Origin of the sequence: Microbacterium sp. H1-D42 (assembly GCF_022637555.1) — a bacterium.
Lineage (GTDB): Bacteria > Actinomycetota > Actinomycetes > Actinomycetales > Microbacteriaceae > Microbacterium.
Genome location: NZ_CP093342.1, coordinates 2040815 through 2096090 on the forward strand (window position 1 = coordinate 2040815; position 55276 = coordinate 2096090).

The 55276-nt window shown below is 67.9% G+C and carries 57 protein-coding genes, 1 tRNA gene and 1 other RNA gene (2 of these 59 cut by a window edge); 13 read left to right on the top strand and 46 right to left on the bottom strand.

Translation table 11 applies throughout. The features are described from left to right. The 6 genes in view from MNR00_RS09745 to MNR00_RS09770 are tightly spaced (at most 34 nt apart) and all read right to left on the bottom strand, a layout consistent with a single transcriptional unit that may run on beyond the window. Nucleotides 1-1105: the 5' portion of an alpha-L-fucosidase gene (locus MNR00_RS09745; protein ID WP_241925736.1), read on the bottom strand. 239 nt of this gene lie to the left of the window's left edge; 1105 of the gene's 1344 nt are visible here — the first part of the coding sequence; it begins with the start codon at nucleotides 1103-1105; its stop codon lies beyond the left edge, outside the window. Nucleotides 1106-1107: 2 nt separating this feature from the next. Beyond that, nucleotides 1108-2682, bottom strand: coding sequence for a M81 family metallopeptidase (locus MNR00_RS09750; protein WP_241925737.1), 1575 nt, complete (start codon nucleotides 2680-2682; stop codon nucleotides 1108-1110). A 34-nt stretch (nucleotides 2683-2716) separates the two neighbouring features. Further along, nucleotides 2717-3634, bottom strand: coding sequence for an ROK family protein (locus tag MNR00_RS09755; RefSeq protein WP_241925738.1), 918 nt, complete (start codon nucleotides 3632-3634; stop codon nucleotides 2717-2719). A 32-nt stretch (nucleotides 3635-3666) separates the two neighbouring features. Beyond that, nucleotides 3667-4596 carry a carbohydrate ABC transporter permease gene (locus tag MNR00_RS09760; RefSeq protein WP_241925739.1) on the bottom strand — a complete coding sequence of 310 codons (930 nt, stop codon included), beginning with the start codon at nucleotides 4594-4596 and terminating at the stop codon, nucleotides 3667-3669. Beyond that, a complete protein-coding gene (locus MNR00_RS09765) occupies nucleotides 4586-5497 on the bottom strand; it encodes a sugar ABC transporter permease (protein WP_241925740.1) in 912 nt (303 codons plus the stop codon). Before MNR00_RS09765 ends, MNR00_RS09760 begins: the two co-directional genes overlap by 11 nt. 31 nt (nucleotides 5498-5528) lie before the next feature. After that, the gene (locus MNR00_RS09770; RefSeq protein WP_241925741.1) at nucleotides 5529-6785 is read right to left on the bottom strand and encodes a sugar ABC transporter substrate-binding protein; all 1257 of its coding nucleotides are present in this window, start codon (nucleotides 6783-6785) and stop codon (nucleotides 5529-5531) included. Nucleotides 6786-7007: 222 nt separating this feature from the next. Between MNR00_RS09770 and MNR00_RS09775 the strand changes: the two genes are divergently transcribed. Then, nucleotides 7008-8123: an ROK family transcriptional regulator gene (locus MNR00_RS09775; protein WP_241925742.1), complete on the top strand. Its 1116-nt coding sequence runs from the start codon at nucleotides 7008-7010 to the stop codon at nucleotides 8121-8123. 4 nt (nucleotides 8124-8127) lie between these two features. Here the strand turns inward: MNR00_RS09775 and MNR00_RS09780 are convergent, their stop codons facing one another. The 8 genes from MNR00_RS09780 to MNR00_RS09815 all read right to left on the bottom strand — a co-directional run bounded on the left by MNR00_RS09780 (nucleotide 8128) and on the right by MNR00_RS09815 (nucleotide 18106). Beyond that, entirely contained in the window at nucleotides 8128-9393 is a 1266-nt protein-coding gene (locus MNR00_RS09780; protein WP_241925743.1) for an alpha-L-fucosidase, read from the bottom strand. Nucleotides 9394-9484: 91 nt separating this feature from the next. Continuing rightward, nucleotides 9485-10513 (bottom strand): ketol-acid reductoisomerase, encoded by a 1029-nt coding sequence (gene ilvC, locus MNR00_RS09785; protein ID WP_241925744.1) that lies wholly within the window; start codon nucleotides 10511-10513, stop codon nucleotides 9485-9487. Between the two features lie 41 nt (nucleotides 10514-10554). Continuing rightward, nucleotides 10555-11064: an acetolactate synthase small subunit gene (ilvN, locus tag MNR00_RS09790; protein ID WP_241925745.1), complete on the bottom strand. Its 510-nt coding sequence runs from the start codon at nucleotides 11062-11064 to the stop codon at nucleotides 10555-10557. A 3-nt stretch (nucleotides 11065-11067) separates the two neighbouring features. Next, on the bottom strand, nucleotides 11068-12870 hold the full coding sequence (locus tag MNR00_RS09795) for an acetolactate synthase large subunit (protein ID WP_241925746.1): 1803 nt from the start codon (nucleotides 12868-12870) through the stop codon (nucleotides 11068-11070). A 48-nt stretch (nucleotides 12871-12918) separates the two neighbouring features. Further along, nucleotides 12919-14652, bottom strand: a complete 1734-nt coding sequence (gene ilvD / locus MNR00_RS09800) for a dihydroxy-acid dehydratase (RefSeq protein WP_241925747.1) — start codon at nucleotides 14650-14652, stop codon at nucleotides 12919-12921. A gap of 9 nt (nucleotides 14653-14661) precedes the next feature. Beyond that, on the bottom strand, nucleotides 14662-15459 hold the full coding sequence (gene otsB / locus MNR00_RS09805) for a trehalose-phosphatase (RefSeq protein ID WP_241925748.1): 798 nt from the start codon (nucleotides 15457-15459) through the stop codon (nucleotides 14662-14664). Beyond that, complete coding sequence (locus MNR00_RS09810) at nucleotides 15456-16874, bottom strand: trehalose-6-phosphate synthase (RefSeq protein ID WP_241925749.1); 1419 nt, start codon at nucleotides 16872-16874, stop codon at nucleotides 15456-15458. The genes otsB and MNR00_RS09810 overlap by 4 nt, the downstream gene beginning before the upstream one ends. A gap of 47 nt (nucleotides 16875-16921) precedes the next feature. Beyond that, on the bottom strand, nucleotides 16922-18106 hold the full coding sequence (locus MNR00_RS09815) for an MFS transporter (protein ID WP_347271908.1): 1185 nt from the start codon (nucleotides 18104-18106) through the stop codon (nucleotides 16922-16924). A gap of 169 nt (nucleotides 18107-18275) precedes the next feature. Here MNR00_RS09815 and MNR00_RS09820 point away from each other — a divergent pair, with 169 nt between their 5' ends. Beyond that, nucleotides 18276-18554, top strand: a complete 279-nt coding sequence (locus tag MNR00_RS09820) for a hypothetical protein (protein ID WP_241925751.1) — start codon at nucleotides 18276-18278, stop codon at nucleotides 18552-18554. A 79-nt stretch (nucleotides 18555-18633) separates the two neighbouring features. After that, nucleotides 18634-20256 (top strand): amidohydrolase, encoded by a 1623-nt coding sequence (locus tag MNR00_RS09825; RefSeq protein ID WP_241925752.1) that lies wholly within the window; start codon nucleotides 18634-18636, stop codon nucleotides 20254-20256. A gap of 22 nt (nucleotides 20257-20278) precedes the next feature. On the opposite strand, the gene MNR00_RS09830 is transcribed toward MNR00_RS09825, so the two are convergent. From MNR00_RS09830 to MNR00_RS09840, 3 genes are read right to left on the bottom strand one after another with little or no spacing between them, the layout of a single operon-like run. Next, nucleotides 20279-21457 (bottom strand): acetyl-CoA C-acetyltransferase, encoded by a 1179-nt coding sequence (locus MNR00_RS09830; protein ID WP_241925753.1) that lies wholly within the window; start codon nucleotides 21455-21457, stop codon nucleotides 20279-20281. Then, nucleotides 21454-22107 carry a CoA transferase subunit B gene (locus MNR00_RS09835; RefSeq protein ID WP_241925754.1) on the bottom strand — a complete coding sequence of 218 codons (654 nt, stop codon included), beginning with the start codon at nucleotides 22105-22107 and terminating at the stop codon, nucleotides 21454-21456. Before MNR00_RS09835 ends, MNR00_RS09830 begins: the two co-directional genes overlap by 4 nt. A gap of 1 nt (nucleotide 22108) precedes the next feature. Beyond that, on the bottom strand, nucleotides 22109-22882 hold the full coding sequence (locus MNR00_RS09840) for a CoA transferase subunit A (RefSeq protein ID WP_241925755.1): 774 nt from the start codon (nucleotides 22880-22882) through the stop codon (nucleotides 22109-22111). 103 nt (nucleotides 22883-22985) lie between these two features. On the opposite strand from MNR00_RS09840, the gene MNR00_RS09845 reads away from it, so the two are divergent. Further along, the gene (locus tag MNR00_RS09845) at nucleotides 22986-23783 is read left to right on the top strand and encodes an IclR family transcriptional regulator (protein WP_241925756.1); all 798 of its coding nucleotides are present in this window, start codon (nucleotides 22986-22988) and stop codon (nucleotides 23781-23783) included. Nucleotides 23784-23806: 23 nt separating this feature from the next. Here the strand turns inward: MNR00_RS09845 and MNR00_RS09850 are convergent, their stop codons facing one another. The 9 genes from MNR00_RS09850 to MNR00_RS09890 are packed head-to-tail and all read right to left on the bottom strand — an operon-like array spanning nucleotide 23807 to nucleotide 32353. Further along, the gene (locus MNR00_RS09850; protein WP_241925757.1) at nucleotides 23807-24712 is read right to left on the bottom strand and encodes an alpha/beta hydrolase; all 906 of its coding nucleotides are present in this window, start codon (nucleotides 24710-24712) and stop codon (nucleotides 23807-23809) included. Further along, nucleotides 24709-25461 (bottom strand): 3-hydroxybutyrate dehydrogenase, encoded by a 753-nt coding sequence (locus MNR00_RS09855; protein WP_241925758.1) that lies wholly within the window; start codon nucleotides 25459-25461, stop codon nucleotides 24709-24711. The genes MNR00_RS09850 and MNR00_RS09855 overlap by 4 nt, the downstream gene beginning before the upstream one ends. Continuing rightward, on the bottom strand, nucleotides 25454-26149 hold the full coding sequence (locus MNR00_RS09860) for a TetR/AcrR family transcriptional regulator (RefSeq protein ID WP_241925759.1): 696 nt from the start codon (nucleotides 26147-26149) through the stop codon (nucleotides 25454-25456). Before MNR00_RS09860 ends, MNR00_RS09855 begins: the two co-directional genes overlap by 8 nt. Then, a complete protein-coding gene (locus tag MNR00_RS09865; protein ID WP_241925760.1) occupies nucleotides 26133-27686 on the bottom strand; it encodes an AMP-binding protein in 1554 nt (517 codons plus the stop codon). Before MNR00_RS09865 ends, MNR00_RS09860 begins: the two co-directional genes overlap by 17 nt. After that, entirely contained in the window at nucleotides 27683-28789 is a 1107-nt protein-coding gene (locus tag MNR00_RS09870) for a branched-chain amino acid ABC transporter permease (RefSeq protein ID WP_241925761.1), read from the bottom strand. The genes MNR00_RS09865 and MNR00_RS09870 overlap by 4 nt, the downstream gene beginning before the upstream one ends. A gap of 1 nt (nucleotide 28790) precedes the next feature. Then, a complete protein-coding gene (locus MNR00_RS09875; RefSeq protein WP_241925762.1) occupies nucleotides 28791-29666 on the bottom strand; it encodes a branched-chain amino acid ABC transporter permease in 876 nt (291 codons plus the stop codon). Then, nucleotides 29663-30373: an ABC transporter ATP-binding protein gene (locus MNR00_RS09880; RefSeq protein WP_241925763.1), complete on the bottom strand. Its 711-nt coding sequence runs from the start codon at nucleotides 30371-30373 to the stop codon at nucleotides 29663-29665. The genes MNR00_RS09875 and MNR00_RS09880 overlap by 4 nt, the downstream gene beginning before the upstream one ends. After that, nucleotides 30370-31146 (bottom strand): ABC transporter ATP-binding protein, encoded by a 777-nt coding sequence (locus tag MNR00_RS09885; RefSeq protein WP_241925764.1) that lies wholly within the window; start codon nucleotides 31144-31146, stop codon nucleotides 30370-30372. The genes MNR00_RS09880 and MNR00_RS09885 overlap by 4 nt, the downstream gene beginning before the upstream one ends. A 19-nt stretch (nucleotides 31147-31165) precedes the next feature. Then, the gene (locus MNR00_RS09890) at nucleotides 31166-32353 is read right to left on the bottom strand and encodes a substrate-binding domain-containing protein (protein WP_241928815.1); all 1188 of its coding nucleotides are present in this window, start codon (nucleotides 32351-32353) and stop codon (nucleotides 31166-31168) included. 127 nt (nucleotides 32354-32480) lie between these two features. Between MNR00_RS09890 and MNR00_RS09895 the strand changes: the two genes are divergently transcribed. Genes MNR00_RS09895 through MNR00_RS09905 form a run of 3 tightly spaced genes read left to right on the top strand, consistent with a single transcriptional unit; the run spans nucleotide 32481 to nucleotide 34678 of the window. Then, nucleotides 32481-32933 carry a MarR family transcriptional regulator gene (locus MNR00_RS09895; protein ID WP_241925765.1) on the top strand — a complete coding sequence of 151 codons (453 nt, stop codon included), beginning with the start codon at nucleotides 32481-32483 and terminating at the stop codon, nucleotides 32931-32933. Further along, nucleotides 32930-34156, top strand: a complete 1227-nt coding sequence (locus MNR00_RS09900; protein ID WP_241925766.1) for an MFS transporter — start codon at nucleotides 32930-32932, stop codon at nucleotides 34154-34156. Before MNR00_RS09895 ends, MNR00_RS09900 begins: the two co-directional genes overlap by 4 nt. 30 nt (nucleotides 34157-34186) lie before the next feature. After that, nucleotides 34187-34678 (top strand): YbaK/EbsC family protein, encoded by a 492-nt coding sequence (locus tag MNR00_RS09905; protein WP_241925767.1) that lies wholly within the window; start codon nucleotides 34187-34189, stop codon nucleotides 34676-34678. 58 nt (nucleotides 34679-34736) lie between these two features. Here MNR00_RS09905 and MNR00_RS09910 read toward each other — a convergent pair whose 3' ends face one another. Further along, nucleotides 34737-35234: a hypothetical protein gene (locus tag MNR00_RS09910; protein ID WP_241925768.1), complete on the bottom strand. Its 498-nt coding sequence runs from the start codon at nucleotides 35232-35234 to the stop codon at nucleotides 34737-34739. 72 nt (nucleotides 35235-35306) lie between these two features. Here MNR00_RS09910 and MNR00_RS09915 point away from each other — a divergent pair, with 72 nt between their 5' ends. Beyond that, entirely contained in the window at nucleotides 35307-36392 is a 1086-nt protein-coding gene (locus tag MNR00_RS09915; RefSeq protein WP_241925769.1) for an LOG family protein, read from the top strand. A gap of 73 nt (nucleotides 36393-36465) precedes the next feature. Here the strand turns inward: MNR00_RS09915 and MNR00_RS09920 are convergent. Then, nucleotides 36466-36538: transfer RNA gene (locus MNR00_RS09920), tRNA-Lys, on the bottom strand. A 124-nt stretch (nucleotides 36539-36662) separates the two neighbouring features. Here MNR00_RS09920 and MNR00_RS09925 point away from each other — a divergent pair. Then, complete coding sequence (locus MNR00_RS09925) at nucleotides 36663-37484, top strand: inositol monophosphatase family protein (RefSeq protein ID WP_241925770.1); 822 nt, start codon at nucleotides 36663-36665, stop codon at nucleotides 37482-37484. A gap of 34 nt (nucleotides 37485-37518) precedes the next feature. Further along, a complete protein-coding gene (locus MNR00_RS09930) occupies nucleotides 37519-38094 on the top strand; it encodes a hypothetical protein (RefSeq protein WP_241925771.1) in 576 nt (191 codons plus the stop codon). 51 nt (nucleotides 38095-38145) lie between these two features. Here MNR00_RS09930 and MNR00_RS09935 read toward each other — a convergent pair whose 3' ends face one another. Continuing rightward, nucleotides 38146-38343: a hypothetical protein gene (locus MNR00_RS09935; RefSeq protein ID WP_241925772.1), complete on the bottom strand. Its 198-nt coding sequence runs from the start codon at nucleotides 38341-38343 to the stop codon at nucleotides 38146-38148. A gap of 127 nt (nucleotides 38344-38470) precedes the next feature. Between MNR00_RS09935 and MNR00_RS09940 the strand changes: the two genes are divergently transcribed. Beyond that, complete coding sequence (locus tag MNR00_RS09940; RefSeq protein WP_241925773.1) at nucleotides 38471-39070, top strand: TetR/AcrR family transcriptional regulator; 600 nt, start codon at nucleotides 38471-38473, stop codon at nucleotides 39068-39070. Between the two features lie 41 nt (nucleotides 39071-39111). Here the strand turns inward: MNR00_RS09940 and MNR00_RS09945 are convergent, their stop codons facing one another. From MNR00_RS09945 to MNR00_RS09965, 4 genes are all read right to left on the bottom strand, one after another. Continuing rightward, on the bottom strand, nucleotides 39112-40002 hold the full coding sequence (locus tag MNR00_RS09945; RefSeq protein WP_347271909.1) for an SDR family NAD(P)-dependent oxidoreductase: 891 nt from the start codon (nucleotides 40000-40002) through the stop codon (nucleotides 39112-39114). 115 nt (nucleotides 40003-40117) lie between these two features. Beyond that, nucleotides 40118-40487, bottom strand: a transfer-messenger RNA (tmRNA) gene (ssrA, locus tag MNR00_RS09955). Nucleotides 40488-40609: 122 nt separating this feature from the next. Next, complete coding sequence (locus MNR00_RS09960) at nucleotides 40610-40930, bottom strand: multidrug efflux SMR transporter (RefSeq protein ID WP_241925774.1); 321 nt, start codon at nucleotides 40928-40930, stop codon at nucleotides 40610-40612. Then, the gene (locus MNR00_RS09965; protein WP_241925775.1) at nucleotides 40927-41277 is read right to left on the bottom strand and encodes an SMR family transporter; all 351 of its coding nucleotides are present in this window, start codon (nucleotides 41275-41277) and stop codon (nucleotides 40927-40929) included. Before MNR00_RS09965 ends, MNR00_RS09960 begins: the two co-directional genes overlap by 4 nt. 109 nt (nucleotides 41278-41386) lie before the next feature. Here MNR00_RS09965 and MNR00_RS09970 point away from each other — a divergent pair, with 109 nt between their 5' ends. After that, complete coding sequence (locus MNR00_RS09970; RefSeq protein WP_241925776.1) at nucleotides 41387-42049, top strand: SIMPL domain-containing protein; 663 nt, start codon at nucleotides 41387-41389, stop codon at nucleotides 42047-42049. 50 nt (nucleotides 42050-42099) lie between these two features. Here the strand turns inward: MNR00_RS09970 and hflX are convergent, their stop codons facing one another. Then, the gene (gene hflX / locus MNR00_RS09975) at nucleotides 42100-43620 is read right to left on the bottom strand and encodes a GTPase HflX (protein WP_241925777.1); all 1521 of its coding nucleotides are present in this window, start codon (nucleotides 43618-43620) and stop codon (nucleotides 42100-42102) included. Nucleotides 43621-43709: 89 nt separating this feature from the next. Here hflX and MNR00_RS09980 point away from each other — a divergent pair, with 89 nt between their 5' ends. Then, nucleotides 43710-44354 carry a methyltransferase gene (locus MNR00_RS09980; RefSeq protein WP_241925778.1) on the top strand — a complete coding sequence of 215 codons (645 nt, stop codon included), beginning with the start codon at nucleotides 43710-43712 and terminating at the stop codon, nucleotides 44352-44354. Between the two features lie 39 nt (nucleotides 44355-44393). Here MNR00_RS09980 and dapF read toward each other — a convergent pair whose 3' ends face one another. The 12 genes from dapF to MNR00_RS10040 form a co-directional block, all read right to left on the bottom strand. Next, entirely contained in the window at nucleotides 44394-45272 is an 879-nt protein-coding gene (gene dapF, locus MNR00_RS09985; protein WP_241925779.1) for a diaminopimelate epimerase, read from the bottom strand. 37 nt (nucleotides 45273-45309) lie between these two features. Beyond that, nucleotides 45310-45927, bottom strand: a complete 618-nt coding sequence (locus MNR00_RS09990) for a hypothetical protein (protein WP_241925780.1) — start codon at nucleotides 45925-45927, stop codon at nucleotides 45310-45312. 45 nt (nucleotides 45928-45972) lie between these two features. Next, entirely contained in the window at nucleotides 45973-46503 is a 531-nt protein-coding gene (locus tag MNR00_RS09995; protein ID WP_241925781.1) for a dihydrofolate reductase family protein, read from the bottom strand. 59 nt (nucleotides 46504-46562) lie between these two features. Beyond that, complete coding sequence (miaA, locus tag MNR00_RS10000; protein ID WP_241925782.1) at nucleotides 46563-47471, bottom strand: tRNA (adenosine(37)-N6)-dimethylallyltransferase MiaA; 909 nt, start codon at nucleotides 47469-47471, stop codon at nucleotides 46563-46565. Nucleotides 47472-47517: 46 nt separating this feature from the next. After that, nucleotides 47518-49068, bottom strand: a complete 1551-nt coding sequence (gene miaB, locus MNR00_RS10005) for a tRNA (N6-isopentenyl adenosine(37)-C2)-methylthiotransferase MiaB (protein WP_241925783.1) — start codon at nucleotides 49066-49068, stop codon at nucleotides 47518-47520. An 83-nt stretch (nucleotides 49069-49151) separates the two neighbouring features. After that, nucleotides 49152-49889, bottom strand: coding sequence for a regulatory protein RecX (locus tag MNR00_RS10010; protein ID WP_241925784.1), 738 nt, complete (start codon nucleotides 49887-49889; stop codon nucleotides 49152-49154). Between the two features lie 15 nt (nucleotides 49890-49904). Then, nucleotides 49905-50954 (bottom strand): recombinase RecA, encoded by a 1050-nt coding sequence (recA, locus tag MNR00_RS10015; RefSeq protein WP_241925785.1) that lies wholly within the window; start codon nucleotides 50952-50954, stop codon nucleotides 49905-49907. 263 nt (nucleotides 50955-51217) lie between these two features. Continuing rightward, entirely contained in the window at nucleotides 51218-51439 is a 222-nt protein-coding gene (locus MNR00_RS10020; RefSeq protein ID WP_241925786.1) for a DUF3046 domain-containing protein, read from the bottom strand. Nucleotides 51440-51458: 19 nt separating this feature from the next. Next, entirely contained in the window at nucleotides 51459-51767 is a 309-nt protein-coding gene (locus MNR00_RS10025; RefSeq protein ID WP_241925787.1) for a helix-turn-helix transcriptional regulator, read from the bottom strand. Nucleotides 51768-51947: 180 nt separating this feature from the next. Beyond that, nucleotides 51948-52430 (bottom strand): nicotinamide-nucleotide amidohydrolase family protein, encoded by a 483-nt coding sequence (locus tag MNR00_RS10030; protein ID WP_241925788.1) that lies wholly within the window; start codon nucleotides 52428-52430, stop codon nucleotides 51948-51950. Next, nucleotides 52427-53002, bottom strand: coding sequence for a CDP-diacylglycerol--glycerol-3-phosphate 3-phosphatidyltransferase (gene pgsA, locus MNR00_RS10035; RefSeq protein WP_241925789.1), 576 nt, complete (start codon nucleotides 53000-53002; stop codon nucleotides 52427-52429). Before pgsA ends, MNR00_RS10030 begins: the two co-directional genes overlap by 4 nt. A gap of 2 nt (nucleotides 53003-53004) precedes the next feature. Next, nucleotides 53005-55276 carry the 3' portion of a DNA translocase FtsK gene (locus tag MNR00_RS10040; protein WP_241925790.1) on the bottom strand. It continues 473 nt past the right edge of the window, so only the last 2272 of its 2745 coding nucleotides appear in the window; its start codon lies beyond the right edge, outside the window; the stop codon is at nucleotides 53005-53007.

A 55276-nucleotide genomic window follows, 5' to 3' on the forward strand; every position in this document is an offset into this window, starting at 1 on the left:
TCCACGGCCGGGTGCCGTACACCGCGTCGCCGTTCTCGCCCAGCCAAGCACCCATGGCGCGCATGGCGGCGAGCTGCAGCGCGGGGATGGAGCCGTCGGCGGCAGGTCCCACATTGATCAGGAGGTTGCCGTTCTTCGAGACGACGTCCACCAGCATGCGGATCAGCGCGTCACCCGAGAGCGAGTGGCGGTCGTCCTCTGCCTGGTTGAAGCCGAAGGAGTAGCCGAGACCGCGCGTGGATTCCCACGGCTGGTCGAGGATGTCGGGGATGTGACGATACTCGCGCGTGAGGAACCCGTGGTACGGCACGCCCCAGCGGTCGTTGACGACGCCTTCGGGAACAGCGTCGAAGTAGCGGTTCAGCAGCGCGGCGACGGCGTACTCGTCGCCGCCCTTGCCCCCGTCCGGCCACTCGATGTCGTTCCACAGCACATCGGGCGAGAAGCGCTCGACGAGCTCGTCCAGCTGCGCGGCCGAGTAGCGCGAGAAGTGCTCGTCGTGCCGGCGGAAGCGGAACAGATCCGTGTCCGATTCGATCGGCGGGAAGTCGCTGACGTGCCAGTCGAGGGCCCCGGAGTAGTAGACGCCGAACTTCGCGCCGGCGCGGCGGGTCGCGTCGTGGAACTCGCCGATCAGGTCGCGCTTCGGGCCGCGCGCGACCGAGTTGAAGCCGGTGGTCGCGGTGTTCCAGAGACAGAATCCCTCGTGGTGCTTCGTCGTGGGGATCACGTACTTGGCGCCCGCTCCGACGAGTTCGCCGACGAATGCATCCGCGTCGAACGCTGACGCGTCCCACAGGTCGGCGAGATCCTCGTACGAGGTGCCGGGACCGTACACCTGTTGGTGGCGCTCCCACGTCGGGCTTCCGGCGATGCGCACGGTGTTGCCGTACCACTCGGCGTACTGATGCCAGGCGTAGGCGTCCTCGGCCGGGATGTTCACTCCCTCGCCGTGCTGCACGGCCCAGGCCGGAACCGAGTACAGGCCCCAGTGCACGAAGAAGCCGAGCTTCGCGTCGCGGTACCACTCCGGCACTCCCTGCGCGGGGTAGGTCGGTGCGGCCGCGCCGAAGTCGGGGCCGGTGCGGGTCTCGAAGTTGAGCATGCTCAGATCTCCTGTCGGCGGCTCACGTGGGCCGTGAGTGCGGGGTTTCCGGTGGTATCGAACGGGTAGACGCCCGGCGCGAGATCGTGATGGCCGAGGCGCAGCAGATCCTGGTCGACGCCACCAGGGGTCAGGGCGAGCGTCCAGTCCGCCGCGAGGTCGTACAGCTCAGGCTCGAGGTAGCCGATCTTCACCACGACGATGTCGGCCGCCTCGGGGTCAAGCCCCAGCATGCGGAAGTCGTCCAGGTGGTGGAACGGCTTGCGTCGCGAGGTGATGATCGCGTGCAGCCCGCCGACGGCGATGACGGCCTGTGTGCCGGCATCCTTGTCGCCATCGGTGATCGAGAAGACCTCGCCGGTGATCTGCACAGGGCCGGAGGGCCCCGCGTCGACGCCGGCACCGGCGCTGAGCGAGATCTGCGCTCCGACGCCCGCCTCGCGAGCGGCGCTGACAGCATCCGCATCGAAGATCGACGCGACCAGCGTCGTGCGCGAGCCGTCGGTGAGTTCGGGCCGCGTGAGCAGTTCGGTGAGCGTCCAGGTGACATCGCCCGCTCCCCCGGCCGTCGGGTTGTCGCCCGAGTCGGAGATCAGGTACGGGCGGGCGGCGTCCGGCGCGAGCGCCTTGGCGAGAGCACCGTCCAGCGACGCCGTCGGCGCGACGAAGACGAAGTCCTCTCGCGCGTCCCAGAACAGCCGGGCGACCCGCTCGGCCTCCCGCGCGATGATCTGCTCGTCATCGCCCATCACCATGACGTAGGCCTGGCAGCGCGGCTCATCCGCCCAGGCGTAGCCGATCCAGATCGACGCGTCGATAACGCCGTCCATCGCCTCGATGCCAGGCAGCTCGGCGTAGATTCCGGCGGCGGGCTCGAGTCGGGTGCTGGTCTTCTCGCCGGGCAGCAGCACCGGCACCGGCACCCAGGCGCGATGCGGACGGCGGCGAAGCGGGTCGGTGCCGTGCTCGCCGCGCAGGCGCGCGAGCAGGTTCCAGACCGCGCGCTCCTTGGTGTTCAGCCAATCCTCGTGCGGCGCCATGCGATAGCAGGTGAGCATGTCGACCTCGTCGCGCAGCACCTCAGAGACGTTGCCGTGCAGATCCATCGATGCTGAGATCAGCGTGTCAGGACCGAGCGCCGCCCGCACGGCGATCGCCAGGTCGCCTTCGGCGTCCTTCATGCCGATCACGCTCATCGCGCCGTGGATGTCGAAGAAGAAGCCGTCGAACGGACCGTGCGCGCGGATGCTGTCGCGGATGCCATCGACGATGGCGTCCTTCATGCGGCGGTACGTCGCGGGCGCCACGGCGCCGCCCGGCAGTGAGCGGCCGTGATAGATCGGCTCCCACTGCGCGGATTCGCGCAGCTCGCGTCCTTCGTCGAGGAACGGGTAGTAGCCGATCAGGTCGGCGCCGGTGCGGATCGTGAACGCCTCGTCGCCCGAGACGTGCGGGGAGAACGTGCTGGATTCGATCGAGATGCCGGCGATGCCGATCCGAGGGGCGGCGATACCGCCCTCATGGAGTGCGGGCAGCGGGCCCATCCAGATCTGGCTGGCGTCGAGACGGTCGGTCATGATGCTCTTTCTACGCGAGATGGAGGCGAGTGTCTCAGAAGACGGATGCGAGTGCGAGGCTGCGTGCGGATTCGATGGCACCTAGTGCCACCGCGTCCGCGCCGCGCGTCGCCGGTCGGATGTGCAGGGGGATGCCGGTGATCGGCGCATCCGTGCCGAGGGCGTCGTCGATGCCCGGCTGCAGCAGGTGCCAGACATGCGCGACGCCGCCGCCGACGATGGCGTGGGAGATGTCGAGCAGGGTGGCCGCGCTTGCGCAGGCCAGTCCGAGCGCGTGTCCTGCGTCGCGGAACACGGCACGCGCGTCAGTGTCACCCGCATCCGCACGCGCAGCCACATCACGCGCCCCGTCCGCCGCCTGCCCGGTGCGCTCGGCGTACCGCAGGGCGATGGAGGTGCCGGAGGCGAGTGTCTCGAGGTGTCCGACCTGACCGCAGGTGCACAAGAGGTCGCTGTAGCCGGGGGTATGACCGATCTCGCCGGCCGCACCGTGCGGACCCCGCCGGAGCCCGCCGTCGATGAGCAGCGCACCGCCGACACCCGTGCCGAGCATCACGCCGAGGACGTCGGTCTCGCCGACGTCCGACTCGCCGAGCAGGAACGCATTCACGTCGTTCTCCACGACGACGGGGCATTCCAGCCGCTGGGAGAGCTCCTCTGCCAGGGGGAAGCCGACCCAGTCGGTGAAGGTCGACGACGCGGCCCGGATCGTGCCGGTGTCGTGATCGATGACTCCGGCTGCCCCGACTCCGGCGGCGCGGATCGACCGGCCGCCCACGAGCGTGCGCACGAGCGACGCCGCAGCGTCCGCCATGGCCGCGCCCCCCTCGGCGGCGGGTGCTGGAACCTCACCCCGCTGGTGGATGCGCCGCTGGTCGTCGCAGACGAGAACTGCGATCTTCGTGCCCCCGATATCGATCCCGACGAAGACGGGATCGACATCGGCAGGCATGGATGTGCCCTGATGATGTGCCATCGTGAAACTCAGCGCCCTCCGAGGCCGGCCATGGCGATGCCCTTGACCAGGTGCTTCTGCAGCACGATCACCAGGATCGTGGTGGGGATCATCGAGATGATCGATGCCGCCATCTGCAGGTCCCAGCGCGTTCCGGTCAGACCCGAGAAGCTCGCGAGTCCCACCGGCAGCGTGCCGAGGGTGTTGTAGTCGACCGTGACGATCAGCGGCCACAGGTAGGCGTTCCAGAACGACAGGAACGTGAACACGGCGAGCACGGCGATCGCCGACTTCGACAGCGGGACGATGATCTGCAGGAAGGTGCGCACCGGCCCCGCCCCGTCGACGCGCGCGGCCTCTTCGAGCTCATAGGGGATGCCACGGAAGAACTGCCGCATGAGGAACGTGCCGAACGCGCCGAACGCGAACGGGAAGATCAGCGACTGGTAAGTGTTCACCCAGCCGAACCACTGCATCACCTGGAACATCGGGATGACGAGCACCTCGGCCGGCACCATGAGTGTGGCGAGGAACAGTACGAACACCGCGTCGCGTCCCTTCCAGCGCAGGCGTCCGAAGGCGTAGCCGGCAGTGGTCGAGACGACGATCACGACCAGGGTGCCTGCGATGGAGGTGAACAGCGAGTTGCCGATGTACGTCCAGAACGGCCCGAACTCGAACACCTCGGCGAAGTTCGACCAGCGGATCTCAGAGCCGAACAGCGACGGCGGCATGGCGAACATCTCGCCGTTGGGCTTGAGAGCGGAGAAGAACGCGTAGACCAGCGGCAGCATGAACAGCGCAGCCGCGACGTAGATGGAGATGTGGGCGAGGATCAGACGCACCCGCGCCCATGGCGTCATCGGGGCGCGTCCGCGTCGCTTCTCGACCTCGACGTGCTCTTCGCCGTCCACGGCGATCAGCGTGCGGGTCGTCGATTCTGCGATGTCAGTGCTCATAGTGCACCCACCTCTTCTGAGCCTTGAACTGGATCGCGGTGACGGTGATGATCAGCGCGAACAGGATCCACGCACCTGCGGCAGCGAGACCGAGGTCCTGGAACTTGAAGCCCTGATTGTAGATCCACATCACCAGCGGCTGAGTCGCATTGCCCGGCCCGCCACCGGTGAGCATCTGCGGCTGGACGAAGACCTGCAACGAGGTGATCATCGTCATGATCGTGGCGAAGAAGATCGCCGGCGAGATCATCGGCACCATGATGCTCCACGTCATGCGGAATCCTCGGGCGCCGTCGATCCGGGCGGCCTCCATGACGCTTTCCGGCAACTGCTCGAGAGCCGCAGAGAAGATCAGCATGTTGTAGCCGATTCCCTGCCAGACGCTCATGATGACGACCATGATCATCGCCCAGTTCTTGTCGGCGAGGAAGTTGGGAAGCTCGACGCCGAACCAGGTCTGCGCCAGTCCGTTGAACAGGCCCTGCGGCTGGAGCAGCATCTTCCAGACCAGCACGTTGGCGACCATGGGCGTGACGACGGGGATGAAGAACAGCACTCGCAGGGCGCCACGTCCGCGGATGCGCGGACCGAGGCTGATGGCGAGTGCCAGCGAGAGCACGACGCTCAGCGGCACGTACAGCACTGTGAACACAAGCGTGTTGCGCAGTGCAGGAAGGAAGTTGGGGTCTTCGAAGAGGCGGAGGTAGTTCGTCCCGCCGTTGAAGGTGCGCTCACCGAACGTCGGCCAGTCGAAGAAGCTCATCACGATGGACAAGACGACCGGCACGATCGTGAAGAGGGCGAGGCCCACCAGGGCTGGGCTTGCGAAACCCAGCGCCTGGCGCGCCTCGACCTTGGCGAGCGACCCCGAGCGGCGCTTTGGCGCGTTCGTGATGGTCATCTCTCACTGTTCCTGTGTGGAAAGGGGTGTGTCAGTTGCCGAACTGCTGCTGAGCGGACTCGAGCACAGCGGTCATCGACTCCTGGCTGTTGTAGACGCTCACCAGCGAAGGCTGGATGAACGTGCCGACCTTGGCCCAGTTGTCGGACACGTACTGACCCTGGACGTTGGCGAAGGCTGCCTCGAAGGTGGCCTTGACCTGCTCGCGGTACGCCTCGTCGATCGACTCGAAGTACAGCGGCTGGCTCTCGGCGCGTGCGGGGTAGCTGCGGCCGGAGGACGCGATGTAGTCCTGCGAGTCCTTGCTGAGCAGCGAGCCGAGCACCTTCAGTGCGTCTTCCTTGTTCTCGCAGCTCTCGGCGATGCCGTAGCCCGAGCCCAGGATCAGGCTGAGGTCGCCGTTCTCACCGGTCGGCAGCGGTGCCATGCCTGCCTTGAAGCCGGCCTCGTTGTCGAGGTACCCGACTGCGTTCCAGGTGCCGTCGACGGCCATGGCCGCGTTCTCGCTGGTGAACTGGTTCTCGCCCCAACCACCGTCAGACGCGGATGCGACGGGCGCAGCCACCTTCTGCTCGGTGACGAGTCCGGCGTACCACTCGGCCGCGTCGGCGAAGGCCGGGTCGGTCAGCTGAAGCGTGCCGTCCTGCGAAACCGGCTGCACGCCGCTCTTCGCGATCGGGAGCGCCTGCCACTGGAAGTCGCCCATGCCGATGCCGAAGCCGTACTTGCCACCCGTGGTGGCCTTCTTGGCAGCTGCCTCGAAGTCGTCGAAGGTCCAGTCGATCGCAGGCAGGTCGGCACCGGCGGCGGTGAGCTGATCCTCGTTGTAATACGTCAGCATCGTCGACACGTCGAACGGCACACCGTACATGTCGCCCTTGTTGGAGAGGATCTCCAGGCTGCCCTCGGCGAAGTCCGACGAAGCCAGCCCCGCCTTGGTGAGGTCCTCGTCCGTGAGCTTCACGAATCCAGAGGTGTAGCTGGCGAGCATGCCGGAGTTCATCCCGGTCACGCAGGCCATGTTTCCGGAAGCCATGTTCGTGGTGAGCTTCGTGAAGAAGTCCCCCCACGGCGCGGTGCGGAGCTCGACCTTGATGTCGGGGTTCTGCTCGCGAACCACGTCCATCTGCGCCTCCAGCGCGGCGGTGTCGTCCTCGCTGCCTGCCCACATGTCCACGACGATCGTGTCGCCGTCCGCCGACCCGCCACCACTGGCGCTGGTGCAGCCCGTCAGGGCAACCGCGACGCCGGCTACGGCGACGACTGCACCCACACGCATCTTCTTCATTGAATGTCTCCTTGCGGAAGTTTGAGTTGTTTTGACCGTCGAATCAACATAGTGTTGCTTCGTACGAAGCTACGCTGTCATAGTTCGGGTTGACTCGCAACCTGAACATCCGATCTTTCGATCGACGATGAAAGGGGCGTTCGCCGATAGCCTGGCGAGCACCGACTCCGAGAAAGCGAACCAATGACACCAACATCCGATCGCGCGTCGGAGGATGCCACGGTGCGACAGATCCTCGATCTCATCGCGCGCGGCGAGGCGCACTCGCGCAAGGAACTCGCCACCCACCTGGGGATCGCCCCGTCGACTGTCGGTCTGCGCGTGCAGACGCTCCTCGATGCCGGACTGCTGCAGGAGGCCGGTGACGGCGCGTCTCGCGGTGGCCGAAGGCCGCGCGTGCTGCGCGTCGCACCGGAGGGAGGGGTGATCCTGTCAGTCGACCTCGGCGGCGGCCACGCGCGTATCGGCCGGCACAGTCTGAGCGGTGAAGTGCAGCATGTGCGCACCATGGACGTCGACCTCACCGATGGGCCGGAGCGCACCCTCGAGGCGGTCGCGGACGTGCTGATCGAACTCGCGGGCGGGCAGAAGCTGCATGCGGTAGGTGTGGGGCTGCCCGGCCCCGTGGACGTCGCCACCGGATCCGTGGATCAGCCGTCGCGCATGCCTGGCTGGCCGGGATTCCAGGTCGGCAGGCACCTTCGGGAACGCCTTGAGGTCCCGGTCGCAGTCGACAACGACGCGAACCTCGCGGCCCTCGGCGAGCACCGCGCACAGTTCGGGTACACCGGGCACAGCATCACGGTGAAGGCCGGCACCGCGGTCGGCAGCGGCATCATCGTCTCGGGCAGCGTGCATCGCGGGGCGACCTCGGCTGCCGGCGACATCACCCACACGCGCATCGACGGCAGCGGCGATATCCCCTGCTCCTGCGGCAACACCGGCTGCCTCGAGACAGTGGCGAGCGGTGCGAGCCTCGTGCGCCAGATGCGGGAGCGCGGCCGCACGGACGTGGCCACGACGACGGACGTGCTGACCCTGGCACGCGACGCCGATCCGGTTGCGACGACGCTCGTGCGCACCGCCGGAACGCACCTCGGTCAGGCCCTGTCAGGGGTCGTGAACTTCTTCAACCCGCACGCCGTCTTCCTGACCGGCAGCATGAGTGCATCCGAGCCGTTCATCGCGGCTGTGCGCAGCCGCGTCTACGAAGCCTGCCACCCACTGGCGACGCAGACGCTCCGCATCGAAGCGGCCGTCACCGGGGCCGATGCGATCCTGTACGGGGCGGCGCGCCTCGCACTGGACCACCTCGAGATCTCCGAGACGGCCGCCTGAGGCGTCAGTCGTCCGTCAGCGTCAACTCGATCACCGGCACCAGCACATCAGGGCGACGCACCGGCAGGTGCACGGTCAGCGTGCCCTCCGCCTGGCCGGCGGGCGTCATGTGCGTGGCCTGCTGGTCCGGGTCGATCACCGAGGTCTTCAACCACGAGCCGTCATTCAGCAGGCGGGCGAACGAGACCTTTCCGGCGAGTTCGGGCAGGTGCACGAAGCCGAGCGGCCAGCTGAACAGGTGCAGGTAGAGCTTGTTGCCGCGGCGCGTGTAGACGCCTTCGCGCGGCGGGGTGGACGACGCGTGGCCCGCGCCGACGATGGCGGGCCGATGCAGTCGCATCCACTCCCCGATCTCGCTCAACGTGCGCGCGTCTCGCGGGGCGACCGCGCCGCGCCCGTCCGGCCCGATGTTCAGCAGCATGTTGCCGTCCATCGACACCGAGTCGGCGAGCATCTGCACGAGCAGCGTCGACGACTTCTGCTCCATGTTGTCGCGGTGGTAGCCCCATGAGCCGTTCAGCGTCTGGCAGGCCTCCCACACCTGCGGCTCGCCATCGGCCATCAGCGGCGACGTCGGCTGGTACTGCTCCGGCGTGACGAAGTCGGCTGGGATGCCGAGACGGTCGTTCACGAGCATGTTCGGCTGCAGCTCGCGGCACATCGCCAGCAGCTCCTCCGAGCCCCAGTCCCCCGGCCCCTTGCCGTCCCAGCCGTCCTTGTGCTCGGGGTAGTTGAAGTCGAAGAACAGGTAGTCGATCTCGCCGTAGTTGGTCAGCAGCTCGCGCACCTGCCCGTGCAGGTACGCCCGGTAGCGGTCCATGTCGCGGCCCTCGTTGAGTGCGGCGGCGTTCTCGTCATCGCGGCGCGGGTGCACCCAGTCGATGGTGAAGTCGGGATGACGCCAGTCGATCAGCGAATGGTAGAGCCCGACCTTCAGCCCCTCGGCGCGCAGCGCGTCGACGTATTCGCGCACCAGGTCGCGGTCGCACGCCGTGACCGAGGTGAAGTCCGTGAGCTTCGTGTCGAACAGGCAGAACCCGTCATGGTGCTTGGTCGTGAGCACGACGTAGCCCATTCCTGACGCCTTCGCCGTGCGCGCGATCTCAGCGGCGTCGAACAGGTCGGGATCGAAGTTCTCGAAATAGGGGCGGTACTGCTCATCGGTGAGGCGCTCGTAGTTCTGCACCCACTCGTGGCGGGCGGCCACGCTGTAGATGCCGAAATGCACGAACATGCCGAAACGGGCGTCATCGAACCATTGCTGTCGCATGCCTCCAGTCTGGCATAGACATCGGATGTCTGCGCCTGTGGAAACGAAGAACGGGCGCCCCGAATGGGACGCCCGTTCTCAGAACATCAGGTCAGCGCGCGGCCGAGCCCTCGACGTAGTCCTCGTCGGACTGCTTCCAGGCGAACAGCGAGCGCAACTCCTTGCCGGTCACCTCGATGGGGTGACCCTGCTCCTTCTCGCGAAGGGCGAGGAACTCCTCGGCACCGTTGTCCTGGTCGTCGATGAAGCGCTTCGCGAACGCGCCCGACTGGATGTCGGCGAGCACTCCCTGCATGCGCTCCTTGACACCGGCGTCGATGATGCGCGGACCCGAGACGTAGTCGCCGAACTCGGCGGTGTCGGAGATCGACCAGCGCTGCTTGGCGATGCCGCCCTCCCACATCAGGTCGACGATGAGCTTCAGCTCGTGCAGCACCTCGAAGTAGGCGATCTGCGGCTGGTAGCCCGCCTCGGTGAGCGTCTCGAAGCCGGCCTGCACGAGGTGGCTCACGCCACCGCAGAGCACGGCCTGCTCGCCGAACAGGTCGGTCTCGGTCTCTTCGGTGAAGGTCGTCTTGATGACGCCGGCACGGGTGCCGCCGATGGCCTTCGCGTACGACAGCGCCAGCGCCCAGGCCGAGCCGGTCGCATCACGCTCGACCGCGATGATGTCGGGGATGCCACGGCCGGCGACGAACTCGCGGCGCACCGTGTGACCAGGCGCCTTCGGGGCGATCAGGATGACATCGACACCCTCGGGAGCGTCGATGTAGCCGAAGCGGATGTTGAAGCCGTGCGCGAAGGCGAGAGCCTTGCCTGCGGTCAGGCGATCCTTGATCGACTCGTTGTAGATCGTGCGCTGGTGCTGGTCCGGCGCGAGGATCATGATCACGTCGGCCCACTCGGTGGCGTCAGCGACGTTCTTGACGGGGAAGCCCGCCTCCTCAGCCTTGGCGATCGACTTCGAGCCGTCCTTGAGGGCGATGGTGACCTCGACGCCCGAATCGCGAAGGTTCATCGCATGCGCGTGTCCCTGCGAGCCGTAGCCGACGATGGCGACCTTCTTGCCCTGGATGATCGAGAGGTCAGCGTCGTCGTCGTAGAAGATCTCGGTGCTCACGGTGTGTTTCTCCTTGGTAGTGGTTCTTGAAGTTCTTTGGGTCAGCCGCGCAGAACGCGCTCGGTGATGCTCTTGCCGCCGCGGCCGATCGCCAGAAGGCCCGACTGGGCGAGTTCCTTGATCCCGAACGGCTCGAGCGCCCGCAGCAGCGCCTGCACCTTGCCCTGGTCGCCGGTAACCTCGATCACCAGCGCGTCAGGGGCGTAGTCGACGACCGAGGCGCGGAAGAGGTTCACGACCTCGAGCACGTTCGAGCGGGTGTTGTTGTCGGTGCGCACCTTGATGAGCATGTGCTCGCGCTGCACCGACGCCGAATACTCCAGCTCGACGATCTTGATGACGTTCACCAGCTTGTTCAGCTGCTTGGTGACCTGCTCGAGCGGCAGGGCATCGACGTCGACGACGACGGTGATCCGCGAGATGCCGGGCACCTCGGTCACACCGACGGCGAGGGACTCGATGTTGAACCCGCGGCGGGCGAAGAGCCCTGCCACGCGGGTCAGCAGACCGGGGGTGTCCTCCACCAGCAGGCTCAGTACGTGTGTCGACATGGCTCAGATCTCCTCGTCGAATGCGGGGGCGTGCTCACGCGCGTACTGGACGTAGCTGTTGCTGACGCCCTGAGGCACCATCGGCCACACCATGGCGTCCGCACTCACGACGAAGTCGATCACGACGGGGCGGTCGTTGGTCTCCAGAGCGGTCTGGATCGCAGCATCCACGTCCTCCTCCTTCTCGACGCGCAGACCGAGGCAGCCGTACGCCTCGGCGAGCTTGACGAAGTCGGGGATGCGCACCGTGCCGTGCCCGGTGTTCAGATCGGTGTTGGAGTGCCGGCCGTCGTAGAACAGCGTCTGCCACTGGCGCACCATGCCGAGGGACGAGTTGTTGATGATCGCGACCTTGATCGGGATGTTGTTGATGACGCAGGTGGCGAGCTCCTGGTTGGTCATCTGGAAGCATCCGTCACCGTCGATCGACCAGACCGTGCGCTCAGGCTCAGCGACCTTGGCGCCCATCGCGGCCGGAACCGAATAGCCCATCGTGCCGGCGCCACCCGAGTTCAGCCACGAGTTCGGACGCTCGTACTTGATGAACTGGGCCGCCCACATCTGGTGCTGGCCGACACCGGCCGCGTAGATCGCCTCTGGCCCCGTCAGCTCGCCGATCCGCTGGATCACGTACTGCGGCGACATCAGACCGTCCTCGGGCTGCGAGTAGCCGAGCGGGAACTCGGACTTCAGCCCGTCCAGGTACGACCACCACTCCTCGGTGTCGGGCTTGCGTCCTGCGATCGTGCCGCGGAATGCCGTGTCGAGGTCGACCAGCACATCGCGCACGTCCCCCACGATCGGCACATCAGCGGTGCGGATCTTCGAGATCTCGGCGGGATCGATGTCGACGTGCACGACCTTCGCACCGGGCGCGAACAGCTCGGCCTTGCCGGTCACCCTGTCATCGAAGCGGGCTCCGAGCGAGACGATCAGATCCGATTCCTGCAGCGCGAGAACGGCGGGCACGGTGCCGTGCATGCCCGGCATGCCCAGGTGCTGCGGGTGCGAGTCGGGGAACGCGCCTCTGGCCATCAGCGTCGTGACGACAGGCGCGCCGGTGGACTCGGCGAGCGTCAGCAGCTCGGCCGCAGCGTGACCGCGGATGACACCGCCACCCACGTACAGCACCGGCTTCTTGGCCTCGGCGAGCAGCGCGGCCGCGGCCTGGATCTGCTTGCCGTGGGCCTTGGTGACCGGACGGTATCCGGGAAGATCGACCTTCGGCGGCCAGATGAACGGCGCGACGGCCTGCTGGGCATCCTTCGTGATGTCCACGAGCACAGGGCCCGGACGGCCCGTCGAGGCGATCTCGAAGGCGGCCGCCAGCGCACTGGGGATGTCCTCGGCGCGCCGCACCAGGAAGGAGTGCTTGGTGACCGGCATGGTGATGCCGACGATGTCGGCCTCCTGGAAGGCATCCGTCCCCATCAGGGTGGAGAACACCTGACCGGTGATCGCGACCATCGGCACCGAGTCCATGTAGGCATCGGCGATCGCGGTGACCAGGTTGGTGGCGCCGGGACCAGACGTCGCGATGCAGACGCCGACCCGGCCGGTCGCCGACGCGTAGCCCTCGGCTGCGTGTCCGGCGCCCTGCTCGTGGCGCACCAGCACGTGGCGCAGACCAGAGGCATCCATCAGCGGGTCGTAGACCGGCATGATGGCGCCACCGGGAATGCCGAACACGTCGGTGACGCCGAGGTTCTCGAGCGAGCGGACGACGGCCTCTGCTCCCGAGATCTCGGGCGCTGACGCAGCGCGTGCTGGTGGCCGTGGCACGGCCGAAGCGGAATCAGGAGTCATTTGCTGTTCCTCTGGTGTCTGTCGAGTCGAATATCCGCGAACCCGCACTCAACCGGTGGTCGCACCCTCCGCAGCGGAGCGCACGAGTCGGGAGTACTTGGCGAGGACGCCACGGGTATAGCGCGGAGGAAGGGGCTCCCAGCCAGAGCGGCGGGAGCTCAGCTCTGCTTCCTCGACGAGTAGCTCAAGGGAGCGAGCCGCGATATCGACCCGTATCAGATCACCATCGCGCACGAAGGCGATGGGACCAGCGTCCACCGCTTCGGGTGCTATGTGGCCGATGCACAGGCCGGTTGTGCCGCCTGAGAATCGTCCGTCCGTCAAGAGTAGTACATCTTTTCCGAGCCCAGCGCCCTTGATGGCCGCGGTGATCGCGAGCATCTCGCGCATGCCGGGTCCGCCCTTGGGTCCTTCGTAGCGGATGACCACGACGTCGCCGGCATTCACCTCGCCGGCGGCCAGGGCATCCATCGCGGCGCGCTCGCGCTCGAAGACGCGGGCAGGTCCCTCGAAGACGTCGGCGTCGAAACCGGCTGACTTCACGACGGCGCCCTCCGGCGCCAGCGAGCCGTGCAGGATCGAGATGCCACCCGACGCGTGGATCGCGTTGTCGAAGGTGTGGATCACGTCGCCGTCGACCGGAGCCGGGTCGAGGTCGCGCAGGTTCTCGGCGAGGGTCTTGCCGGTCACGGTGAGCGCGTCACCGTGCAGCAGTCCCTCGTCGAGCATCGCCTTCATGACGACGGGGATGCCGCCGTGACGGTCGACGTCGTTCATGACGTACTGCCCGAAGGGCTTCATGTCCGCGATGTGCGGCGTCTTGCTGCCGACCCGGTCGAAGTCGTGCAGCGTCAGGTCGACCTGCGCCTCGCGCGCGATCGCCAGCAGATGCAGCACGACGTTCGTGGAGCCGCCGAGTGCCATCGCCAGCGCGATCGCGTTCTCGAACGCCTCCTTGGTCAGGATGTCGCCGGTCGTGATGCCCTGTCGAAGCAGGTTGACCACGGCCTCACCCGAGCGGTGCGCGAAGTAGTCGCGGCGGCGGTCGGCCGAGGGCGGAGCGGCGGAGCCGGGCAGGCTGAGTCCGAGCGCCTCGGCGACGGATGCCATCGTGTTGGCGGTGTACATGCCGCCGCAGGCGCCCTCGCCGGGGGCGAACGCGCACTCGATGCGCTTGAGGTCCTCCTCGGTCATGAGGCCGGCGCGACACGCGCCGACGCCCTCGAAGGAGTCGATGATGGTGATCTCCTTCTCGGTGCCGTCCGAGAGCTTCACCCAGCCCGGGGCGATCGAGCCGGCGTAGAGGAAGACGCTCGAGAGGTTCAGGCGGGCGCTGGCCATCAGCATGCCGGGGATCGACTTGTCGCAGCCGGCCAGCAGCACGCTGCCGTCCAGGCGCTCTGCCATCATGACCGTCTCGACGGAGTCGGCGATGACCTCGCGCGAGACGAGCGAGAAGTGCATGCCCTCGTGGCCCATCGAGATGCCGTCCGAGACCGAGATGGTGCCGAACTGCAGCGGGTAGCCGCCACCGGAGTGCACGCCCTCCTTGGCGCCCTGCGCGAGCCGGTCCAGGCTCAGGTTGCAAGGGGTGATCTCGTTCCAGCTCGACGCGATGCCGATCTGCGGCTTGTCCCAGTCGGCGTCGCCCATGCCGACGGCACGGAGCATGCCTCGGGAGGTGGTCGCCTCGATGCCGTCTGTGACGACGCGGCTGCGCGGCTTGATGTCGATGTCTGCGGAGGCGCCGGGCGCGCCGGAGTGAGCTTCAGGGGTGGACATGAGGGCAGTCTATTCCCGAGCGGCACTCCGCTCGGTCGCGATGACACCCAGAACTTCGGCGATCTGCTGTGGGGTGTCCACACGAAGGGCGGCGGAGGTCTCCCCCGCGCCGACGCGAACGCCGAGGTCGCCTGGGCCGAGCACGCGCAGCGCGTCCTCGTCGGTGACGTCGTCGCCCGCGAACAGCACGCCGGTCGCCCCGGTGTGCGCCCGCAGCCGGCCGATGGCCGAGTCCTTGCCCTCGTCGCGCGAGGAGAACTCCAGGATGCGGTCCCCGGTGCGGCGCCGCCAGTGCCTGGCGCGCCGCGCGAAGACCTCGTCGACACGAGAGAACGCCGCGCGCTCCACTTCCGGGTCGGCGGGCCGGCCGTGGATGCCGACGCCGAATGTCTTCTTCTCGAGTTCAACGCCGGGGTACTCGGCCATCAGCGGCGCCAGTTCTGCGAGCAGCTCGTCGCGCAGCGCGCGTTCGTCTGCGGTCGGCTCGATGTCCTGCTCGCCCTCCCCCGGATACCAGTACTGCGCGCCGTGGGAGCCGGCCAGCACGATCGGCGATTCGTCGGTGTGCTCGGCGATCTCGCGCAGATGCACGAGACTGCGGCCGGAGACGAACGCGACCGTGGTGTCGGGCAATGCGGACAGGCGCGCGATGGCATCCGACACGGCGGGGATGGCGCGCGCGGCCATCGGCTCGGCGACGAGCTCGGATGCTGTGCCGTCGAAATCCAGCGCGATGAGCAGCCGCTCCGTGCGCGCCAGCGCGAGCACGGCGTCGTCGGGCACTGCTGCGTTCCAGTTGCGGGTCATGGCTGCTCCGTTCGTCCGTGGTGGCGTCCAGCGTTCTCGAGCGCTGTCAGGAACGACTCCGACCACGCCGTCACGTCGTGCTCGAGCACGCGCTTGCGCAGGGAGCGCATGCGCTTGGACTGCTCGTGACGCGGCATCTCGATCGCCGTCATGATGGCGTCCTTCAGCCCCTCGATGTCGTGCGGGTTCACCCGCACCGCCTGGCGCAGCTCATCGGCTGCACCGGTGAACTCGCTCAGCACGAGCACCCCACGGTTGTCGGCGCGGGTGGCCACGTATTCCTTGGCGACGAGGTTCATGCCGTCGCGGAGCGCGGTGACGAGCATGACGTCAGCCGCGAGGTACATCGCGACCATCTCTTCCCGGGGGAAGCCCTGATGCAGATAGCGGATCGCGGTGTGGCCGAGGGTGTCCCTGTCACCGTTGATGCGTCCGATGGCGAGCTCGACCTCGTCGCGCAGCTGCATGTACGCGTTGACGCGCTCACGACTGGGACTGGCGACCTGGATGAACGCGACGTCCTCCACCGAGATGCGGCCCTGATCGAGCAGCTCGCCGTACGCTTTGATCCGGTGCCGGATGCCCTTGGTGTAGTCAAGCCGATCCACGCCGAGCACGATGCGCTTGGGGTTGCCGAGCCCCTCACGAATCTCGAGGGCACGGGCCTGGATGTCGGGCCGGCGGGCGAGCTCCCGGTACGGGCCGGTGTCGATGGAGATCGGGAAAGCCCTCACCAGGGGTGTCCGACCGTCGGGAAGGGCGATGCTGGTCGCCTTCGTCTCATAGCCGAGACGACGCTTCGCGGCGGCGAGGAAGTTCGCGGCGTCCTGCGCGCGCTGGAAGCCGATCACGTCGGCGCCGAGCAGACCGCGCAGCACCTGATCCCGCCAGGGCATCTGCGCGTACAGGCCATGCGAGGGGAAGGGGATGTGGTGGAAGTAGCCGATCGTGACATCCGGTCGCAGGTTGCGCACCATCTCGGGAACCAGTTGCAGCTGATAATCGTGCACCCAGACTGTGCCGCCCCTGCTGACGGCCGTCGCGGCAGCCTCCGCGAAGCGCAGGTTCACCGTGACGTACGCCTCCCACCACTCACGGTGGTACTGCGGGGGTGCGATCACGTCGTGGTAAAGCGGCCAGATGGTGTCATTGGCGAATCCCTCGTAGTAGTCCTGGACCTCCTGCTCGCTGAGCACCACGGGCAGCAGGCGTATGCCGTCGGCCTCGAACGGCGGGATGTCGAGGTCGGGCTGCCCCGCCCAGCCGACCCACGCGCCGTTGACGCTGCGCATCATGGGTTCGAGTGCGGCGACGAGGCCGCCGGGAGACGTGCGCCAGATCTCCTCGCCCTCAGGTGTCACGATCCGGTCGACCGGAAGTCGATTGGCGACGATGACGAACTCTGCGGTGGCCACTGGGGACTCCTCTGATCGGTGCTCCCAGGCTACCGAGCACCGAGCGGTCAGCGCTGGATCGGCGTCATGAAGCGATTCGCCAGGCCCGCGGCGACGACGACCACCGCCGCGACCAGCGGCATCAGCAGTGCTGCCGAGGTGCCGGTGTTCTCGGCGAGCTCGCCCGTCACCGCTGACGCGATCGCCTGGCCGACGACCACCCCTGAGCCCAGCATCGTCATGACCGTCGCCGAGCGGCCGAGAGGGCTGCGCGCGGCGCCGAGGCTGTACTGGGTGACCAGCGTCGGACCGACGCCGATGCCGAGGATCGCCAGTGCGATCGTCATCGTCACCACGGTCGTGGCGGTCGCTACCAGGATCGTCCCGGCGAGCAGGATGCCCCCGAAGACCAGCCAGCGCGCGGCCAGCGTGAACCGCGGCGGCAGCCAGGCGACACCGAGGGCGAGGATAGCCGACCCGATGCCCATCACCCCGTAGAGCAGCCCCGCCTGCTCGGCGGCACCACGATCGGCCATGAACGCCGTGAGGGCTGTGAGGGTCGTGCCGAAGAGCAGGCCGACCCCGAAGATGCCGACCACCACCACGAGCAGCGCCGGTCGGAACAGCTCAGATACGGCCGACGGCGCGGCTCCCCCCGGTGTGCGGGCTGCCGACACGTGACGTCCTGTCGGGTGCAGCGCGAATGCCCCGACGAAGAGCAGTGTCAGCACCGAGGCGATGGCGATCGGCGCCCACGGTGCGATGAACGATGCCAGGATGCCGACCAGGAACGGCCCGAAGACGAACACCGTCTCGTCGGCAGCGGACTCGTACGACATGGTCGCCGACGTCGTGCGGGCGCGCCGCGCCTCTGGCATCCGATCGTCGATGATGGTGACCAGCCGCGATCGCGACATCGGAGATACCTGCGGCGCCGTGGCGCCGATCATGAACCCTGAGATCAGGACGAACGACTCGCTGAGCGGGCTGTAGACCACGAGCGCGAAGGTCGCGAGCATCGCGGCGTTGAGCACGGCGGATGCGAGCAGCACCGGGCGCTGACCGTAGCGGTCGGCCGCGGCCCCGAGGAACGGCCCGATCAGGGCGGTGCCGGCGCCGACCGCCGCTGAGGCGAGGCCGCCGAGCGACAGCGAGCCCCGGGTGGTGACGACCATGGTCAGCACGCCGACCACCATCATCGCGAACGGGAGTCGTGCGATGAAAGCGATGGCGAAGTAGGGCCAGCCCGCCAATCGGAGCAGGCTCGGGGATGATGCGGAGTTCTGTGTCATGGCTCTCGCGCGCCGGGGGCGCGGGTCGGGTGCCGCCGATTTCCGCCGGGATGCCGACGGCCGGAAGATACACAGCTGTACGTCCTCGATCTTACCCGACAGCGTCTGAGCACTCGGGTAGCGTGGGGGCATGCGCTACCTCTTCAGCACTGGACTCATCGGCGCCATCACCGCGGGACTGTCGCTGCTGCGCGGTACGCGTGAAGCCCCCATCACGTGGCGGGCCGTGCTCGCCTGGGTCAGCTGGGGCATCACGCTCGCTCTCGCCATCGGAGCGATGGTCGACATGCGCCGCGATGAGCGCGGCGTCGCGGTCGCCATGGACTCGCCGATCGCGCCGAAGCAGGACAAGCGCGCCAAGAAGCAGCAGAAGGCCGTCGAGAAGGCCGCCAAGGCCACCCTGCGCTGAGCCAGGGCCCTGCCCACCTCCAGGAACAGGGCAGCGAGTTTCGGGACCGGCGGCGAGCGTGCGCGGTAGGTTGTGGCTCATGACAGACTCTTCCCCCGATCGATCCAGCTCAGGGCCAGAACTGATCGTGACGGGCCGCATCCGCACGATGGAGGCGGACCGCCCCGCGGCCGAGGCGATCGCCGTCACCGGCGGCAGGATCACGGCGCTCGGGACGGCCGACGTCATCCTGGCGCTCGCGACGGCGGACACCCAGGTGCTGACCGTCACCGACGGTGTGGTCTACCCCGGGTTCGTCGAACCGCACATGCACTACTGGGCATCGGCGACGCAGCTCGACTGGGTCGACTGCGGCACGCGCGACGGCGCGACGTTCGACGAAGTGCTCGATCGCCTGCGCCGGGCCGAGCCCGCGCAGGGCGACTGGGTGCTGGGTCAGCTGTACGACCCCGCGCTCGTCGAAGGGGAACGCGAGCTCACCCGCGACGTGCTCGACGAGATCAGCCCCGACCGCCCGATGATGGTGATGAACGCCTCGCTGCACTTCGCATATGTGAATTCGGCCGCCCTGACCGCGGCCGGGATCCCCGAAGACATCGAGGACCCGGCGGGCGCCACGTTCGGTCGCGACGGCACCGGGCGTCTGAACGGCAGCCTGGGCGAGCTGGCGGCCATGGCGGCGGTGATGCAGGCCGTTCCCCCTCTGAGCCAGCAGCGACTGCTCGACAACATCGTGCGCATCAACCAGCGGGCCGCCGAGCGCGGCTACACGCACACGCACGATGCCGCCACCGGCCTCGCCATCGGTCCGCAGGAAGCCGACATCCTGCTGCAGCTCGCACCGCACCTGTCGGGTCGGATCACCTTCGCGATGCACGACTTCGCCATGGACGCCGCAATCCAGAACGGTCTGAAGCCGTTCGCCGGTGATGACATGTGCCGGGCGATCGCCTGGAAGATCATCAGTGACGGATCGAATCAGGGGCGCAGCGGATACCAGCGCGAGAACTACCTCGGCCGCGACTTCCACGGATCGCCGAACTACGACCACGCGGCGCTGGTCGACCGCATCCGCACCGCTCACGCACACGGCTGGCAGGTGATGGTGCACGCCAACGGCGACGCAGCGATCGATGAGACGATCGACGCCTATGAGGAGGCGCTGGACGGCCGCAGCGGCCTGGACCACCGCGACCGCATCGAGCACTGCTCATTCGCGCATCCCGAACAACTCGACCGGATGGCCGCGCTCGGGCTCAGCCCGAGCTTTCTGATCGGGCACCTGTACTACTGGGGCGACGCGTTCGAGGAGCGCATCGTCGGCGCCGAGAAGGCACAACTGCTCGATCCGGTCGCGGGTGCGCGACGCCGAGGGATGCGAGTGAGCACCCACAGCGACTACACGGTGACCGACTTCGAGCCGTTGCGCGAGGTGCAGACGCAGGTGACCCGCATCCGCCGTGGCAGCGGTCTGCCGCTCAATACGGCAGAAGCCGTCGACGTGCACACCGCGCTGAAGGCGAAGACGATCGATGCCGCCTGGCAGGTGCACGCTGACGACGCTGAGGGCAGCATCGCGGTCGGCAAGTTCGCCGACCTCGTGGTGCTCGACGCTGATCCCGTAGAGGTGGACCCGGCCACGATCGCCGACATCACCGTGCTGCGCACGATCGTCGGCGGCCGCACCGTCTACCGGTCCTAGCTCGCCTGCCAGGCGGGTGAGATCAGCGGGTGAGGATGAGCGCCTCGCCCTGGCCGCCTCCCCCGCACAGCGCCGCTACGGCAGTGCCAGAGCCGCGCTTGGCGAGCTGATGCGCGAGGTGCACGACCAGGCGGGTTCCGCTGGCGCCGATCGGATGCCCGATGGCGATGCCCCCGCCGTGCACGTTCACGATGTCGGACGACAGCCCGAGCTGCTGCTGTGAGCGGGCGACCACGGCCCCGAACGCCTCGTTGATCTCGACCAGATCGAGGTCGGCCGCGGTGATTCCCTGCTTCTCGAGGGCGCGCTCGATGGCACGCGCGGGCTGCTCCTGCAGCGAGTTGTCGGGGCCGGCGGTCTGCCCGTTGGCGCCGATCGCCGCCAGAACGGGCCAGCCCCTGGCATCCGCGTTCTCGCGCGTCGTGACGATCACCGCCGCTGCGCCGTCGGAGATCTGCGACGAGTTGCCAGCCGTGATCGTGCCGCCTTCGGCGAAGGCGGGCCGAAGGCCGGCGAGCGACTCGACGGTCGTGTCGGGGCGGATGCCCTCATCCTTGGTCAGCACCAGAGGGTCGCCCTTGCGCTGCGGCACCGTGACCTCGACGATCTCGGCGTCGAACGCCCCCTCGCTCTGTCCGGCCGCCGCACGCTGGTGTGAGAGCGCCGCCACGGTGTCCTGCAGTTCGCGGGTCATCTCGAAGCCCGGGTTGTGCCGCTCGGTGGAGGCGCCCATGCTCTCGCGGTCGTACGCGTCAGTGAGCCCGTCGTACGCCATGTGGTCGAGCACCTCGACGCTGCCGTAGGTCCAGCCGTCACGCGATCCCATCAGCAGGTGGGGTGCCCGCGTCATGGATTCCATCCCACCGGCGACGACGGTCGTGGCGTCCCCGGTGCGGATCATCCGCGCGGCGTCGATGATGGCGGTCAGGCCCGAGAGGCAGACCTTGTTGACGGAGCTTGCGGGCACGTCCCAGCCGATGCCGGCGCCGATGGCCGCCTGACGGGCGGCGTTCTGACCCGAGCCTGCCGCGAGCACCTGCCCCATGATGACGGCATCGATGTCGGTCGGTGAGATGGCGGTCTGCTCCAGCGCGCCGCGGATGGCGAGCGACCCCAGTTGGGGCGCCGTGAACGAGGCGAGCTGCCCCTTGAGCCGCCCCTGTGGGGTGCGGGCGGCGGCGACGATGACGATGTCGCTCATGATGACTCCTTCAGTGATTCCGAGACCTTCAGTGCGGGCTCGGTGGCAGCGATGACGTCCTGCACGCTCACGCCGCGGGCGGTCTCGACGAGCACGAGACCCTCGTCGGTGACGTCGATGACGGCGAGGTCGGTGATGATCCGGTCGACCACTCCCCTGCCGGTGAGCGGCAGCGAGCACTCGTCCACGATCTTCGCGGAGCCGTCCTTGGCGACGTGCTCCATGAGGATGATGACGCGGCCTGCGCCATGCACGAGATCCATCGCGCCACCGGGGCCCTTGACCATCTTGCCCGGGATCATCCAGTTGGCGAGATCCCCGCCCACCGACACCTGCATGGCGCCGAGGATCGCGGCGTCGATCTTGCCGCCGCGAATCATGCCGAAGCTCGTCGCGGAGTCGAAGAACGAGGCGCCAGGCAGCAGCGTGACGGTCTCCTTGCCGGCGTTGATGAGGTCGGGATCGACGTTCGCCTCGGTGGGGTACGGTCCGACCCCGAGGATGCCGTTCTCGGACTGAAGCACGACCGTGACGTCGTCAGGGACGTAGTTCGGGACGAGCGTCGGCAGGCCGATGCCGAGGTTGACGTAGGAGCCGTCTGTGAGCTCTCTGGCCGCACGGGCCGCCATCTGATCACGGGTGAGTGCCATGTCAGACCCCTTCCTTGCGAACGGTGCGACGCTCGATGCGCTTCTCGATGTCGGTGCCCACCTCGACGATGCGGTGCACGTAGACGCCTGGCAGGTGGATGCTGTCGGCGTCGAGTTCGCCCGGTTCGACGAGCTGCTCCACCTGCGCGATGCAGATGCGGCCCGCCATGGCGGCGAGCGGGTTGAAGTTGCGCGCTGCCTTGTTGAAGATCAGGTTGCCGTGCCGGTCGCCCTTCAGCGCGTGCACGAGCGCGAAATCAGTGGTGATCGACTCTTCGAGCACGAAGTCGCGCTGCTCGCCGTGGAAGTCGAAGCCGCGCACCTCCTTGACCGGGGATGCCACCGCGATCGTGCCATCTGCGTTGTAGCGACGGGGAAGTCCTCCCTCGGCGACCTGCGTGCCGACGCCCGTCTGGGTGAAGAAGGCCGCGATGCCGGATCCCCCGGCGCGAAGCTTCTCGGCAAGAGTGCCCTGCGGAGTGAGCTCGAGCTCGAGGTCGCCCTCGAGGAACTGCCGCTCGAACTCCTTGTTCTCACCGACGTACGACGAGGTCATCTTGCGGATGCGCTGCGAGCCGAGCAGGATGCCCAGGCCCCAGTCATCCACGCCGCAGTTGTTGCTGACGACGCTGAGGCCGGTGGTGCCCTGCGCATGAAGCGCCTCGATGAGGGTCATGGGGTTGCCGGACAGGCCGAAGCCCCCGACCGCGAGCGATGCCCCGTCTGGGATGTCAGCGACGGCCCCCGCCGCGGATGCGAACTGTTTGTCGATCAAGACCACTCCTTCGTGTACGTCTGCATCCAGCATCCGCCCGCACGGTCGCACGCGGCAAGCCGATGCTTGCGATGTGGTCACGAATCCGAGTAGCGTCCACATTGTGGAACAGCAGCAGCCCTCCCGAAGGCGCACCGTGCCCGGCGCGCAGGCCATCGCCAGAGCAGCATCCCTGCTGCGGCTCGTGGCCGCGTCCGCCGACGGCGCATCGTTGCAGACCCTGGCCAGGGATGCTGAGCTGAGCCGCTCCACAGCGCACCGGCTGCTGACGGCGCTGCGCGTGGAGGGACTGGTCGATCAGGACGATGCGACCTCGATGTGGATGCCGGGGCCTGAGCTGTATCTGATGGGAACCGTGGCCGCTGCGCGGTATGACGTGACCGAGCTCTCGCGCGACATCGTGCGCTCGCTGGCGGTGAAGACGGAGGAGAGCGCGTTCCTGTCCACTCGGCGCGCCGACGAGACGGTGTGCCTCGTGCGCGAGGAGGGTTCGTTTCCGATCCGATCGTTCGTGCTCAGCGAGGGCGTGCGCTTTCCGCTCGGGGTCGCCAGCGCAGGGCTGGCGATCCTGTCGTTCCTTCCTGACCACGATGTGGATGCGTACCTCGAGCGCCACCCCGAGCTCGAAGAGCGCTGGGGACGGGTGCACGGCGACAAGCCGCTGCGCACGCGCCTGGCCGAGACGAAGTCTCGGGGCTACTCGGTCAACCCCGGTCTGATCGTGGAGGGTTCATGGGGCATGGGCGCCGCCGTGTTCGACCGCGACGGCCGCCCGGAGTGGGCGCTGAGCCTCACGGGCGTCGAGTTCCGCTTCGGCCCCGACCGCCTGCCGCAGCTCGGCCGCACCCTGCTGGCGCACGCGCATCAGCTGTCCTCCCGCATCGCCGGCGCGAGGCGGTAGCGCAGGCGGTGCCGCTGGGCGCGTCAGCCCAGCTCGCCGCGCACCAGTTCGCCGCGCACCAGCTCCCCCAGTGCCGCGGCGCCGCGGTGGCCCATGACCACGGTGTAGTGGTTCAGGTCGTCGAGATGCACGTGCCGCACGGCCGGGTACTGGGCCAGCAGTCGCTGCAGATGCGCGGGCGGATAGAGCCCAGGGGTCTCGTTCTGCAGGCCACGGGGCACGGAGATGAACAGCGTCGACGCCGGCAGCGCGGCCAGCGCCTCCGGCAGCACGCTGCCGGTGTTCATGTCGACGACGTCGTCGCCCATGAGCTCGGCGCTCGTCGCCGACCGCATCAGATCGCCATCCGGCACCAGGTCGTAGGCGATGTACGCGTCGAGTTCGTCGCTCCAGTCCTCGACGAACGCCGGATGCCCGCGCCAGAACTCCTCGGTGTACGCACGGGCATCGGGCCAGCGGCGAGACAGCCGCTCTGCCACGGGGCCGAGGATCAGCGGCACGAGCTGGGCGGGGTCGATGCCGGCCGGCACGTCGAGCGGCAGACCGCCGTCGACCAGCACAAGGTGCTGCACGCGCGTCGGATGCCGGTACGCGAAGACCACCGCGACGAAGGCGCCCATCGAATGCCCGAGGACCGTGACGGCCGCGGCGTCCAGCGCATCCAGCACGGCTGCGAGGTCGTCGGCGTGTGCCGTCATGCCGGCCGGCCCCTGCACGGCGTTGCTCGCTCCTCGCCCGCGCAGGTCGGGGGCGATGATGCGCATGTCCGGCAGCTGCTCGACGACCAGTGGCCAGGCCAGATGGGATGCGGTCACACCGTGGATCGCGAGCACAGTCTGCGTCGATTCTCCGAGTGGTTCCCACACGCCCACGCGCAGGGCTCCCCCGGCGACGGGCACGGAGACCGTGCGGTACTCATGGGTGCTCATCGGGCGCTCCACCCGCCGTCCATCGTGTACGACGCGCCGGTGACCATCCCGGCGGCATCCGATGCCAGCCAGCCGGCCAGCGAGGCGACCTCACTCGCTTCCACGAGGCGCTTGATGGCACTCTCGGTGAGCATGACCTTCTCGATGACTTCGCTCTCCGCGATGCCGTGCGCCTTGGCCTGATCGGCGATCTGCTTCTCGACCAGTGGCGTGCGCACGTAGCCGGGGTTGATGCAGTTGCTCGTCACCCCGCGCGGCCCGCCTTCCAAGGCGGTGACCTTCGACAGACCTTCAAGGCCGTGCTTGGCGGCGACGTAGGCGGACTTGAATGCGCTGGCGCGAAGACCGTGGACGCTGGAGATGTTCACGACGCGGCCCCAGCCGCGCTCGTACATGCCGGGCAGCACGGCGCGGATCAGCAGGAACGGCGCCTCGAGCATGATGCGCTGGATCGCGCGGAAGGCGTCAGGGTCGAAATCGACGATCGGGCTGACGCGCTGGATCCCGGCGTTGTTCACCAGGATGTCCGCCTGCAGCTCGAGTGTGTCCAGCGCTGCGGTGTCGGAGAGATCGACCGCCCATGCCTCTCCGCCGAGCTCGCTCGCGACCGCCGAGGCCGCTTCGGCGTTGAGATCCGCGATCACGACGTGCGCGCCGCGACGCGCGACCTCCTCGGCGCAGGCGCGGCCGATTCCGCTCGCCCCTCCGGTGATCACCGCTCGCCGACCGGCGAGGTCCTGTTCAGTCATCGTTCTCCCCCTCCGTGGAGCGTTCGGTCGAGCCAAGAGCCTTGTCGGGCCGCAGCGCCCGGGTGATGAAGGCGGTCATGCCATCGAGCACCGCGGTGTCGATCTGCGCGGGAGGGTGACCGTCGGCATCCTTCTCCCAGAGCAGGTAGCGCATGCCGATCAGCTCGCCGGCCCCCATCAGGGCCCACGCGACGACACCGGTGTCGAGGTCGGCCGCGATCTCACCGTCACGCTGGGCGGCCGCCAGGCCCGCCCGGTATCCGTCCACGATGCGCTCGTAGTGCAGCCGGAGCATCTCGGGCGAGACGAACTCCGCCTCGCGCACGACCCGGTACAGCGCAGGATGCGCGGCGGTGAAGCGGAAGAAGCCCTCGAACCCGAGACGCTCGGCCTCGATGCGGTCGGTCGCACCGGCCATCGACTCCGACATCGAATGCCGCACGCGACTGTTGAGATCGAGCACGAGCTCGTCGAAGATCGCCTGCTTGCTGTCGAAGTACAGGTAGAAGGTGCCGAGCGCGACGCCCGCGTGCTCGGTGATCTTCACGATCGAGGCCTCGTGATATCCGAGGTCGGCGAACACCTGCTCTGCCGCCTCCAGCAGCCGCCTGCGGGTCTGCTGTCCGCGCTTCGTCAGCGGCCGGCCCGTCGCCGGCGAGACCGGCGGGTCGTCAGTGTGAGCGATCATGGGTGTCCCCCTTCAGCGCCATCCGGCGCAGTCGCACGCGGGCGACCTTCTCGATCGTGGAGCGTGGCAGCTCGGTGACGAACTCGATGCGCATCGGCAGTTTGAATGCGGCCAGCCGCTCCGCAGCGTAGGTGCGCAGCTCTTCCGCCGAGACGGGGCCTGACGCCACGACGAAGGCGACGCCGCGCTCGCCCCAGATCGGGTCCGGCACGCCGACGACGGCGCACGCCTCGACGAGCGGATGCCCGGTGAAGGCGCGCTCCACCTCGGCAGGGGCGACGTTCTCGCCGCCGGAGACGTAGATGTCCTTGAGTCGATCGACGACGCGGTGGATGCCATCGGCGTCGCGCTGCACGAGGTCGCCGGTGCGCAGCCATTCGCCGCGCATCGCCCTGGCCGTGGCCTCTGGGTCGTCGAGGTAGCCGGCGAACACGCTCGCCCCTCGGACCCACAGTTCGCCGGTGGCGGCGCCGTCCAGTTCGAGTTCGGTGTCGGGGTCGACCAGGCGCACGTCGACGCCGGGATACGGCCGCCCGACGGCACCGGGATGGTCGGCGACCAGGTCGGCGGCGAGATGCAGCACGTTGGGTCCTGCTTCGGTCAGTCCGTATCCCTGCGTGAAGGCCAGCCCTCTGGCGGCCCAGGTCTGCACCAGGTCGGCGGGGATCGTCGCGCCGCCGACGACGACGCGGCGCAACGGGGTGAGGTCGGCGGTGGGCCAGAGCGGATGCTGCTGCATCATCCGATACTGCGTCGGCACGCCCATCATCGCGGTGACCCTGCGATCGGAGACGAGCTGCAGCACGCGTCCTGGATCGAAGCCGCGCTCGAGCACCACGGTCGCGCCACGCCACCAGGCCTGCAGCGGCTGCACGTTCCACGCCGCCACGTGGTACTGCGGCAGCATCGCGAGCACCACGTCGTCGGCGGTCAGCGGCATCGCGCGGTCGAGTGCGAGGTTGTTCCAGAAGCAGTTCTCGTGCGTGAGGACGACGCCCTTGGGCGCCGCCTCGCTGCCGGAGGTGTAGATGATCAGCAGCGGGTCGTCATCGCGGGCCGGGCGCGGAGACATCGGATGCTGCGCGCGGGGCGCCTCGGCCTCGACGCCGGCCACGCCGAGCAGCGCGTGCGCATCCGGCACGCCCGCTGCCTGCTGGCCTGCGACCTCGCGTGCCGCGGCTGCGAGAGCCGCGTGCTCGTCTTCGATGAGCAGCAGGGCGGGCCGGGTGCGGATGATCAGGTCGGCGAGCTCGACAGGAGTCAGCCGCCACGACAGCGGGACGAATGCGATGCCCAGCTGCGCGCAGGCGAAGAACGCCACGATGTGATCCGTGGAGTTGCCCGAGATAGTTGCGATCCGCTGACCAGCGCCGTAGCCGGCCTCCGACAGCCGCTGCGCGAGCGCCGCCACCCGCGCAGCGAGCGTGCGGTAGTCGGTGCGCACGCCGCGGTCGTCGACGGCGACACGGTGCGGATCGGTGACGGCCCGGTCGAACAGCCACCGACCGATGGTGTGCGGGCCTGCAGCGGTGGTCATCGTGCCATCTCCGGGACGGCGTCCTGCATGTCGATGTCGTCGAGCCCAGCGACGGTCCCGCCGCGTCCACGACGACGGCGGAGCCACGAGTCGACGGTTCCGGCGATGCCGCCTGGCAGGAACATCACGACGAGGATGAACAGCACGCCGAGGATGAACAGCGGCTCCGACAGGGGCACGCGCAGCACATCAGGCAGCTGCTGGATGCCCTCGGCGCGGGCGAGCACCGTCAGACGCTGGTCGAGGATCGTGTACAGCACACCACCGAGAATGGCACCCCAGCGGAATCCGACGCCACCGAGCACCACCATCACCAGCACGGTGATCGTGAGGTCGGCGCCGACGGCGGTGGGCTGAGTGCCCGATTGCAGCAGCAGGTACGCGATGCCGGCGAGTGAGGCGCAGAGGGCCGCGATGACGAACACGATCAGCTTGGCGCGCGTCGGCTGCAGGCCGAGTACCCGCACGCGCAGGTCGTTCTCGCGTGCGGCGGCCGCGAGGTGGCCGAGCCGTGAGCGGTCGACCCACAGCACGATCAGGTAGACGATGACGACGACCGCCAGCGAGACCCAGTAAAGGTTGCGGGTGTTGACCACGCCGACGAGCCAGTCCGGGACGCCGTCGGTGTTCAGGCTGAGTCCCTCTTCGCCGCCGGTGATCGCCTGGTTGCGACGCACCAGCACCGAGCCGGCCTGCGCGAAGGCGAGGGTGACCATCGCGAACGGGATGCCATTCACTCGCATCGCGACGGCACCGGTGATCACGGCGATCACGAGGCCGCCGAGCAGCGCGGCGAAGATGCCGGGCACCAGCGGCAGCTGAGCGGCCTGAAGCACGATGCCGAGGCCGTATGCGCCTGCGCCGAAGTACAGCGCGTGCCCGAAGGACAGCATGCCGGCTGTGCCGAGCAGCAGGTTGTACGACAGCGCGAGGGCCGCGAACACCATGCACAGCGACATCAGCGCGAGCGATCCCGGCGTGTAGGTGGGGCCGGGCAGGATGCCGGGGATCTGGAGGTTCAGCAGCGGCAGGATCGCGAGCACGATGACGACGACCAGGCCGACGGCGAGCGGGATCCAGCTGCGGCGCGTGGTGGTGCGCATGTCAGGCCTTCTTTCCCATGAGACCGGCTGGGCGCACCAGCAGCACGACGGCGAGCAGGATGACGACGATGAAGTCGCCGGTGCCGCCGAGATAGGTGTTGGCGACCTGCTGCAGTACGGCGACCAGCACCGAGGCGACAGCGGCACCCGTGAGCGATCCGAGACCGCCGACGACGGTGACGATGAACGCGAAGATCAGCAGCGTCGAGCCGAGGTGCGCCGACACGTACGTCATCGCGTGCATCGCGAGCACTCCGCCGATGCCCGCGGCCGCGCCGCCGATCGCGAACACCAGCGTGAACGAGCGGCGCACGTCGATGCCAAGGGCGGTGACCATGGCGCGGTTCTCGACGCCGGCGCGGATGATCATGCCGTAGCGCGTCTTCTTCAGGAACAGCACGAGACCTGCGAGCACGAGGGCGGCGGCGACGATCAGCACCCAGTACTTGTTCGGGATGCTGGCGCCGAGCACATCGGTGGTCTGGCGCAGCCAGACGGGGCCGCGAACGTTCACCGGGTCCGTGCCCCAGATGCCCTCGAACAGTGCGATGGCGGCGAACGAGAGCCCCACGGTGACCAGCACCTGCTCGATGTGGCGTTCGTACAGCGGCCGGATGAGCAGCAGCTCGGTGAGGGCGGCGAACACCGCGCCGACGAGCGCTCCGACCAGGATCGACAGCAGGAATCCGCTCCAGCTGTCGACGCCGACCGCCTGGGCGACGGCCCAGCCGACGAAGGCGCTGAGCGTGAGGAAGGCACCGTGCGCGAAGTTCAGCACGTGCATGAGGCCGTAGATCAGGCTCAGGCCGCTGGCCACGAGGAAGTACAGCGCACCGAGCCCGAGCCCGATGATGAGGGTGAGGATCAGAGTGCTCATACGTGCTCCTCCGCACTGACGCCGAGCAGGCGCCTGGTCAGGTCGGCGTCGTCGAGGATGTCGACGGCGCGGCCGGTGTGCACGACGCGGCCACCGGCGATGACGATCGCCTGGTCTGCGAGGCGCCGGACGACGTCGAGGTTCTGCTCCACGAGCAGCATCGGCACGGTCTGCGCCGCCTCGGCGAGGGCATCCGACACTTCGGTGACGATCTTCGGCGCGAGGCCCTTCGTCGGCTCATCCACGAGGATCAGCCGATTGTCGTTGAGCAGCGCCCGCGCGACCGACACCATCTGCTGCTGACCGCCGGAGAGGGTGCCGGCACGCTGCTCGCGGCGGGCGACGAGGTCGGGGAACAGCGCATCGACGAATTCACGACGCGGGATGCGCTGACGCTCTGCGAGCGCGAGGTTCTCGGCGACGGTCAGCCCGGCGAAGACCTCGCGGTCCTCCGGCACGTAGCCGACGCCGCGCTGCACGATGCGGTGGGTGCTGAGGTTGTCGATGCGCTCGCCTTCCAGCAGCACCTCACCCTTGCGGGAGATGAGTCCGAGGATGCCGCGCAGCGTGGAGGTCTTCCCCGCGCCGTTGCGACCGAGCACCGCGGTGATGCCTGTGGCGGGCACGTCGAAGGTGACGTCCTCGACGACCTGCTGTCCGGCGATGGATGCGCGCAGGTTCCGCACCTGCAGGATGGGGGCGCTCACGCACTCGTCCCCAGGTAAGCGCTCTGCACGGTGGCGTTCTCCATGATCCGATGCGGGGTGTCGACGGCAATGATGCTGCCGAAGTACATCACGGCGACGAGGTCGACGAGTCCCATCAGCACTTCGATGTGGTGTTCGACCATCAGCACGGTGCAGCCGGTCTCGGCCTGCAGTCCTCGGATGCTGTCGACGAGCCCTGCGACGTCGCCGGAGGCGACACCGGCCATCGGCTCATCGAGCAGCACGAGGCGCGAACGGGTGGCCAGCAGCACGGCGATCTCGAGCTTGCGCTTGTCGCCGTGGCTGATGTCGCCCGCACGGGCATCCAGTCGGTGTCCGAGTCTGACGGAACGCAGCAGCTCCTCGGCGCGGATGCTGACAGCATCCGACTTCTTCGGGAAGCGCAGCAGCGAGTAACTGCCGCCCTGCGCCGCCTGCACCGCGATGCGCACGTTCTCATGCACGGTGAGCTGCGGGAACAGACTGGACGTCTGGAATGTCCTCCCCAGCCCCGCCCTGGCGCGCTGCGGCACGCTGGTGCGGGTGATGTCCACGTCGTCCATCAGGATGCGCCCGGCGGTCGGCCGGATCACACCCGAGACGGCGTTGAACAGCGTGGTCTTGCCTGCGCCGTTCGGGCCGATCACTCCGACCAGGGCTCCTGGCTCGACGGTGAGGTCGACGTCCTTCAGGATCGTCGCTCCCCCGATGTCGAGTCCGAGACCCTCGATCCGCAGCGATGCGCCGGTGGCGGGCGGGGCTGGGGTGTTCATTCGTTCTGCCTTCTGCGTGTCAGGGAGCGACGTCGGCGGCGGGGACGGTCGCGACCAGCTCGGGTGCGAACGTGTCACCGTCCGCGACGAGCTTCGCCTGGTACATGTCCTGCAGCAGCGCGTGGTCCTCGGCGCGCACCGTGTTGGTGCCCTTCGGGCCCTCGAACTCGAAGCCCTCGAGGGCCGCGACCATCGCGTCGACGTCGCCCTTCCCTTCCTTGACCGCCTGCACGAGCATGATCGCGGCGTTGAAGCCGTCGGGGCTGAACAGGTCGGGTTCGGCTCCGGCCTTCTCGAGCGCCGCGATCATGGCGGTGTTCACCTCGTTGTCCGGAGCTCCGCCGAAGTAGTGGTTCAGGAAGTTGATCTTCTCCGAGGCCACGCCGTAGGCGCCGAAGGTGGCGCTGTCGCCGAGTCCGGTCACGACGGGGATGTCATCGAGCACGCCCTGCTGGCTCATGGCCTGCCACATCGCACCGGAGGTGGCCCCGGCCCACGCCACGAACACGAGGTCGGGCTGGGCAGAGAGCACCTGCTGGGCGAAGGGGGTGAACTCGGTGACGTCCTCGGCGACGAGCACGGGCTCGACCGTGGCGCCCTTGCCACCGAGGATCGCCTCGACGGCCGCGACGTTGCCCTGGCCGAATGCGTTGTTCTGCGCGAAGACGGCGATCTTCTTGCCCTCGATGTCGTCGAGGAACGTACCGGCCGTCGCGACGTCCTGTGCGGACTGGCGTCCGGAGCGGAAGGTGTAGTCGTTGATGTCGGTGATCGCGTCTGCGGCAGCGGGGCCCGAGATGAAGAGCACCTTGTTCTGTGCGGCCTGCTCGGCCACGGCGAGCGCGACACCGGAAGAGGCGCTGCCCATCAGGATGTTCACTCCGTCGCCGATGAGCTCCTTGGCGGCGGTGACAGCGGTGTCGGGGTCACCGGCGTCGTCGCGGTTCTCGATGACGATCTTGGTGCCGTCCACCTCGCCGGTGCCGTCGGTGGCGTAGTCCAGCCCTGCCGCGAACGCGTCGAGGTACTGCTTGCCGTAGCCGGCCAGCGGGCCGGTCTCACTGGTGATCACACCGACGCGCACTTCGGAGGGACCGGCATCGCCTGCATCGCCGGCACCGGCATCAGGCTGCGGCGCACATGCCGACATGACAAGGGCCGCGGTGACGAGCACCGAGCCCAGGAGCAACTTCTTCGTAACCCGCATCTGGATGCCTCTCATCGTTGGAAGGTCGGGAACATGAAACCCGATTCAGGTATTGGAATCGTATGGGCGACAATCCCCCGCCGTCAAGTCGGCACGAATGCATGCCACGCGATATATACTGGTTGGTATGCAAAATGCGGATGCCATCGGATCGATCGTCCTCTCGGCGCACAGTCTCGCGCGCATCGCAGCGCAGGACTCCGGAAATGAGGCCCCATCCGCGCAGTGGCGTGCGCTGAGCACGCTGGCGGCGAACGGCGAGATGCGCCTCGGCGCTCTGGCCGCATCCGCCCGCACGACCCAACCGGGCATGACGCGCCTGGTCGGTGCGCTCGAGCAGGCCGGGCTGGTCTCGCGCTCCCCCGACCCTGACGATTCGAGGGCCACCCTGGTCGCCGCGACGGAGGCGGGCATCCAGGCGCTGAACGACTGGCGCACCGAGCTGCGTGACACGCTCGCTCCGCGCTTCGCCGACCTCAGCGATCAGGACTGGGCGGCACTTCACCGTGCAGCCGAGATCCTCGCCGCACACACCCAGAACACGAACAGCATCAACACGACGACAGGAGCACGCGCATGAGCGGAACACCCCAGGGATCGGTCTGGCGACAGCCCGCACAGGTATGGGCAGTCGCGTTCGCCTGTGTGGTCGCATTCATGGGCATCGGGCTCGTCGACCCGATCCTGCCCGCCATCGCCGATTCCCTGCAGGCGTCTCCCGTCGAGACCGAACTGCTGTTCACGAGCTACCTGCTCGTCACCGGTCTCGCCATGCTCGTCACCAGCTGGATCTCCAGCCGCATCGGAGCCAAGGCGACGCTGCTCGTCGGCCTCGGACTGATCGTCGTGTTCGCCCTGCTGTGCGCTCTCAGCGGCAGCGTGGACGCCGTGATCGGATTCCGCGCCGGCTGGGGCCTCGGCAACGCACTGTTCATCTCGACGGCGCTCGCGACCATCGTCGGCGCGGCCGCCGGTGGCAGCGGTGCCGCCATCGTGCTGTACGAGGCCGCGCTCGGTCTCGGCATCGCCATCGGACCGCTGCTGGGCGGATTCCTGGGTGAGATCAGCTGGCGCGGACCGTTCTTCGGCGTCGTGGTGCTCATGTCGATCGGGTTCATCGCCGTGCTGACGCTGGTGCGCGGCACAACTGAGAAGCGCGAGCCGATGCCCCTCAGCGCCCCGTTCAAGGCGCTGCGCAACCCAGCACTGGCAACCCTCGCGATCACCGCGCTGTTCTACAACATCGGCTTCTTCGTGCTGCTGGCCTTCTCGCCGTTCCCGCTGGGCTTCGGCGCGATGGGCATCGGGCTGACCTTCTTCGGCTGGGGCATCGCGCTCGCTGTGACCAGTGTCTGGGTCGCGCCTGCGCTGATGCGCCGCATCGCCCGCACGACGATCATGGCGGTGACCCTTCCGCTGCTGGCCGTGGACCTCATCGTCGCCGGTCTCGTCGTCGGCAGGCCGACGGCGCTGGTGGTCTGCATCATCGTGGGCGGTCTGCTGCTCGGCGTCATGAACACGGTGCTCACCGAGTCGGTGATGGAGGCGACCGACCTGCCCCGTTCGGTGGCGTCGTCGGCTTACTCTGCGGTGCGCTTCCTCGGCGGGGCCATGGCACCACCCGTCGCCGCCGCGCTCGCACACGCATGGGGCGACACCGTGCCGTACCTGTTCGCGGCCGCCTCCGTGCTGATCGCGGCTCTCACGATCCTGCTGCGACGACGCGTGCTGGCGCACATCGATGAGACAGATGATGATTCCGCCGAGCACGCCGAGGCTATCCTCGTGGGAGACGCCACCTGACGGCATCCGCAGAACCGCGCGAAGGAGCCCGTGACCCCCGTGACCGCAGCAGAATCCCTCCCCACCCGCAGCCGCATCGTGCATGAGCACCTCACCGCGGCCGGCATCGAGGGGCGCATCGTGGTGCTGCCGGACTCCGCCCGGACTGCCGTGCTGGCAGCGCAGGCGATCGGATGCGAGGTGGGCGCGATCGCGAACAGTCTCGTCCTGGTCGCGGACGACGAGCCGATCCTGGTGATGACCAGCGGAGCGCATCGCGTCGACTTCGCCGTACTCGCGCAGAGCATCGGAGCGGATGCTGTCGCCATGGCGCCGGCGGCCGTCGTCCGCGCCGCGACGGGGCAGGCGATCGGCGGGGTGGCGCCCATCGGGCATCCGACGCCCTTGCGCACGTACCTGGACGAGGATCTGCGGGCGTACGACGAGGTGTGGACCGCCGGCGGCACGCCGGAGACGGTCATGCCGCTCACGTTCGATCAGCTCGAGGAGCTCACGGGAGGCACGCTCATCCGCGTGGAGTGAGTCACTCCACGGCGATCTGGAAGTCCACCGGGCGACAATGCTTGCGCAGGACTGGCGATCATTCGACCATCAGGTCGTCGATCTCGAGGTCCTCGTCGAGCAGGCAGTAGATGATCAGGTCGGGGTACTCCTGCGGTGCGATGTACAACAGCGTCAATCCTCCGTCGCCGAAGACGATCACCCCGTCCAGCGCGATGTCGTTCTTGAGGGACTCCAGCGCCTCCTCGAGATCGACGTCCTCGTCGTCTTCATACGCGGCCTCGGTCAGCTCCTCGGCGACCTCACGCTCGCGCGCATCGAGGATCTCCTCTGTCAGACGCGCCAGCGCGTGCTGCACCGTCTCCTGCATCACATCGAGATCGGGCAGGTCCTCACGCTCGAACTCCGCGACCGCGTCCTCGTCATCGTCGCCGGCCTCTTCGACGTCCTCATCGTCGTCGCGCTCGAGTTCCTCATCGAACTCGTACTCCACGGTCACGCGACGACCGCCTGGAAGTTCGGCGCTAGCGGTCAGCGCACCGTCATCGTCGGTGTCGACATCATCGAGATCGATCATGGGAGCCTCCTCTCGACATGTTCTCACCGCTGTGCGCCGGAGGGAAGAGGTGGATGGCCGTAGGGTCGGCACATGAGAAGAACGCGCGGAGGCGTCGTCGACGTCGACTCCCTGGACGACTTCGATCGCCGCCTCGCGTATGGCCTCCACTCGCTGTCGGGCTGGCGCCTGCGCGACATCGACCTCACTGCTCGTCGCAAGGCGCTGCGCTCGGTCGACGTCGCCGGCGCGCTGTTCCTCGGCTGCGATCTGCTGCTCGAAGACGAGGAATCGATCCGGGCACGCGGCGCCGTGGTGTTCCCCTCCGTGCCGGACGCCCCGATCGACGCATATCGGACGACGCTGTACACCCCGCATGAGCTGTTCGCATCCGACGGCTACCTGCGCAGCCCCGACGCGCGCATCTACGGCTGGTCGCAGCGCGACAGCACCCGAGACGCGATGCTGGCCCAGTCGCTGCACGACCACAGCATCGGCATCGCGCTGGAGACCTGGGTGCGCGGCCGCACGCTGGTCGGAGTCATGGGCGGGCACAGCGCCGCGCGCGGAGAGCGCACGTACACGGACGGCGCGATGCTGGGGCGGATGCTGTCGCAGACCCACGCTGTGGCAACCGGCGGCGGCCCCGGCGCCATGGAAGCGGTGAATCTCGGCGGGTATCTGGCGACCTACGGTGATGACGCCGTCGACGAGGCAGTGCACATGCTGGCCGCCGTGCCGAGCTTCGCGCCCAGCGTCGGTGCGTGGGCGGACGCCGCCTTCGCCGTGCGCGACCGCTTCCCGCAGGGCGCCGATTCACTGGGCATCCCGACCTGGCATTACGGCCACGAGCCGCCCAACCCGTTCGCGAGCGCAATCGCGAAGTACTTCCACAACGCGCAGCGGGAGGCGATCCTGCTCGAGGTCTGCCAGGGTGGCATCATCTTCCTGCCTGGTGCCGGCGGGACCGTGCAGGAGATCTTCCAGGACGCGTGCGAGAACTACTACGCCGACGAGTCTTCGATCGCACCGATGGTGCTGGTCGGGCGCGACTACTGGACGCAGCAGCTGCCAGCGTGGCCGCTGCTGCAGGCGCTCGCGAAGGGCCGCCCGATGGAGCAGCACGTGCACCTCGTCGACACCGTGCAGGAGGCGGCGGCACTCGTGTCGAAACCGTGACCTTGAAAACCGTGACCTAATCGTGAAAGCGAAAAAGCCCCGGAATCTGGCGAGAGATTCCGAGGCTGATCCGTGCACCCCCAGGGACTTGAACCCTGAACCCATTGATTAAGAGTCAATTGCTCTGCCGATTGAGCTAGAGGTGCGTGGCCCGGGATAACCCCGACCGAGGAATTACATTACCAGTGCCCAGGGGTCGCTACAAATCGAGGTCATCCCGGGCGCGTTGCAGAGCCCTCCTGGCACATGGCGGCGGTCTATCCTGGTCACGTGACAGACTCCCCCGCCGCCACAGACTCCGCCACGGATCTCGATGCCGACCTCGCTCTGGCACTGCGTCTGGCTGACGCCGCCGACGCACAGTCATTGACGCGATTCGACGCCGCCGACCTGCAGGTTTCCCTGAAGGCGGACCGCTCGCACGTCACCGACGCCGACCTCGCGACCGAGCGCGCCATCCGCGCCCTGCTGACCGCTGAGCGTCCCCGTGACGGCATCTTCGGCGAGGAGTTCGGCGCCGAGGGCGACACGCACCGGCAGTGGATCATCGATCCGATCGACGGCACCGCGAACTTCCTGCGCGGGGTTCCGCTGTGGGGCACGATGATCGCGCTGGCCATCGACGGCGTCCCGCAGATCGGTGTCGTCAGCATGCCAGCGCTCGGGCGGCGCTGGTGGGCCGCATCCGATCGCGGAGCATGGACCGCGACGCCGGCCGGCACGCGTCGCCTCGGCGTCTCGAGCGTTGATTCACTCGAGGATGCGAGCGTGAGCTTCCAGAGCATCGCGCAGTGGTCGGATGCCGGAAAGCTGCCCGAGCTGATGGCCGTGGCCGACACGGTCTGGCGCGACCGCGCGTATGGCGACGTGTACAGCTACATGCTGCTGGCGGAGGGCCGGATCGACATGGTCGCCGAGTTCGACGTCAAGGAGTACGACATCGCGGCGGCCGTGCCGATCGTGCGCGAAGCGGGGGGACGCATGACGGCGTTCGACGGCAGGGACACCCTCTCCGACCTGTCTGCGCTGGCGACCAATGGCCTGCTGCACGAGAAGTTCCTGACCCTGTTCCGCGACGTGCAGCGCTCCTGAGCGCCGCACGCACCCCTTCCTCCCCATGAGTCATATGAGAACCCGATATCCGCTCGCCGTCGGCGTGCTGCTGACGGCGCTGGCCCTGGCCTCCTGTGCCCCCGCCGCGGCCCCTCAGTCGTCGCCGACGGCCCCAGCCGCTGCACCGTCGACGCCACCGCCCGCGACCGTCACATCGGCCCCAGAGGACGAGACCGCGCCCGAGCCCGGCGCGGCGCCCACGTGCGACACGATCATCTCCCCCGGGACGGTCGACGCACTGAAGTCACAGGGCTGGACGTCGATGCAGGAGGAGTTCCGCATCGGCGAGACGGTCGTCGACGACGGCCTGATGTGCATGTGGGCGGACTTCAGCACGGCATCGGATCACGGCCAGATGTATGCCTGGGGTCCGATCAGCGAGGCGACCGCCGACACGGCGATGGCCGGTCTGCAGCGCGACGGATGGCTGCTGTCGCAGGACGGCGATCGCACGTACTTCACCGAGGATCCGGCATACGCGATCGCAACCGACGCCGACGGATTCGGGATGACCTACGAATTCGGCGACGGCTGGGTGAAGTTCGCCGACACGAAGCAGGGCCTGCTGCTCATCGAGTGGCAGGGCTGACAGCCCCGCGAGCAGGCGAGGTGGCGCCGCCGCAGGACGGCGCCACGAGGCTCACTGCTGGTTCTGGTTCCAGTTGTCGCTGCGCTTGGTGGCCGAGCCGCGCTGACGCATGACGTAGGCCATCGCAAGGCTGACCAGAAGGATGCCCGCCGTGAAGGCGTAGCCCTGACCGGTCGGCAGCGAGTGCGAGATCCCGAACAGGTAGAACCCGCCAAGGAACAGAACGATGAACACGATGAAATCGACCACGTCGAAGCCCTTCCAGGTCGTCGGATAACCTCTCCAGCTTAGTCTTCCCGCGCCGTGGTCCGGTGCCGCCGCACGACAGCGTCGGCGGCGCTATGTTGGACGGTATGCCGATGAGGATGCCGTGGTCGTGACCAGCGCCCGCTCCGCCCGTCGTGGCCGTCCTGGCCATGACCGCGAGGATGTGATCCGCGTGGGCGTCGAGCTGTTCAACGAGCAGGGATACGACGCCACATCCGTGTCGGACCTGACCAATCGGCTCGGCGTGACGAAATCCGCCCTGTACCACCACGTCGATTCCAAGGCGCAGATCCTCGAGATCGCGCTGGAGGACGCGCTGGGCGGGCTCGAAGACGCGTTGGATGCCGCGCTGCGGCGCGCCACGCCGGCCGAGCGACTGACGGCGATCGTCGAGGGCGCCGTGAGCGTGCTGACAGCACGGCAGCCCCAGGTGACGCTGCTGCTGCGACTGCGGGGGAACAGCGACGTCGAGGTGGCAGCACTCGAGCGCCGCCGCAACTTCGACCACACCGTGACAGGGCTCGTTCGCGAAGCGCAGTCCGAAGGGCTCGTGCGCGCCGATCTGGATGCCGGTGTCGCCACACGCCTGATCTTCGGCATGATCAACTCGCTGGTCGAGTGGTATCGGCCGGACGGTCCCGTCGACCCGGAGCTGCTGGGCCGGGAAGTGCTCGCGGTGGCCCTGGACGGGCTGCGCCCGCGGGACTGACGCGCTTTCGACGGCCTGTCGCTCACACCGGTACGGACGCGTCAGCGCCGCGGGCGGCCGGCAGCCAGCATCCGATCCGCCTGCTCGCAGATCCTCTCGGCCTCGCCGGGGTCGGCGATGGCGGCGTACAGGCGACGTTCGCGGGGCGCTCCTGACAGGCCGAGCGGCCCGCGGGGCGCGAAGAAGTGGCCCGAGTCGTCAGAGGCGAGCGCCGCGAGGGCCGGCTCTGCGGCCCGCGCGGGTGAGTTGCCCACAGCCCCGACGATCCGCGCCACGGAGCTGGGCGCCCCGGTGCGCATGTCCGCCGCGATGCCGGTGGCCGGAACCACCCCGGGGTGACACAGATTCACGCGCACGCCGAGCCCCTCTTCGTCGCAGCGCCGCGCAAGGGCGACGCCGTAGAGCCCGAGGGCGCGCTTCGAAGCCGCATACGCCCGCAGCGGTCGATACCGGCGCTCGGACTGGAGGTCATCGAGCCGTCCGCGGGCGGCGGCGAGGCTGAGCTGGATGGCGATGTGCGCGCGGCCGGCGCACAGCAGCGGCAGGAGCGCCGCGGTCAGTGCGACATGTGCGAGAAAGTTCGTCTGGAAGTGCAGCTCGAAGCCGTCCTCGGTGACATGACGCTCAGTGTCCCCCAGCATCACGACGCCGGCATTCAGCACGAGCAGCCCGATCGGCTCGCCGCGCTCCAGCATCCGCTCGGCGAACGCCGAAACTGATGACAGCCTGGCGAGGTCGACATCTGCGATCTCGACCTGCGCAGCGGAGTGGGATCGTCGGATGCTGTCGCGTGCAGCTTTCCCGCGCCGACGGTCCCGGACGGGAAGGATGAGGTTCGCGCCCTCACCTGCGAGCACCCGCGCGATCTCGAGCCCGATGCCACTGCTGGCGCCAGTCACGAGCGCGCACCGATCCGTCCACATGACCGCCATCGCTCCCCCTCGTGCGACCGACCCAGAACCCGCAATCTATCGGAGAGCGACAACGAAAAGAACCCCGGCCTCCGCATGAACATGCGAGGCCGGGGCTCTCTCCTGTGACAGCGGTTGGTGGAGCTGGGGGGAATCGAACCCCCGTCCGACGCTGTTAATCCACGTCTTCTCCGGGCGCAGTCTATGAAAGCGTTCTACTCGGCTCCGACCTTTGTCACAGACACCTAAGTCGACAAGCCCAGCCTGGGAAGAGTCCCACGTGACGTCCAGACGCCATCACGCAGCAAGATCCCTAGATGACGCCAGGGTCCGTATCGGGATCACATACGGTCTGACGGACTATCGGGCTCGCTTATGCAGCGAGGGCGAAGTCGTTGCGCTTGGATTCGGCAACTATGGTTTTGCAGGGAGCGTTCACGAGATAACCCTGCATCCTCGGCCCGCTTCTCGTCGATACACAGGCGCCGTCGAAACCGATCAGCCCCGTGGACCTTCTTGCGAAGGAGCCGCTGTCACACTGTGGAATTACCAGACAGATGCCGAAGCACCCGAGCATCACAGGTTACAACGGATCCGGCCTCGACGCTATTCCGCGCCGGCGACAGCATCAGTGCTGGGACATCTCGACGAGCAGGCTCCCGACCACGATGAAGCCGATGCCGACGATCATCCGACGGGTCAGAGGGTCCTTCCACAGCACGCGCGCCATGACCGCGATCAGGACGATGCCGATGGCCGTCCACAGCCCGTAGGCGACGCCGACCGGCATGCCCGTCTCGAGAGTGATGCCGAGGAAGGTGAAGGCGAGCACGTAGCTGATGACCACGGGGATGAGCCATACCCGCTTGCGGAAGCCGTCACTCGCGCGCAGCGACAGCGTCCCGGTGACCTCGAAGCCGATCGCGAGGAGCAGCCATACCCAGCTCACGTCAGAGCCTCGTCATCGTCGGTTCGACGCGGATGCGAGCCCGTCTCGACCAGGATGACTCCCACGATGATGATGGCAATGCCGATCAGCGCACCGGCGCTGATCGTCTCCGCGAAGATCGTCGTGCCCAGCAGCGCGACGAGAGCGACGCCGACCGCTCCCCAGATGCCGTACGCGACCCCGATCGGCAGGCCGGCACGCAGGGTCAGCCCGACGAGGGTGAACGCTGCCGCATAGGCGACGGCCACCGGCACCACCCATACCGGGTGATCGACGGCCGCGCGCAGCATGATCGTGCCTGAGACCTCGGCGATGATCGCGCCGGCCAGCAACACCCATTTCTTCACGGGCGGTCCCTTTCTGACATGGCGCTGCGGGTTCAGCTGCGGTTCGCCACGCCGAGTTTAGTGCTCCGCGTGGTCCTCGATGTCATCTCGGTGTCGTACAGTCACAGCCATGAGCGAAGTCATCATCACCGTCCGCGGCGAGCACGAGCTGCGCATCGCGCCCGAGCGCGCCACGCTGCACCTGTCGGTCGCCTTCGACGGTTCCGTCCGGGAGAAGGTCGTCGAGCGCACTCTCACCCTGGCTGCACCCGTCCGAGACGGAATCGCCTCCCGCGAGAACAGCGGCAGCATCACGGAGTGGACCAGTCAGCGCATGAACGTCTACGCCGAACGTCCGTGGAACAACGAGGGCAAGCGACTCGCCCCGGTGTATCGGGCGAGCATCGACTTCACCGCCACGTTCTCCGACATCTCCGAGATGTCGGTGTGGGTCACCGAGCTCTCGGTCGCCGAAGGCGTGAACGTCGGGCATGTCGACTGGCATCTCACCCCCGAGACCGAGCGCGAGGTCGAACGTGAAGTGGCCACCCAGGCCGTCGGCGTCGCGGTCTCCCGTGCCCGCGCCTACGCCGAGGCCCTCGGTCTGCAGAGCATCACGCCCCTCGAGATCGCCGACCGCGGCCTCATCTCCGAGGGCGGCGCCCCGATGCCGAAGGCGATGATGCGCGGAGCGGTGATGGCGATGGATGCTGCCGGTGCGCCGCCGATGGAGTTCCAGGGCGAGGAGATCACGGTGTCGGCGACCGTCGAGGGGCGCTTCTCAGCGAGCTGAGACGACGTCTCGGATGCCGGTGCGCGCGGCTCCCCGGCATCCGAGACGACTCAGGAGATTGCGAAAGGCGCCAGTTCGGCGGCCAGGCGCTCGGAGACGTGCGCGTGCACGGACGTTCCGGTCTCCTGATGCTCGGCCGAGAGCAGGACGCCCGTCTCGTGCACGGCGGCGACCAGATCGCCACGGTCGTACGGCACCAGAGCCCGCACCTCGACCGCCGGCAGCGGCAGCATCCGCTCGATCGTCGCGCGCAGCTCTTCGATGCCCTCGCCGGTGCGGGACGACACGAAGTGCGCGCCGGGCGCGAGCCCGCGCAGCACCAATCGGTCGTCCTCGCCGACGAGGTCGGCCTTGTTGAAGACGATGATCTCGGGGATCTCGCGACCGCCGACATCGCCAATCACGTCGCGCACGGTCTGCAGCTGCGCCGCAGGGTCGGGGTGCGAACCGTCGACGACGTGCACGAGCAGGTCGGCCTGGCCGACCTCCTCCAGCGTCGAGCGGAATGCCTCCACCAGCTGATGCGGCAGGTTGCGCACGAAACCGACCGTGTCGGTGAGCGTGAACACCCGGCCGTCTGCGGTCTCCGCGCGGCGCACCGTGGCATCCAGCGTCGCGAACAGGGCGTTCTCGACGAGCACACCGGCACTCGTCAGCGCGTTGAGCAGACTCGACTTGCCGGCGTTGGTGTACCCGGCGATCGCGACCGACGGGATCGTGTTGCGCTTGCGCTCGGCGCGCTTGGCGTCACGCGCCGGCGCGAAGTCGCGGATCTGCTTGCGCAGCATCGCCATCCGGGTGCGTATGCGACGGCGGTCCAGCTCGATCTTCGTCTCACCAGGACCGCGCGAGCCCATGCCGGCGCCGCCGGCGCCCACCTGGCCACCGGCCTGACGACTCATCGACTCGCCCCAGCCGCGCAGACGCGGCAGCAGATACTCGAGCTGTGCGAGTTCGACCTGCGCCTTGCCTTCGCGGCTCTTGGCATGCTGACTGAAGATGTCGAGGATCACGGTGGTGCGGTCGATGACCTTCACCTTGACGACATCCTCGAGTGCGCGCCGCTGGCTCGAGGCCAGCTCGGTGTCGGCGATGACGGTGTCAGCGCCGACCGCGGCGACGATGTCCTTGAGCTCCTGCGCCTTGCCGCGGCCGAGATAGGTCGCGGGATCCGGGTGCGGGCGCCTCTGCAGCAGACCGTCGAGCACGACCGCGCCTGCGGTCTCGGCGAGGGCGGCGAGCTCGCGCAGCGAGTTCTCGGCGTCATCCTGCGCACCCTGGGGGTAGACACCGACGAGGACGACGTTCTCGAGCCGCAGCTGCCGGTACTCGACCTCGGTGACGTCCTCGAGTTCGGTGGACAGGCCGACGACGCGGCGCAGTGCGTGCCGGTCATCAAGGTCCCATTGCGCGCCGTCAGCGTCGGTGTGCGTCGCGGTCGACGCGTCCTGCAGCGCTTGCGCGGCGCCGAACACCCTCGGCTCCACACGCTGCTCGGCGTTCGCCAGCACGCGATCGACAGCGTCCGCGGTGGTGTCGTGTGTGGTGTTCTCGTTGTTGGTGTTCGTCATTCGGTGCTGAACTGTGCCTCTCTGAAAAAACTGGGCCACTCTGGAATGGCGCCTTAACCTTAGCCCGCCTCGTCCGGTACGCTCACTGCATGGCGTCCGACCATTACTTCAGTGCGGCCCCGGCGAGTGCCGAGAACTTCCGGACGATCCACGTGAACCTCGCGGGACAGGATCTCGAACTGACCACCGCAGGCGGCGTGTTCAGTCCCGACCGTCTCGATGCCGGCACCTCGGTGCTCTTCGCCAATATGCCGCCTCTGCCGCCAGGTGGCGACTTTCTCGATCTCGGATGCGGGTGGGGACCGATCAGTCTCACAATGGCCCTCTCCGCACCCCACGCGACCGTCTGGGCGGTCGACGTCAACGAGCGAGCACTGGATCTCACGCGCCGCAACGCTGCCGCTCTCGGCCTCACCAATGTCAACGCCGTGCTGCCGGACGATGTTCCCGATGACGTGATGTTCCGCACGATCCGCTCGAACCCGCCGATCAGGGTCGGCAAGAGCGAGCTGCACGACATGCTGGAGCGCTGGATCCCGCGCCTCGACGAGCGCAGCGACGCCTGGATGGTCGTGCAGCGCAACCTCGGCTCGGATTCGCTGCAGCGCTGGCTCGCGACGACCTTCTCACCTGGCTACAGCGTGCATCGCGCTGCCACGGGCAAGGGATACCGCGTGCTGAAGGTGCGCAGGCACGGCAACCCGCCGACCGGTCCGGTCGAAGTCGCCGAGTAGGCCCTGCGGTCGCCTAAGGGGCCGAGAAGTCCGTCCGGTTCAGACCAGGTCGATCTCGCCGCGATAGACCAGCTGCGCGGGACCGGAGAGCCCCACGTGCTCACCGTCCTCGGTGGGGAACATCCGCACGCCGAGCACCCCGCCAGGCACCTCGACGCGCCACTCGTTCGGAGCGCTCTTGCCCGCCCAGTGACGGACGGCCAGCGCCGACGCCGCAGCACCAGTGCCGCAGCTGAGGGTCTCACCGACGCCGCGCTCGTGCACGCGCATGCGCACGTGTCCGACGCCATCGCGCACGAGCGGTTCGCCCGGCACGACGAACTCGACGTTCGCGCCGCCGATGGGCGCCGGCTCGAGCAGCGGTGATGGATTCAGGTCGAGTCCGTCGAGTTCCTCATCGGATGCCAGTGCCACCACCACATGGGGGTTGCCGACGTCGATGCCAAGGCCCGGTCGCGCGACCGAGAGCCCGGCGGCACGAGCGAGCGGCTCACCGCCGGCGAGATGCCAGCGGCCGAGATCGACCTGGTAGCCCGTCTGGCTGCGCAGCACGTCGCGCACTCCGGCGCGCGTGCCGATGGGCAGCGTGGAACCGGGCTCGAGCGTCGCGAGCCCGGATCGCAGCAGGTAGTGCACGAAGACGCGGATGCCGTTTCCGCACATCTCGGCAGGAGAGCCGTCGGAGTTGCGGTAGTCCATGAACCACTCGGCGCCCGGCTCCTCGGCCAGCGCCGCGGCCCCTTCATCGATGGCCTTCGAGCGCACGACTCTCAGCACCCCATCAGCGCCCACCCCGAAGTTGCGGTCACAGACGGCCTGCACCTGGGCTGCGGTGAGATCGAGCTCGCCGTCGACGTCTTCGATGATGACGAAGTCGTTGCCGGTGCCGTGCCCTTTGGTGAATGCGACCATGAGCACCAGTCTAGGGACGATATGGGCTCCTGACGCGCGCGGGCTAGTCGAGCGGCATCGCCTGCAGCACTTCCATGTTGTCTCGGGTCCGCGCGATGATCTCGACGTCGCCGGAAGGCTCAAGACCGATGAAGTAGGAGTCTCCGAGGATGCCCGATTCGGGAATCCTGCCGAACAGCTGCGTGGCTGCGCGAGACAGGTCCCCTTCCACGCCGGTCAGGTCGCCATCGGCGCCGCGCGCGAGCCCACCCGAGACGCGCACGTCGACACGCTGCTGCTCCGCGACAGGGACGACGGCGACGAGCACATCGCGCAGCACGTCCTCCGGGACGGTGGGGTCATCGAGATCGTCGTCCGGCGCGATCGTGACCCAGACGTGCAGGTTGCACGCCCCTTCACAGGATCGATCCACGCCGGTTTCGGCCTGCAACAGCCATGCGCCGTCCTGCGTGTCGACGTCATCGAGCGCGTCCTGGATATCGGGGAGCGCGTCCTCGATATCGCTGTAGCTCGCACCGGAGGGGTCGTCGAACGGCGAACGCCCATCGGCGAGCGGAATGACGAAGCATCCCGACAGGGTCAGTGCGGCCAGGAGCGCAACGGCGGCTGCGCCGGCGCGCCTCGGCCAGCGCAGAGCGGTGCGCGCGGCCTTCGGTGCCATGTCGCCCAGTCTTCCATCACCGCAGACGCCCGCCGCACGCAGGGCTCAGAGCGCGCCGAGCACCTTGTATCGGCCGCACATGAAGTTGCGGTTGCGCGCGACGTCCAGCATCTCGAGATCAAGAGCGCGTGGCAGCACAGGCGCACCAGAGCCGAGCGTCACCGGCGCGTACTGGATCCACACCTCGTCGATCAGTCCGGCGTCGGCGAACTGTCCGACGAGCTCTCCCCCGCCGACGATCCACAGATCCTTTCCGTCGGCCGCTGCGGTCATCTCGGCGTGCACCTCGTGCACATCTGCCTGGGTGAGGCGCACGTCAGCCCCCTCGGGCAGGTCGAGATCGCGGTGCGAGAAGATCCAGGCCGGCAGCGTGTAGCCCCAGCCGTCTTCGTCGTTCGCCATGATCCACTCGAAGGTGTGCGCCCCCATCGCGATCGCCCCGAGGCCGGCGCGGAAGCCCGAGTATGCCATCGGACCGTCTTCGTCGATGTCCTGCTTGAGCAGCCAGTCCAGCGAATGATCCGCTGTCGCGATGAACCCGTCAAGGCTGGATGCAGTGTAGTAGTGCGTGACCATGCATTCATGATGCGCCCCACCACCGACATCGTGCCCGACCACCGACGGCGAACAGGTGATCAGCGCAGCAGCGATCCGGCCTCGGCCGCGCCGGACTCGAGCCACTCGAGCTCGGGATAGCGCTTGAACCACGACACCTGGCGGCGCGCGTAGCGCCGGGTCAAAGCCTGAGTCTCGGCGATGGCATCCGACTCGCTCTTCTCGCCGCGCAGTTGCGCGAGCGCCTGAGCGTAGCCGATCGCACGCGACGCGGTGACGCCCCGCTCGATGCCGAGGTCGCGGAGCGCCTCGACCTCATCGAGCATGCCCTGCTGCCACATCCGCTCGACGCGGCGATCCAGGCGCTCGACGAGCACGTCGCGCGGCGTGTGCAGGCCGACGAGCCGGGTCGCCGGATGCCACAGCTCGGGTCTCTCGGGCAGTGCCGCGCCGTGCGTCTCCCCGCCCTGCTCGAGCACCTCGAGGGCCCGGACGATGCGGCGCTCATTATTGGGGTCGATCCGCGCGGCCGTGTCTGGATCCTTCTCGCGGAGTCGCTCGAGCAGTGCGCCCGCACCGAGTGCGGCGAGCTCGGCCTCAAGACGAGCGCGAACGCCGGCGTCTCTTGGCGGGAAGCGGAAGTCGAAGACGACGCTGGAGACATACAGTCCCGACCCGCCCACCAGGATCGCGTCTCCCCCGCGAGCGTGGATCTCGCCGATGGCGGCGCGCGCGAGCGGCTGATACCACGCGACAGCCGCCTCTTCGGTGACCTCGCGCACGTCGAAGAGGTGGTGCGGGATGCCGCGGCGCTCATCCACCGTCAGCTTGGCGGTTCCGATGTCCATGCCGCGATACAGCTGCATCGCGTCCGCGTTGACGATCTCGGCCTGGTTGCCCTGCGCGCGCAGGGCGTCGGCGAGGTCGAGCGCGAGATCGCTCTTGCCTGTTCCGGTGGCACCGACCACTGCCCAGAGTCGCTGCGTCATGGCATCCACTCGCGATGGGCGCGCGGCGTCAGAAGTCGGATGCTGATCACACGCCGACGCGAAGCGTCGGCAGCCCGAGCGACACCGCACCAGGCGCACCAGTGGCTGCGGCCGGAGCGGGAACACCGCAGGTCTCGGCCTGCGCACGGTCCCACGCGTCGCCGCCGCGCGTGCGGCGGATGCGAAGGGGCGCACCGGTCGGGTCGTCGGCCAGCAGGTGGAAAGGGGCGCCGTGGGTGATCCGGACCGTGACGACGTCGCCTGGTCGCGGCCGTTCTGAGCCTGGTGTCAGCTCGAAGTGCACCAGGCGGTTGTCTTCGGCGCGTCCGGTGAGTCGGTGCGTCTCGGCGTCCTTCTTGCCCTCACCGACCGAGACCAGCACCTCGACCTCGCGGCCGACCTGGTTCTGGTTCTCTTCGAGCGAGATGCGCTCCTGCAGGGCGAGCAGGCGGTTGTAGCGCTCCTGCACGACCTCCTTGGGGATCTGGTCCGCCATGGTGGCAGCGGGTGTTCCCTCGCGGATCGAGTACTGGAATGTGAACGCGCTCGAGAACCGGGACTGCTCGACGACCCGCATCGTGTCCTCGAAGTCCTCATCCGTCTCGCCGGGGAAGCCGACGATGATGTCGGTGGTGATCGCGGCGTTCGGAATGCGCTCGCGCACCTTGTCGAGGATGCCGAGGTACTTCGTGCTGCGGTACGAGCGGCGCATGGCCTTGAGGATGCTGTCGCTGCCGGACTGCAGCGGCATGTGCAGCTGCGGCATGACGTTCGGCGTCTCGGCCATGGCGTCGATGACGTCGTCAGTGAATGCCGCGGGGTGCGGGCTGGTGAAGCGGATGCGCTCCAGCCCCTCGATCTCACCGGCTGCGCGCAGCAGCTTGCTGAAGGCCTGACGGTCGCCGAACTCGACGCCGTAGGAGTTCACGTTCTGGCCGAGGAGGGTGACCTCGATCGCCCCGTCTTCGACGAGCAGGCGGATCTCGTTCAGGATGTCGCCTGGGCGGCGGTCCTTCTCCTTTCCGCGCAGGCTCGGCACGATGCAGAACGTGCAGGTGTTGTTGCATCCGACCGAGATCGACACCCAGCCGCTGTGCGCGGAGTCGCGCTTGGTGGGCAGGGTCGAGGGGAACACCTCGAGCGACTCGAGGATCTCGAGCTCTGCCTCGCCGTTGTGACGCGCACGCTCCAGAAGGCCAGGCAGCGAGCCCATGTTGTGCGTGCCGAAGACGACGTCCACCCAGGGTGCTTTGTCGAGCACGGCCTGCTGGTCCATCTGCGCCAGACACCCGCCGACAGCGATCTGCATGCCGTCGTGCTTGTCCTTGACGGACTTGAGATGGCCGAGAGTGCCGTAGAGCTTGCCTGCGGCGTTGTCTCGCACCGCGCAGGTGTTGATGATCACGATGTCGGCGTCTTCGCCGGCATCCGCCCGCACGTAGCCAGCGCTCTCAAGCGAGCCGGAGAGCCGTTCGGAGTCGTGCACGTTCATCTGGCACCCGAAGGTGCGCACTTCGTACGAGCGGCGGCCGCCGTCAGCGTCCAGCGCGGCCGCCGAGGGCGCGATGATCGTCGGTTCACTGCGCGGAGTAGTCATGGTGAGAGCTATTCTACGAGCCGTCACGAGCGCGGGCGCCGCGCACGAGGAAAGCGCACTTCGCTCCACCCCGCCGCAGCCAGTCAGTCGGAGTCGACGAAGCGCACTCCGGACCGCGCGCCCGATCGGGTGCCACCCGCTTCGCGCAACGCCGTGCGCGCCGCGTTCATCGCCACCGAGCCGCCGTACCCGCGACGCGCGAGCTGCCCGAGCAGACGCCGAAGTGCGGTATCCGGTTCGAGCCTGCTCATGCCCGGCGCCTTGCTGCGGGCATACTCCAGCGCCCGCTCGGCGTCGTCGTCTGGCAGTTCTGCCAGCGCGTCGTCGATGATCTCGCGCGAGAGGCCACGCTGCGACAGGGATCTTGCCAGCGCGACGCGACCCTGCCCCTTGCGCTCGACACCCGAGGTCACCAGCAGCGAGGCCAGCGTGCGGTCGTCGATGTAACCACGCGAACTGAAGTCGTCGATGACGTCTTCTATGGCATCCCTGTCGAGGTCGTTCTCGCGCAGCACCGCACGCGCCTCGGAGACGGACAGCGCCTTCGCACGCAGCTTGCGCACGAGTGCCTCCTCGGCGCGCTCCCTGACCTGCTCGGGTGCCGGCTCGGCCTGCCCTTCGTCGACGGGGTCATCGGAAGCGGGCGCGTGAGCACGGGCGAGGGCGTGCAGGGCGGCTGTGCGCTCGGCATGTTCCAGAGCCGCCGCAGCGCGTGCAGCGGGATGCTGGGGTCCCGGCCCCTCCTCGCGCGCGTCAGCGCGCGAGGAGGACCCGAAGAGCGGAATGACAGGAGCGAGATGTTCGTCGCCGTGAGCAGTCATGGTTCATCCCGGTTGTCAGGCCGGACGACGCTCCGCCAGTGCGTCAGCGGGAGCTTCGACTGCGGCCTTCACGCCGATGCCGAGCTTCTCCTTGATCTTCTTCTCGATCTCGATGGCGACGTCGTCGTTCTTGAGCAGGAAGTTGCGCGCGTTCTCCTTGCCCTGGCCGAGCTGGTCGCCGTCATAGGTGTACCAGGAGCCGGACTTCTTGACGATGCCGTGCTCGACACCGAAGTCGATCAGGCTGCCCTCGCGCGAGATGCCCACACCGTAGAGGATGTCGAACTCGGCCTGCTTGAACGGCGGCGCCATCTTGTTCTTGACGACCTTGACGCGCGTGCGGTTGCCGACTGCGTCAGTACCGTCCTTCAGCGTCTCGATGCGGCGGATGTCAAGGCGCACCGACGCGTAGAACTTCAGCGCCTTTCCACCGGCGGTCGTCTCGGGCGAGCCGAAGAAGACGCCGATCTTCTCGCGCAGCTGGTTGATGAAGATCATCGTGGTGTTGGTCTGGTTCAGACCACCGGTGAGCTTTCGCAGCGCCTGCGACATCAGTCGTGCCTGCAGACCGACGTGCGAGTCACCCATCTCGCCCTTGATCTCGGCCTCGGGGACGAGAGCTGCGACCGAGTCGATCACGACCAGGTCGATCGCGCCGGAGCGGATCAGCATGTCGGCGATCTCGAGCGCCTGCTCACCCGTGTCGGGCTGCGAGACCAGCAGCTGGTCGATGTCGACGCCCAGCTTGCGGGCGTACTCGGGGTCGAGCGCGTGCTCTGCGTCGATGAACGCGGCGATGCCGCCGGCGCGCTGAGCGTTGGCGATGGCGTGCAGCGTGAGCGTGGTCTTACCCGAGGACTCCGGGCCGTAGATCTCGATGATGCGTCCTCGCGGCAGCCCGCCGATGCCAAGGGCACTGTCCAGGGCGATGGATCCGGTGGAGATCACCTCGACGGGGGCGCGCTCATCGCTGCCCAGTCGCATGATCGATCCCTTGCCGAACTGACGCTCGATGTGTGCGAGGGCGGAATCCAGTGCCTTCTCGCGGTCGTCGGTGGATGGCATGACGTGCTCCTTCATATCTCGATCGCTGCCGCCTGTAGGCTGTCGCGGCCGCCCCGATCGGGACGACTCTGCGACAAGGCGTATGGCTCAGTGCCACATCTCTCACGGTAGGAGGAGCCACCGACATCGCGTCGGCCATCCCGCCTTCTGTGGAGAGAAGTCGCATCAAGACCACTTGTGCAGAACGATACGCGCTCATCGAACACAAGTTCGACGACACGCCGAGAAGGATCTATCGAGTTTCGATCGGCTGCGGGGCGCGATCAGCCCTTGCGCGGCTCGATGCGGCCCACTCCGTACTGCCGTTCGGGCGGCACATCCGCCGCATCGCACAGCGCGAGCCAGATCTCACGGGGCGGCACGCCGACATCCAGTGCATCGTGCGCGGTCATGCCGATGCCACCGAGAACCAGATCGTTGGTCAGCGCATTCGCCCGCGCACCGAACTCGTCGTCGACGGCGCGCAGGAACTCGCTGCGTCTCATGAAAGGGAGCCGTATCCGCTCAGCGCAGGGACAGCTCTGGTTCGACCGAGGCGACCAGGTCGTCTGGAACGACGTCCGGGAACGGGCTGAGCCCCTCGAGCACGGAGATGCGGTCTCCGACTTCGCGCATGATGGTCGAGATGGGCACGTCGAGTGCCTCTGCGACGGACGCGAGAATCTCGCTGGAGGCCTCCTTCTGGCCGCGCTCCACCTCGCTCAGGTAGCCGAGGGCCACGGAGGCCTTACCGGCGACCTGGCGCAGCGTGCGCCCCTTCTGCAGGCGGAAGTCCCGCAGCACATCGCCGATCTCCTGTCTGACAAGGATCATCGGAACCTCCCCTCCATCGCATCCCCCAGATCTGCATCCGAGTGGATCGCCAGTCTAACCCCACTGGCTACTGCTGAATCTACTGTTTCTCTCTGTGCCCCAGTTGTGAGCAATCCGGTATGAACCGTTCGGAAGTGTCGTGTCATGCGCACATCTTCGACAACCGCTGATCCGTCTGCGCTATTCCCGCACCGCGTCGAGTGCGGCCCTGATGACCGCATCACGAGCCTGCCTGCGGACCTCTGCTCGCGAACCCGCGAACGTGAACGAGTGCACGAGCCTCGCGGTCGGGGTGATGACGCCGATATGAACCGTGCCGACGGGCTGTCCGTCCGGCGAATCCGGTCCGGCTATTCCGGTCGTGCTGATGCCTACATCTGCGGCAAGCCCTTCGACCTCGACGGCGCTGCGCACGCCGTCGGCCATCTGAGCGGCGACATCAGGATGCACGGGCCCATGGGTCTCGAGCAGCGCAGCATCCACGCCGAGCAGGGAGTGCTTGAGCGGCGTCGCGTAGGCGACCACAGCGCCGAGAAATGCAGCGGATGCCCCTGGTACCGTGACGATCTCGGCGGCGACACCGCCCCCGGTGAGCGACTCAGCGACCCCGAGCGTCCACCCGCGAGCCGTCAGAGCGGCGACGAGATCAGACGCATCGCTCACGAGCTCGTCTTGCGTCCGCGCACCTGGGCGATCACGTAGTCGATCCCGCTGGCGACCGTCAGGACCAGGGCGGCGATCATCAGCACCTGCGTCACGATGATCCAGGGCGTGAGTCCGATCAGGGTGTGCAGCGGCAGCAGCGCCCAGCTCAAGGCCACGCCCTGCACGACCGTCTTGATCTTGCCCATCCACGCGGCCGCGACGACCTGCTCGTGCACGATCGTGAGGCGGTGGATCGTGATGCCCCACTCGCGGATCAGGATGATGATGACGATCCACCAGCTCACCTCGCCGAGGATCGCCAGTCCGAGAAAACCGGATCCGGTGAGAAGCTTGTCGGCGATCGGGTCCCAGAGCTTGCCGAAGTCGCTGACGATGTTGCCCTTGCGGGCGAGATAGCCGTCGACCCAGTCGCTGGAGATGGCGACGACGAACAGTGCGCCCGCGACCCAGCGCATCACCAGGTCATCAGCGCCGTAGGTGCCTGCCATCAGCAGAAGGATGAAGAAGACGACTGCGAGCGGGATGCGCGCAATTGTGATCGTGTTGGGAAGCTGTCTCGGAATCGCCATCATCAGTCGCGTCCCGTCAGGCCCCAGGCGTCTTCATCGCCGTCGTCTTCGCTCTCGACGACCGGCAGCCCCTCGAACTGCCGCTCGATCGGATCGACGGCCGCGGCCGGTGCGGGTGCCGCCGCGGGCCGTGCGGCCGGCGCGTCGTCACCTCGCAGCTTGGCGATCACACTCGGCAGCTGCTCAGAGGTGACCAGCACGTCGCGGGCCTTCGACCCCTCAGAGGGGCCGACGATCTCGCGGGACTCCAGCAGATCCATCAGGCGGCCGGCCTTCGCGAAGCCGACCCGAAGCTTGCGCTGCAGCATGGAGGTCGAGCCGAACTGCGATGACACGATGAGCTCTGCCGCCGCGAGCAGAAGCTCGAGATCGTCGCCGATGTCCTCGTCGACGTCCTTCTTCTTCGTCTCGGCGGACTCCTGCACATCGGGTCGGTACTCCGGACGCGCCTGCTGCGTGACGTGCTTGACCACCGAGGCGATCTCGCTCTCGTCGACCCAGGCACCCTGCAGTCGGAAGGGCTTGGACGATCCCATCGGCGAGAACAGCGCGTCACCCTGGCCGATCAGCTTGTCGGCGCCAGGCGAATCGAGGATGACCCTGCTGTCGGTGACGCTGGTGACTGCGAAGGCGAGCCGCGAGGGCACGTTGGCCTTGATGAGACCAGTCACGACGTCGACGCTGGGTCGCTGCGTGGCGAGAACGAGGTGGATGCCCGATGCGCGCGCCAGCTGGGTGATGCGCACGATCGAGTCCTCGACGTCGCGCGGGGCGACCATCATCAGGTCGGCGAGCTCGTCGACGACCACCAGCAGGTACGGGTAGGGCTTCAGCACCCGCTCGCTGCCGACGGGAACCTCGACCTCACCGGCGCGCACCGCACGGTTGAAGTCATCGATGTGGCGGAAGCCGAACGACGCCAGGTCGTCGTACCGCATGTCCATCTCCTTCACGACCCACTGCAGCGCCTCGGCGGCCTTCTTGGGATTCGTGATGATGGGAGTGATCAGATGCGGGACGCCCGCGTAGCTGGTGAGCTCGACGCGCTTCGGGTCGATCAGCACCATGCGCACGTCCGCCGGCCGCGCCCGCATCAGCAGGCTGGTGATCATGGAGTTGACGAAGCTGGACTTTCCCGAGCCGGTGGAGCCGGCCACGAGCAGGTGCGGCATCTTGGCGAGGTTGGCGACGACGATGTTGCCACCGACGTCCTTGCCGACGCCGATCGTGAGCGGGTGGGTGCTCTTCTGCGCGGCGGTCGAGCGCAGCACGTCGCCGAGCGCGACGGTCTCCTTGTCGACGTTGGGGATCTCGATGCCGATCGCACTCTTGCCTGGAATCGGCGAGAGGATGCGCACATCGTTGGATGCCACCGCATACGCGAAGTTGTTGCTCAGCTGCAGGATCTTCTCGACCTTGACGCCGTGGCCGACCTCGACCTCGTACTGCGTGACCGTCGGCCCGCGCGAGAATCCGGTGACCTTGGCATCCACCTTGAACTGGGTGAGGACGCTGGTGATCTGCTCGATCGTGCGATCCGTGGCATCCGATCGGATCACGGGCGCAGGTCCCACCTTCAGAACCGTGGTCGATGGCAGCACGTACGGAGCGGCCGGCGGCTGGGGTCCGGCGGAGCCTGGGCCCGCCGTGCCGAATCCGTCGAGGCCGGGCAGCTCGCCGGTGGAACCGGCATCATCGAGCAGTGCAGTGGTGTTCTGCTCGCCGAGCAGCTCGGTGAGGGCGCTGAGATCGGTGATCACCTCGGTCGCGGCGTCATGCGGTGCGTCGTGCGGCGCCTCATCGACGATGACGGCCTGATCGTACGCGGCGGCCGTGCTGCCGCTCGGCTCGTCGAACAGCGCGGTGATGGCCTGCGAGTCCACCCCGTCGTCGGGGTCCTCTTCGCGGCCGGTCTTGTTGCGTCGCCACCATGGGAGCGAATCGTCCTTGGCGGCGTCTGCGGCATCCGCGCCTTCGTCGGCGGCGGCGCGCACGGGACGCTCCGCGTCGAACATCCACGCGTACAGGTCACCGAGACGCTCCCCGATGCGGTTCGGCGGCGTCTTGGTGAGGATCAGGACGCTGAGCACCGCGAGCAGCGCCAGCACGATGTAGGCGACGACCGGCGTCAGGAACGCCAGGGGCTCGCCCAGCATCCACCCGAACAGGCCGCCTGCCGCGCTCAGCGCAGGCATGCCCTCCTTCGGCTGCGGCCGCTCCAGCACGCCGAGCTTGTTCACCTCGCCGGATGCGACGTGGCAGAAGCCGGCCAAG

What these genes read in the sequence shown, in the direction of transcription:
- miaB (WP_241925783.1), bottom strand. Translation starts at nt 49,068, where the DNA reads ATGACTACTCCGCGCAGTGAACCGACGATCATCGCGCCCTCGGCGGCC.
- MNR00_RS10010 (WP_241925784.1), bottom strand. Translation starts at nt 49,889, where the DNA reads ATGACTGCTCACGGCGACGAACATCTCGCTCCTGTCATTCCGCTCTTC.
- ilvD (WP_241925747.1), bottom strand. Translation starts at nt 14,652, where the DNA reads ATGTCCACCCCTGAAGCTCACTCCGGCGCGCCCGGCGCCTCCGCAGAC.
- MNR00_RS10020 (WP_241925786.1), bottom strand. Translation starts at nt 51,439, where the DNA reads ATGAGACGCAGCGAGTTCCTGCGCGCCGTCGACGACGAGTTCGGTGCG.
- MNR00_RS09895 (WP_241925765.1), top strand. Translation starts at nt 32,481, where the DNA reads ATGCAAAATGCGGATGCCATCGGATCGATCGTCCTCTCGGCGCACAGT.
- MNR00_RS09850 (WP_241925757.1), bottom strand. Translation starts at nt 24,712, where the DNA reads ATGAGCACCCATGAGTACCGCACGGTCTCCGTGCCCGTCGCCGGGGGA.
- MNR00_RS09780 (WP_241925743.1), bottom strand. Translation starts at nt 9,393, where the DNA reads ATGCGACAGCAATGGTTCGATGACGCCCGTTTCGGCATGTTCGTGCAT.
- MNR00_RS09825 (WP_241925752.1), top strand. Translation starts at nt 18,634, where the DNA reads ATGACAGACTCTTCCCCCGATCGATCCAGCTCAGGGCCAGAACTGATC.
- MNR00_RS09915 (WP_241925769.1), top strand. Translation starts at nt 35,307, where the DNA reads ATGAGAAGAACGCGCGGAGGCGTCGTCGACGTCGACTCCCTGGACGAC.
- MNR00_RS09900 (WP_241925766.1), top strand. Translation starts at nt 32,930, where the DNA reads ATGAGCGGAACACCCCAGGGATCGGTCTGGCGACAGCCCGCACAGGTA.
- MNR00_RS09885 (WP_241925764.1), bottom strand. Translation starts at nt 31,146, where the DNA reads ATGAACACCCCAGCCCCGCCCGCCACCGGCGCATCGCTGCGGATCGAG.
- MNR00_RS09830 (WP_241925753.1), bottom strand. Translation starts at nt 21,457, where the DNA reads ATGAGCGACATCGTCATCGTCGCCGCCGCCCGCACCCCACAGGGGCGG.
- hflX (WP_241925777.1), bottom strand. Translation starts at nt 43,620, where the DNA reads ATGACGAACACCAACAACGAGAACACCACACACGACACCACCGCGGAC.
- MNR00_RS09980 (WP_241925778.1), top strand. Translation starts at nt 43,710, where the DNA reads ATGGCGTCCGACCATTACTTCAGTGCGGCCCCGGCGAGTGCCGAGAAC.
- MNR00_RS09910 (WP_241925768.1), bottom strand. Translation starts at nt 35,234, where the DNA reads ATGATCGATCTCGATGATGTCGACACCGACGATGACGGTGCGCTGACC.
- MNR00_RS09945 (WP_347271909.1), bottom strand. Translation starts at nt 40,002, where the DNA reads ATGGCGGTCATGTGGACGGATCGGTGCGCGCTCGTGACTGGCGCCAGC.
- ilvN (WP_241925745.1), bottom strand. Translation starts at nt 11,064, where the DNA reads ATGTCGACACACGTACTGAGCCTGCTGGTGGAGGACACCCCCGGTCTG.
- MNR00_RS09970 (WP_241925776.1), top strand. Translation starts at nt 41,387, where the DNA reads ATGAGCGAAGTCATCATCACCGTCCGCGGCGAGCACGAGCTGCGCATC.
- MNR00_RS09870 (WP_241925761.1), bottom strand. Translation starts at nt 28,789, where the DNA reads ATGCGCACCACCACGCGCCGCAGCTGGATCCCGCTCGCCGTCGGCCTG.
- MNR00_RS09860 (WP_241925759.1), bottom strand. Translation starts at nt 26,149, where the DNA reads ATGATCGCTCACACTGACGACCCGCCGGTCTCGCCGGCGACGGGCCGG.
- MNR00_RS09765 (WP_241925740.1), bottom strand. Translation starts at nt 5,497, where the DNA reads ATGACCATCACGAACGCGCCAAAGCGCCGCTCGGGGTCGCTCGCCAAG.
- miaA (WP_241925782.1), bottom strand. Translation starts at nt 47,471, where the DNA reads ATGACGCAGCGACTCTGGGCAGTGGTCGGTGCCACCGGAACAGGCAAG.
- MNR00_RS09770 (WP_241925741.1), bottom strand. Translation starts at nt 6,785, where the DNA reads ATGAAGAAGATGCGTGTGGGTGCAGTCGTCGCCGTAGCCGGCGTCGCG.
- MNR00_RS09875 (WP_241925762.1), bottom strand. Translation starts at nt 29,666, where the DNA reads ATGAGCACTCTGATCCTCACCCTCATCATCGGGCTCGGGCTCGGTGCG.
- pgsA (WP_241925789.1), bottom strand. Translation starts at nt 53,002, where the DNA reads ATGGCGATTCCGAGACAGCTTCCCAACACGATCACAATTGCGCGCATC.
- MNR00_RS09930 (WP_241925771.1), top strand. Translation starts at nt 37,519, where the DNA reads ATGAGAACCCGATATCCGCTCGCCGTCGGCGTGCTGCTGACGGCGCTG.
- MNR00_RS09820 (WP_241925751.1), top strand. Translation starts at nt 18,276, where the DNA reads ATGCGCTACCTCTTCAGCACTGGACTCATCGGCGCCATCACCGCGGGA.
- MNR00_RS09855 (WP_241925758.1), bottom strand. Translation starts at nt 25,461, where the DNA reads ATGACTGAACAGGACCTCGCCGGTCGGCGAGCGGTGATCACCGGAGGG.
- MNR00_RS09990 (WP_241925780.1), bottom strand. Translation starts at nt 45,927, where the DNA reads ATGGCACCGAAGGCCGCGCGCACCGCTCTGCGCTGGCCGAGGCGCGCC.
- MNR00_RS09755 (WP_241925738.1), bottom strand. Translation starts at nt 3,634, where the DNA reads ATGCCTGCCGATGTCGATCCCGTCTTCGTCGGGATCGATATCGGGGGC.
- MNR00_RS09760 (WP_241925739.1), bottom strand. Translation starts at nt 4,596, where the DNA reads ATGAGCACTGACATCGCAGAATCGACGACCCGCACGCTGATCGCCGTG.
- MNR00_RS09890 (WP_241928815.1), bottom strand. Translation starts at nt 32,353, where the DNA reads ATGCGGGTTACGAAGAAGTTGCTCCTGGGCTCGGTGCTCGTCACCGCG.
- MNR00_RS09750 (WP_241925737.1), bottom strand. Translation starts at nt 2,682, where the DNA reads ATGACCGACCGTCTCGACGCCAGCCAGATCTGGATGGGCCCGCTGCCC.
- MNR00_RS09835 (WP_241925754.1), bottom strand. Translation starts at nt 22,107, where the DNA reads ATGGCACTCACCCGTGATCAGATGGCGGCCCGTGCGGCCAGAGAGCTC.
- otsB (WP_241925748.1), bottom strand. Translation starts at nt 15,459, where the DNA reads ATGACCCGCAACTGGAACGCAGCAGTGCCCGACGACGCCGTGCTCGCG.
- MNR00_RS09865 (WP_241925760.1), bottom strand. Translation starts at nt 27,686, where the DNA reads ATGACCACCGCTGCAGGCCCGCACACCATCGGTCGGTGGCTGTTCGAC.
- recA (WP_241925785.1), bottom strand. Translation starts at nt 50,954, where the DNA reads ATGCCATCCACCGACGACCGCGAGAAGGCACTGGATTCCGCCCTCGCA.
- MNR00_RS09795 (WP_241925746.1), bottom strand. Translation starts at nt 12,870, where the DNA reads ATGACTCCTGATTCCGCTTCGGCCGTGCCACGGCCACCAGCACGCGCT.
- MNR00_RS09995 (WP_241925781.1), bottom strand. Translation starts at nt 46,503, where the DNA reads ATGGTCACGCACTACTACACTGCATCCAGCCTTGACGGGTTCATCGCG.
- MNR00_RS10025 (WP_241925787.1), bottom strand. Translation starts at nt 51,767, where the DNA reads ATGATCCTTGTCAGACAGGAGATCGGCGATGTGCTGCGGGACTTCCGC.